Source organism: Aeromonas sp. sif0611 (genome assembly GCF_019218845.1).
Taxonomy (GTDB): domain Bacteria; phylum Pseudomonadota; class Gammaproteobacteria; order Enterobacterales; family Aeromonadaceae; genus Aeromonas; species Aeromonas media.
Genome location: NZ_JAHUWU010000008.1, coordinates 57,672 through 114,082, shown reverse-complemented (window position 1 = coordinate 114,082; position 56,411 = coordinate 57,672). Strand labels below are relative to the sequence as shown.

General features: G+C 62.1%; 51 protein-coding genes and 10 tRNA genes (2 of these 61 cut by a window edge). 16 read left to right on the top strand and 45 right to left on the bottom strand.

Annotated features, from left to right (window positions below):
* A protein-coding gene (locus KW824_RS17375; protein WP_218410471.1) for a GGDEF domain-containing protein crosses the window boundary here: on the bottom strand, positions 1–1,187 show its 5' portion. 688 nt of this gene lie to the left of the window's left edge; the window shows 1,187 of its 1,875 coding nt (coding positions 1–1,187); the start codon lies at positions 1,185–1,187; its stop codon lies off the left edge, out of view.
* Between the two features lie 188 nt (positions 1,188–1,375).
* Here KW824_RS17375 and KW824_RS17370 point away from each other — a divergent pair, with 188 nt between their 5' ends.
* The gene (locus KW824_RS17370) at positions 1,376–2,380 is read left to right on the top strand and encodes a sensor domain-containing diguanylate cyclase (RefSeq protein WP_218410468.1); all 1,005 of its coding nucleotides are present in this window, start codon (positions 1,376–1,378) and stop codon (positions 2,378–2,380) included.
* A 24-nt stretch (positions 2,381–2,404) separates the two neighbouring features.
* Here the strand turns inward: KW824_RS17370 and viaA are convergent, their stop codons facing one another.
* Positions 2,405–3,859, bottom strand: coding sequence for an ATPase RavA stimulator ViaA (viaA, locus tag KW824_RS17365; RefSeq protein WP_043128383.1), 1,455 nt, complete (start codon positions 3,857–3,859; stop codon positions 2,405–2,407).
* 88 nt (positions 3,860–3,947) lie between these two features.
* Complete coding sequence (locus tag KW824_RS17360; protein WP_218410466.1) at positions 3,948–5,555, bottom strand: ATPase RavA domain-containing protein; 1,608 nt, start codon at positions 5,553–5,555, stop codon at positions 3,948–3,950.
* A gap of 223 nt (positions 5,556–5,778) precedes the next feature.
* On the opposite strand from KW824_RS17360, the gene KW824_RS17355 reads away from it, so the two are divergent.
* Entirely contained in the window at positions 5,779–6,213 is a 435-nt protein-coding gene (locus KW824_RS17355; protein WP_256351413.1) for a DNA polymerase III subunit psi, read from the top strand.
* A gap of 98 nt (positions 6,214–6,311) precedes the next feature.
* On the top strand, positions 6,312–6,761 hold the full coding sequence (gene rimI / locus KW824_RS17350; protein ID WP_218410514.1) for a ribosomal protein S18-alanine N-acetyltransferase: 450 nt from the start codon (positions 6,312–6,314) through the stop codon (positions 6,759–6,761).
* Between the two features lie 94 nt (positions 6,762–6,855).
* Here the strand turns inward: rimI and KW824_RS17345 are convergent, their stop codons facing one another.
* The gene (locus KW824_RS17345) at positions 6,856–7,398 is read right to left on the bottom strand and encodes a thioredoxin family protein (protein WP_218410464.1); all 543 of its coding nucleotides are present in this window, start codon (positions 7,396–7,398) and stop codon (positions 6,856–6,858) included.
* 180 nt (positions 7,399–7,578) lie between these two features.
* On the opposite strand from KW824_RS17345, the gene KW824_RS17340 reads away from it, so the two are divergent.
* On the top strand, positions 7,579–9,369 hold the full coding sequence (locus tag KW824_RS17340; protein ID WP_218410462.1) for a long-chain fatty acid--CoA ligase: 1,791 nt from the start codon (positions 7,579–7,581) through the stop codon (positions 9,367–9,369).
* A gap of 93 nt (positions 9,370–9,462) precedes the next feature.
* Here the strand turns inward: KW824_RS17340 and KW824_RS17335 are convergent, their stop codons facing one another.
* The 4 genes from KW824_RS17335 to KW824_RS17320 all read right to left on the bottom strand — a co-directional run bounded on the left by KW824_RS17335 (position 9,463) and on the right by KW824_RS17320 (position 13,027).
* Positions 9,463–10,677 (bottom strand): aldose 1-epimerase family protein, encoded by a 1,215-nt coding sequence (locus KW824_RS17335; RefSeq protein ID WP_218410460.1) that lies wholly within the window; start codon positions 10,675–10,677, stop codon positions 9,463–9,465.
* A gap of 236 nt (positions 10,678–10,913) precedes the next feature.
* Positions 10,914–11,606 (bottom strand): aspartate/glutamate racemase family protein, encoded by a 693-nt coding sequence (locus KW824_RS17330; protein WP_043128389.1) that lies wholly within the window; start codon positions 11,604–11,606, stop codon positions 10,914–10,916.
* Positions 11,607–11,724: 118 nt separating this feature from the next.
* Entirely contained in the window at positions 11,725–12,315 is a 591-nt protein-coding gene (locus KW824_RS17325; RefSeq protein WP_139439688.1) for a LysE family translocator, read from the bottom strand.
* A gap of 115 nt (positions 12,316–12,430) precedes the next feature.
* Positions 12,431–13,027 (bottom strand): LysE family translocator, encoded by a 597-nt coding sequence (locus KW824_RS17320; protein WP_218410458.1) that lies wholly within the window; start codon positions 13,025–13,027, stop codon positions 12,431–12,433.
* 116 nt (positions 13,028–13,143) lie between these two features.
* On the opposite strand from KW824_RS17320, the gene KW824_RS17315 reads away from it, so the two are divergent.
* From KW824_RS17315 to KW824_RS17305, 3 genes are all read left to right on the top strand, one after another.
* Entirely contained in the window at positions 13,144–14,517 is a 1,374-nt protein-coding gene (locus KW824_RS17315; protein ID WP_218410456.1) for a PLP-dependent aminotransferase family protein, read from the top strand.
* Positions 14,518–14,546: 29 nt separating this feature from the next.
* On the top strand, positions 14,547–15,011 hold the full coding sequence (locus KW824_RS17310; protein ID WP_218410454.1) for a hypothetical protein: 465 nt from the start codon (positions 14,547–14,549) through the stop codon (positions 15,009–15,011).
* 200 nt (positions 15,012–15,211) lie between these two features.
* Positions 15,212–16,837, top strand: a complete 1,626-nt coding sequence (locus KW824_RS17305; protein WP_218410452.1) for a hypothetical protein — start codon at positions 15,212–15,214, stop codon at positions 16,835–16,837.
* A gap of 34 nt (positions 16,838–16,871) precedes the next feature.
* Here the strand turns inward: KW824_RS17305 and KW824_RS17300 are convergent, their stop codons facing one another.
* From KW824_RS17300 to KW824_RS17290, 3 genes are all read right to left on the bottom strand, one after another.
* Positions 16,872–18,185: a sodium-dependent transporter gene (locus tag KW824_RS17300; RefSeq protein ID WP_218410450.1), complete on the bottom strand. Its 1,314-nt coding sequence runs from the start codon at positions 18,183–18,185 to the stop codon at positions 16,872–16,874.
* 436 nt (positions 18,186–18,621) lie between these two features.
* Positions 18,622–19,935, bottom strand: a complete 1,314-nt coding sequence (locus KW824_RS17295) for a sodium-dependent transporter (protein WP_218410448.1) — start codon at positions 19,933–19,935, stop codon at positions 18,622–18,624.
* Positions 19,936–20,147: 212 nt separating this feature from the next.
* Positions 20,148–20,987 (bottom strand): isopenicillin N synthase family oxygenase, encoded by an 840-nt coding sequence (locus KW824_RS17290; RefSeq protein ID WP_171272590.1) that lies wholly within the window; start codon positions 20,985–20,987, stop codon positions 20,148–20,150.
* A gap of 198 nt (positions 20,988–21,185) precedes the next feature.
* Between KW824_RS17290 and KW824_RS17285 the strand changes: the two genes are divergently transcribed.
* On the top strand, positions 21,186–21,749 hold the full coding sequence (locus KW824_RS17285) for a DUF2799 domain-containing protein (RefSeq protein WP_218410446.1): 564 nt from the start codon (positions 21,186–21,188) through the stop codon (positions 21,747–21,749).
* Positions 21,750–21,786: 37 nt separating this feature from the next.
* On the opposite strand, the gene KW824_RS17280 is transcribed toward KW824_RS17285, so the two are convergent.
* Both KW824_RS17280 and KW824_RS17275 read right to left on the bottom strand, forming a co-directional pair.
* Positions 21,787–22,608 (bottom strand): Cof-type HAD-IIB family hydrolase, encoded by an 822-nt coding sequence (locus KW824_RS17280; RefSeq protein ID WP_218410445.1) that lies wholly within the window; start codon positions 22,606–22,608, stop codon positions 21,787–21,789.
* 241 nt (positions 22,609–22,849) lie between these two features.
* Positions 22,850–24,088: an MFS transporter gene (locus tag KW824_RS17275; RefSeq protein WP_218410443.1), complete on the bottom strand. Its 1,239-nt coding sequence runs from the start codon at positions 24,086–24,088 to the stop codon at positions 22,850–22,852.
* Positions 24,089–24,261: 173 nt separating this feature from the next.
* Here KW824_RS17275 and KW824_RS17270 point away from each other — a divergent pair, with 173 nt between their 5' ends.
* Positions 24,262–24,885 (top strand): metalloregulator ArsR/SmtB family transcription factor, encoded by a 624-nt coding sequence (locus KW824_RS17270; protein WP_043128400.1) that lies wholly within the window; start codon positions 24,262–24,264, stop codon positions 24,883–24,885.
* Positions 24,886–25,195: 310 nt separating this feature from the next.
* Complete coding sequence (locus KW824_RS17265) at positions 25,196–25,672, top strand: Lrp/AsnC family transcriptional regulator (RefSeq protein WP_025325819.1); 477 nt, start codon at positions 25,196–25,198, stop codon at positions 25,670–25,672.
* A 94-nt stretch (positions 25,673–25,766) separates the two neighbouring features.
* Here KW824_RS17265 and KW824_RS17260 read toward each other — a convergent pair whose 3' ends face one another.
* From KW824_RS17260 to KW824_RS17250, 3 genes are all read right to left on the bottom strand, one after another.
* Positions 25,767–26,084, bottom strand: coding sequence for a hypothetical protein (locus tag KW824_RS17260; protein WP_005324594.1), 318 nt, complete (start codon positions 26,082–26,084; stop codon positions 25,767–25,769).
* A 144-nt stretch (positions 26,085–26,228) separates the two neighbouring features.
* Positions 26,229–26,459, bottom strand: a complete 231-nt coding sequence (locus tag KW824_RS17255) for a hypothetical protein (RefSeq protein ID WP_041206736.1) — start codon at positions 26,457–26,459, stop codon at positions 26,229–26,231.
* A gap of 29 nt (positions 26,460–26,488) precedes the next feature.
* Positions 26,489–26,914, bottom strand: a complete 426-nt coding sequence (locus tag KW824_RS17250; protein WP_043128402.1) for a MarR family winged helix-turn-helix transcriptional regulator — start codon at positions 26,912–26,914, stop codon at positions 26,489–26,491.
* A 198-nt stretch (positions 26,915–27,112) separates the two neighbouring features.
* Between KW824_RS17250 and KW824_RS17245 the strand changes: the two genes are divergently transcribed.
* The 3 genes from KW824_RS17245 (at position 27,113) to chrA (ending at position 30,120) form a co-directional block, all read left to right on the top strand.
* On the top strand, positions 27,113–28,117 hold the full coding sequence (locus KW824_RS17245; RefSeq protein WP_218410442.1) for an NADP-dependent oxidoreductase: 1,005 nt from the start codon (positions 27,113–27,115) through the stop codon (positions 28,115–28,117).
* 195 nt (positions 28,118–28,312) lie between these two features.
* Complete coding sequence (locus KW824_RS17240; protein ID WP_182787620.1) at positions 28,313–28,744, top strand: NUDIX hydrolase; 432 nt, start codon at positions 28,313–28,315, stop codon at positions 28,742–28,744.
* 236 nt (positions 28,745–28,980) lie between these two features.
* Positions 28,981–30,120: a chromate efflux transporter gene (chrA, locus tag KW824_RS17235; protein ID WP_182787618.1), complete on the top strand. Its 1,140-nt coding sequence runs from the start codon at positions 28,981–28,983 to the stop codon at positions 30,118–30,120.
* Between the two features lie 71 nt (positions 30,121–30,191).
* Here the strand turns inward: chrA and msrB are convergent, their stop codons facing one another.
* From msrB to malQ, 4 genes are all read right to left on the bottom strand, one after another.
* Positions 30,192–30,584: a peptide-methionine (R)-S-oxide reductase MsrB gene (gene msrB, locus KW824_RS17230; RefSeq protein ID WP_171272597.1), complete on the bottom strand. Its 393-nt coding sequence runs from the start codon at positions 30,582–30,584 to the stop codon at positions 30,192–30,194.
* Between the two features lie 56 nt (positions 30,585–30,640).
* Positions 30,641–32,782: a glycogen debranching protein GlgX gene (glgX, locus tag KW824_RS17225; protein ID WP_182787616.1), complete on the bottom strand. Its 2,142-nt coding sequence runs from the start codon at positions 32,780–32,782 to the stop codon at positions 30,641–30,643.
* The gene (gene glgB, locus KW824_RS17220; protein WP_182787614.1) at positions 32,782–34,959 is read right to left on the bottom strand and encodes a 1,4-alpha-glucan branching protein GlgB; all 2,178 of its coding nucleotides are present in this window, start codon (positions 34,957–34,959) and stop codon (positions 32,782–32,784) included. Before glgB ends, glgX begins: the two co-directional genes overlap by 1 nt.
* Before the next feature lie 82 nt (positions 34,960–35,041).
* The gene (gene malQ / locus KW824_RS17215) at positions 35,042–37,231 is read right to left on the bottom strand and encodes a 4-alpha-glucanotransferase (protein ID WP_218410441.1); all 2,190 of its coding nucleotides are present in this window, start codon (positions 37,229–37,231) and stop codon (positions 35,042–35,044) included.
* Between the two features lie 345 nt (positions 37,232–37,576).
* On the opposite strand from malQ, the gene gap reads away from it, so the two are divergent.
* Together gap and KW824_RS17205 are read left to right on the top strand one after the other, a co-directional pair.
* Entirely contained in the window at positions 37,577–38,572 is a 996-nt protein-coding gene (gene gap / locus KW824_RS17210; protein WP_005324581.1) for a type I glyceraldehyde-3-phosphate dehydrogenase, read from the top strand.
* Positions 38,573–38,680: 108 nt separating this feature from the next.
* Positions 38,681–39,547 carry a D-hexose-6-phosphate mutarotase gene (locus tag KW824_RS17205; RefSeq protein WP_218410440.1) on the top strand — a complete coding sequence of 289 codons (867 nt, stop codon included), beginning with the start codon at positions 38,681–38,683 and terminating at the stop codon, positions 39,545–39,547.
* 70 nt (positions 39,548–39,617) lie between these two features.
* On the opposite strand, the gene nadA is transcribed toward KW824_RS17205, so the two are convergent.
* The 24 genes from nadA to ruvA form a co-directional block, all read right to left on the bottom strand.
* Positions 39,618–40,691, bottom strand: coding sequence for a quinolinate synthase NadA (nadA, locus tag KW824_RS17200; RefSeq protein ID WP_218410439.1), 1,074 nt, complete (start codon positions 40,689–40,691; stop codon positions 39,618–39,620).
* Positions 40,692–40,844: 153 nt separating this feature from the next.
* Positions 40,845–40,920 (bottom strand) — tRNA-Val (locus KW824_RS17195).
* An 18-nt stretch (positions 40,921–40,938) separates the two neighbouring features.
* A tRNA-Lys gene (locus tag KW824_RS17190) sits at positions 40,939–41,014 on the bottom strand.
* A 34-nt stretch (positions 41,015–41,048) separates the two neighbouring features.
* Positions 41,049–41,124: transfer RNA gene (locus KW824_RS17185), tRNA-Val, on the bottom strand.
* A gap of 18 nt (positions 41,125–41,142) precedes the next feature.
* Positions 41,143–41,218, bottom strand: a tRNA-Lys gene (locus KW824_RS17180).
* 34 nt (positions 41,219–41,252) lie between these two features.
* Positions 41,253–41,328, bottom strand: a tRNA-Val gene (locus KW824_RS17175).
* Positions 41,329–41,350: 22 nt separating this feature from the next.
* Positions 41,351–41,426: transfer RNA gene (locus tag KW824_RS17170), tRNA-Lys, on the bottom strand.
* A gap of 46 nt (positions 41,427–41,472) precedes the next feature.
* A tRNA-Val gene (locus tag KW824_RS17165) sits at positions 41,473–41,548 on the bottom strand.
* A 22-nt stretch (positions 41,549–41,570) separates the two neighbouring features.
* Positions 41,571–41,646: transfer RNA gene (locus tag KW824_RS17160), tRNA-Lys, on the bottom strand.
* A 46-nt stretch (positions 41,647–41,692) separates the two neighbouring features.
* Positions 41,693–41,768 (bottom strand) — tRNA-Val (locus KW824_RS17155).
* A gap of 32 nt (positions 41,769–41,800) precedes the next feature.
* Positions 41,801–41,876 (bottom strand) — tRNA-Lys (locus tag KW824_RS17150).
* Positions 41,877–42,050: 174 nt separating this feature from the next.
* Positions 42,051–42,857 (bottom strand): tol-pal system protein YbgF, encoded by an 807-nt coding sequence (gene ybgF, locus KW824_RS17145; protein ID WP_043128867.1) that lies wholly within the window; start codon positions 42,855–42,857, stop codon positions 42,051–42,053.
* Positions 42,858–43,015: 158 nt separating this feature from the next.
* A complete protein-coding gene (gene pal / locus KW824_RS17140; RefSeq protein ID WP_005331552.1) occupies positions 43,016–43,540 on the bottom strand; it encodes a peptidoglycan-associated lipoprotein Pal in 525 nt (174 codons plus the stop codon).
* Between the two features lie 50 nt (positions 43,541–43,590).
* On the bottom strand, positions 43,591–44,916 hold the full coding sequence (gene tolB, locus KW824_RS17135; RefSeq protein WP_043128866.1) for a Tol-Pal system beta propeller repeat protein TolB: 1,326 nt from the start codon (positions 44,914–44,916) through the stop codon (positions 43,591–43,593).
* Between the two features lie 93 nt (positions 44,917–45,009).
* Complete coding sequence (tolA, locus tag KW824_RS17130; protein WP_218410438.1) at positions 45,010–46,143, bottom strand: cell envelope integrity protein TolA; 1,134 nt, start codon at positions 46,141–46,143, stop codon at positions 45,010–45,012.
* A 5-nt stretch (positions 46,144–46,148) separates the two neighbouring features.
* Positions 46,149–46,595, bottom strand: coding sequence for a protein TolR (gene tolR / locus KW824_RS17125; RefSeq protein ID WP_005331545.1), 447 nt, complete (start codon positions 46,593–46,595; stop codon positions 46,149–46,151).
* Entirely contained in the window at positions 46,596–47,273 is a 678-nt protein-coding gene (gene tolQ / locus KW824_RS17120; RefSeq protein WP_214006101.1) for a protein TolQ, read from the bottom strand. It abuts the gene before it with no gap.
* A 1-nt stretch (position 47,274) separates the two neighbouring features.
* Positions 47,275–47,682 (bottom strand): tol-pal system-associated acyl-CoA thioesterase, encoded by a 408-nt coding sequence (gene ybgC, locus KW824_RS17115; RefSeq protein WP_005331541.1) that lies wholly within the window; start codon positions 47,680–47,682, stop codon positions 47,275–47,277.
* 208 nt (positions 47,683–47,890) lie between these two features.
* A complete protein-coding gene (locus tag KW824_RS17110) occupies positions 47,891–48,202 on the bottom strand; it encodes a cyd operon YbgE family protein (RefSeq protein WP_041206743.1) in 312 nt (103 codons plus the stop codon).
* The gene (gene cydX / locus KW824_RS17105) at positions 48,189–48,305 is read right to left on the bottom strand and encodes a cytochrome bd-I oxidase subunit CydX (RefSeq protein ID WP_005331536.1); all 117 of its coding nucleotides are present in this window, start codon (positions 48,303–48,305) and stop codon (positions 48,189–48,191) included. The genes KW824_RS17110 and cydX overlap by 14 nt, the downstream gene beginning before the upstream one ends.
* A gap of 14 nt (positions 48,306–48,319) precedes the next feature.
* A complete protein-coding gene (gene cydB / locus KW824_RS17100; RefSeq protein WP_042650005.1) occupies positions 48,320–49,456 on the bottom strand; it encodes a cytochrome d ubiquinol oxidase subunit II in 1,137 nt (378 codons plus the stop codon).
* 12 nt (positions 49,457–49,468) lie between these two features.
* Positions 49,469–51,025 carry a cytochrome ubiquinol oxidase subunit I gene (gene cydA / locus KW824_RS17095; RefSeq protein ID WP_041206745.1) on the bottom strand — a complete coding sequence of 519 codons (1,557 nt, stop codon included), beginning with the start codon at positions 51,023–51,025 and terminating at the stop codon, positions 49,469–49,471.
* 937 nt (positions 51,026–51,962) lie between these two features.
* Positions 51,963–52,973, bottom strand: coding sequence for a Holliday junction branch migration DNA helicase RuvB (gene ruvB / locus KW824_RS17090; protein WP_005331532.1), 1,011 nt, complete (start codon positions 52,971–52,973; stop codon positions 51,963–51,965).
* Positions 52,974–53,048: 75 nt separating this feature from the next.
* Complete coding sequence (ruvA, locus tag KW824_RS17085) at positions 53,049–53,663, bottom strand: Holliday junction branch migration protein RuvA (protein WP_218410437.1); 615 nt, start codon at positions 53,661–53,663, stop codon at positions 53,049–53,051.
* 256 nt (positions 53,664–53,919) lie between these two features.
* Between ruvA and KW824_RS17080 the strand changes: the two genes are divergently transcribed.
* On the top strand, positions 53,920–55,644 hold the full coding sequence (locus KW824_RS17080) for a proline--tRNA ligase (protein WP_218410435.1): 1,725 nt from the start codon (positions 53,920–53,922) through the stop codon (positions 55,642–55,644).
* A gap of 93 nt (positions 55,645–55,737) precedes the next feature.
* Here the strand turns inward: KW824_RS17080 and KW824_RS17075 are convergent, their stop codons facing one another.
* Positions 55,738–56,411: the 3' portion of an SDR family oxidoreductase gene (locus KW824_RS17075; RefSeq protein ID WP_218410434.1), read on the bottom strand. The gene runs 7 nt beyond the window's last position; the window shows 674 of its 681 coding nt (coding positions 8–681); the start codon falls outside the window, past its right edge — the gene reads right to left on this strand; its stop codon occupies positions 55,738–55,740.

The window sequence follows — 56,411 nt, the reverse complement described above, 5'->3', positions numbered from 1 at the left end:
ATCTGCAGGGCCCGCTGTTCCCGCAGCCGCTGATCCAGTGCATGACGGGTCTGCACGAAGGCCTTGAGGCTGGTCAGGGCCTCCCCGACCCGTCCCTGACGCTCCAGCACCCGGGCGCGCACCTCGTGCACCCAGGCAAGGAAGCGCAGGTTCTGCTCCCGGGCAAAAATCGGCTCGGCCTCGTCCAGGTGTCGCAGCGCCTCGGCCGGTTTGCCCATGGCATCCTGCACGGTGGCCATGACGATGTGCCAATGGCCCAGAGTCACGCTGTCTGCCCCTTCCCCCCGATGCAGCAAGGTGGCGGCCTGTTCCAGTTTGGCCATGGCCTGCGCCGTCTTGCCCTGTTTGAGCAGGATGGTGGCCAGCTCTATCCTGCTCCAGGCCAGCACCCCGTCCTGCTGCTGCGCCTCATAGTAGCGCTCGGCCTCCACCATCAGCGGCAGCGCCTTGTCGTACTCTGCCGTGTCGATATAGAGCAGTCCCTGCTGGGTGTGGATATCCACCAGCCGCTCGACATCCCCCAGCGTCCGGTAGTCGTGCTCCAGCTCCTGGAAATAGCCCTCGGCCCGCTCGAAGAGCCCCATCCTGCGATAGGCATTGGCGATCCTGGCCAGCACCTCGCGCCCCTTGCTCTCCAGCCCCAGGGCCTCGTAACGGCGATGGGCATCGATAAGCTCCATCAGCCCCTCGGCCAGCTCCCCCTGGTAGGAGTACATCTCCCCCCGCAGGTTGAGGATGTCGGCCCGCTGCCGTTCATCCCCCAGCCTGCGCGCCAGGGTCAGGGCGGCGGCGTAGTCCAGCCTCGCCTCGTCCATGTTGCCGAGCAACTGCTGATGATAACCGCGGCAGGCGAGCAGGCCGCTCTCGGCGACCCTGTCCTTGCGGCCCCTCACCTCTGTCAGCGCCCGATCGGCAAACTGCACCGCGCGCAGGAACTCCTCGTCCCGCTCGCTCGGCTGGGCCCAGCACTGCAACCGGGCGATGCGTCCCTGCACCTCGGGTGGATAGGCATCGACATGGGCAACCAGGGCGGCGACACGGGCGCGATACGCCAGCAGGGGCGGTGCATCATCCTCCAGTTGCTGCAGCTCTTGGGACAACGCGGGCTCGGTCAGCCGGGGGGGCACCGCCAAGGCGGGTGTCACCCCCAGCCATAACAGCAGGCTAACGCCCATCAGGATCTTCATGCTGATTCAGTCTCCCCGTTCGATGGCCCGGACGCCGTGCCCATCGCCTCAATCATATCCCTGCTTGCCATGGGCGCACAGCCACGGCATTCATTGCCGTGTCAGCGCTCACTCCCGCTATCTCATTCTTTACAGAAGGAAAGTCTGCATCGACTATAAGCGAACTGATACAAGGGAAGGGATGATGAATGACCTACGAGGAGCTGCGGGAGGCTTACGACAGGTTGTTGCTGGAGAACGAGCGCCTCAAACGCATCGCGGATGACGCACGGGAGAAGCTGGATGCCGCCATGGACGGCACCGGCCTGTGCATCTGGCAGAACCATGTGCCCACCGGCAAGCTCATCATCTTCAACCGGCGCTGGGGATCCATGCTCGGCTATCAGCCCAAGGAGCTGTCGGCCCACTTCGACACCTGGCGTGAACACCTGCACCCGGAAGACAGGGAGCGGGTGCTGCAGGCCTTCTTCGACCATCTGGAGGGCAAGAGCCCCTTCTATCAGGTGATGCACCGGATGATCGCCAAGGATGGCAAGACCACCTGGGTGCTGGACAGGGGTCGGGTGGTGGAGCGGGATGAGCAGGGCAACCCGCTGCGGGTGATGGGCACCCACATCGACATCACCCACGAGAAGGAGTACGAGCAGCAGCTGGCCCAGCTGGCACACCGGGATCCCCTCACCGGCCTGCTCAATCGCACCGCCCTGCACCGCCAGTTCCCCGGAGAATGCAGGGCCATCTGCTTCATCGATCTCGATGACTTCAAGCAGGTGAACGACAACCTGGGCCACCGCGCCGGCGACGAGCTGCTGGTGGCCCTCAGCCAGCGGCTGCGCCACTGCTGCGGCGAGGAGGTCAGACTGGGTCGGCTCGGGGGGGATGAGTTCGTGCTCTTGCTGCCCTGGCCGAGCGAGGATCCCCGCACCAGCCACCTGGCCCGTCAATGCATCGATGCCATCGCCACTCCGTTCGAGCTGCCCAATGGGGAGGCGGCCGTGGGCCTGAGCATGGGGATAGCCGCCATTCGGCCCCAGGATGATTTCAGCACGGCGCTGGCCCGGGCCGATCAGGCCATGTACCGGGTCAAACGTAGCGGCAAGCGGGGATTTCATATCGCCCAGCCGAGCGGCCAGCCGCTGCTGGATCAGGATCAGGTCAACGAACGGGGTCTCTATCACAGGACCGGCATCTGACACCGGAGCGGCGCCAGCCCGTCCCTAGCTGCGTTGCCAGCGCCTGAGCAGGCGGCCACGCAGACCGCAGTCCAGCAGCCAGCTGTTGTCGAACACCCGCAGGATCGCCGATTTTGCGTGTCTGGACATGGCGACGGCGTGGAAGCGGGTCTGCTGCGCTCGCCGCCGGTTCATCCGATCGAGCAGGGCATGGGGCAGACTCTGGGCGATGAAGTCGGAGATCACCAGCACGTCGGCCCTGGCAAAATCCGGTTGCTCCAGCTGTACCAGCGCCTGCTCGAGGCAGGGCACCAGATCGGTGCCGCCGTGGAAACTCATGGAGAGGAAGCGTTCCGCCTTGTCCAGCCCGGTGTCGGCGGTGATCTCGAGCGTCGCCACCTCGGTGGAAAATAACATTAGATAGCAGCCCCGTTTCTCGTCCATCGCCACCTTGAGCAGCGCGAGGAACAGTGCCTTGGCGCACTCCTCCGGATAGCCCCCCATGGAGCCCGAGGTATCGACGCAGACGATGAAGGGCCCCCGCGGCTGCACCTCCTGCCCGCCCTGCTCCGGGGAGCGCTGCATCAGGCGCTGGCGCGGCAATGTGCCCCGCGACTGATAACTCAGCAGGCGCCGCTCCAGATAGCGGCGATAGAACTCCAGTTCCAGCTCCGGCAGGGCCAGCATCACGGCCTCGCTCGGCAAGAGGCGCATCAGATCGCTGGCCGGGTGCACCCCCACCAGATCGTCAGGTACGTCGTCAGTCTGCACCTCTTCCAGCTCATGCATGGGCACAGGGGGCAGCGTCCGGGCGTCGGTCCGCCGATCCCGCTCGCTGCGCCCCAGCAGGGCCGCGATCTCCCCCAGCAGGGGTTCGCGCTGCAACATGCGGGCATATTGTTGCACCAGCACCAGGCTGCGTTTGTGCCAGCTGCCCTGGGCCAGATCCCAGAGTCCCCCGGCGGAGATCTGGTGCGGATCCAGAGCATCGGCCAGGGTCCGGTTCGCCAGCAGCTGATCCTCTATCTCCTGGCGCTGCTTCTCCCGCTCCGCTTCGGCGATCTGCTGCTGCAACTGCAGCAGGCTGCCCACCAGGCTGGCCCGCCACTTCTCCACAAACAGCTGACGCAGCCCCTCGGTCGGCTGCACCATGATCTGGCGCACCAGGCTGCGGGCATCCCCGGCGAAGGGGCTGTGCTGCTCCAGCGCCTCCAGCAGGGCCGGCAGCCGCCCCACCAGCTCGGGCAGGGACAGCAATCTGTGGGCCTGATAGAGCAGGTACTCCTGCTCCAGCGCCACCGGCACCGGCTTGTGGCGCATCTCCTCGCCGAGCTGCTCGCTCCAGGTCTGGATGCGTTTTTTCAACAGCTTGCCCTGCAGCGGGGAGCGTTTAAGGAATTCGGAGATCTTGGGGGTGGACGCCAGCAGCAGCGCCATCTCCCCCGCCAGCTCCCCCTCACCGATGAGCAGCCCCAGATCCATCATGCCGATCTCTAGCATGGACACTCCCCATGCAAGGGACGCATGGCGACATCCTGCGGGTATGACAGGCGGCTCATCTCATGGGCCAGCATCAGTCCGGAGCGCATCAGGCATCGAGCCTGGGCAGGCGATCCCGCCACTGCCGCAGCTCCTCGCCCAGCCGTTCCAGGTCCCGGTTCAGCACGAAGAAGCTGTCCTCCACCTGGCGCAGCCAGTGCTCCCCGACAAACAGGTGGGGCTGGTGACGATCGAACAGGCTGCGCTGCCCCTTGAGGCTCTGCTGCACCCGGACAACCTGGCTCGCCAGCTCACCCAGCTCGGTCTGCCAGGGGGCCGTCACCACCTCGGGGATGGGAGTTCGCTCCACCAGCACCAGGGGCACGGGCTGACGCTGGACATCCAGCACCTGCAGCCGCAACTGCTCGTCCAGCACCAGCTCGTAGTGTCCCTCCTTGGGGTTGCCAAGGGGCCAGCCCACCAGCGCCTCCCCGGTGGGGTGCCAGTGGGAGAGCAGGGTGCGATCAAAGGTGAGGGTCTCGGTCAGGCGCTCGGGATCCCCGCCATCCAGGGGCGCCGGGGTGAGCAGGTGGAAGTGCACCTGCTTGCCGAAGGGTTTGGCGTTGGCCAGCGGCAACTCGGTGCCGCGGGCGCGGCGACCGAACCACTGCTTGCGCTTGACCGCCTTGCAGCCGAGGCGCTGGGCGACGGCCCCCTTGAGCTGCTTGAATCGCTCGCGCAGGGCCAGCAGCTCACGGGTCAGCACCAGTTGCTGGTAACCGTAGAGGCGGGAGAACTCGCCGATCATCTCCAGCAAGGCGGTGCGGGAGGCCTCGTCGTGCCAGAGGCAATCCTTGAACAGCAGCAGATCCAGCGGGGCGACCTCGTCGCGACCGTTGAAGAATGCGCTCGCCTTGATGAGCCTGACCGCCTTCTTCCAGCGCCGATCCGACACATAGCAGCCGTGACCGAGCTGGCTGTCGAGCTGCTGGCGCAGCTGGTAGATGAGCTCGAAACAGGCGTCGGGCAGGTGCACCTGCTCGATCTGCGCCTGCCAGGCCTCGTACTCCTCCCCCCGGATCTGCACCGAGGGCGTCAGGTTCTGGTGGGATTGGCCATTGCTCGCCAGCATGGCCTGGAAGTTGGATTTCTCCTGCACCCTGTCCATCCAGATCCGCACCAGCATGCGATCGTAGAGCGCCTCCAACCCGCTGTCCGGGGCGGGCAGCTCGTTCGATGCGGTCACCAGCAGCCGCATGGGAATGGGATGCTGGCTGTCGCCGTTGCGGAACTGCCGCTCGTTGATGGCGGTGAGCAGGGTGTTGAGGATGGCCGGGCCCGCCTTCCAGATCTCGTCGAGAAACACCACCTCGGCCTCCGGCAGGTAGCCGTGAGTCAGCCTCAGGTACTTGCCATCCTCCTTGAGCGCCTGGATCGAGAGGGGGCCGAACACCTCCTCCGGCGTGCTGAAGCGGGTCATCAGGTATTCGAAGTGGCGGGCATCGTGAAAGGCGAGCTTGAGGCGCCGCGCGATCAGGCTCTTGGCGATGCCCGGGGGGCCCAGCAGGAAGACGCTCTCGCCACTCAAGGCCGCCAGCAGGCCGAGCCGCAGGGCGTCCTGGCGCTCATACAGCCCCTCCCCGAGGGCGGCCAGCAGCCGTGGCAGGCGCTCATGGATGGGGGTGGCACGAACAGTATTCTGGGCTAAAGGCGGCATAGGCACAGTTCCGAAGCTGGTATGGTCATAGTGTCCACGGGGTCCGGCCTCTGGCCCCGCCTCACTGTCATGGTCTGTTGAATCTGGTCATCCCGCGGTCGGGGTCGGGATCGCACGGCCCCGGCGGGACAATCCCGGCACGCAAGGGGGTGCAGCAAAACCTGCGAGAGTGTACTCTGCGCATCAGAATTTACCCCAACGCAGATCAAGAGTGAGCCTTCGCATGCAAGATCCCCTGCTGGACCCACTGCGTCAGCGCATCCTGGCCCGGATGGGCATCCCCCTCTGGCAACTGAGAGCCAGGGGCCTGCCAGACCAACCGGCAGACGCTGCGGCAACCCGGCACCCGCAGGTGACCCCGGCGGCAGCGGATGCGGCGACCCCACGCCAGCCGGTGGCAATGCCGACCGGCAAGCTCTGGCTGCAGGCCGAGGCGCTGCCCGCGCCCTCCTTGCTCGGGGATATCTGCCAGTGGCTCGGCATAGGCACGGACGAGGTCTCCTTGCTCGGCGAGCTGCCCGAGGGGGTGACGCCCCCCCTGCTCTGGCTGACGGCGCCGGATCCGCGCTGGCCCCATGCCCTGGTCTGCCCGCTCAAGCCAGGCGCTGCGCACAAGCGCGCCCTCTGGCAGCAGTGCCGGCAGCGCCAGCCCGGTTGAACCGGCCAGCCGCCAAGATCCTTGAAGCCACGACCATGGCATGACCATGCCGTCCGTCGCAAGTCCGAATCCCGTCCGGAGTAACCATGTCTGACCTCTTGCCCAGCTTTCGTCCCCTGCTCGAATCCGATTTCGATGCCATCTATCCCATAGAGCGGGCCTCCCACCAGGAGCCCTGGAGTCAGGCCAACCTGCTCTCCTGCTTCGGGCCGCGCTATCTCAACGGCCTGATGCTGGTGGAGGGCCGTCCCGCCGGTTTCTATATCTCGGATCTGGTGGCGGGAGACAGCTCGCTGATGAACATCTGCGTGCACCCCGAGTTTCAGGGCAAGGGGCTGGGCCGGGCGCTGCTCAAGGAATATCTGGCCCGCAGCAAGGCGAAGGGGGCCGAGGCCTGGTTTCTGGAGGTGCGGGCGGGCAACCGCACCGCCATCGGCCTCTACGAGAGCGAGGGGTTTGCCGAGTATTGCCGCCGCGCCGACTACTACGGCACCGGGCAGGATCGGGAAGACGCCGTGCTGATGTCCCGCCTGTTCGACTTCGGCTGATCCCCCGGCTTGGGCCGGGAGGCCATCCACAACGGACAAGGGGGCATGCCGCCCCCTTATCGTGTCTACCCTCATCCCGCACCCCAGTCGCCCCTCAGGGCAGGGGGGCATTGTCGATGGAAGGATCCTCCAGGCTGAGGGTGACCCTCAGCACCGCCTCGAAGGCAGCCCCCGAGAGCGGCATGAAGAAGCCGCGGCCATAGGTGACGCCAGGCATCCAGATCTGCTGGATATCCACCGCCACCTTGATGGGCCTAAGCGGCTCTCCCGGTCGCTGCACATAGATGCCGGGCGCGGTCGCCACCTGCGGGAAGCGCCGCAGTATGTGCTCGCTGCCATCCCCCGCATCCGGGTTGAGCCGTACCTTGGCCAGCCCCGCCAGGGCGGATTGCATCTCGGGAGCGCGCCACAGCTCGTTATTGAGCGCCTTGCAGCGTCGGCATTTGGCGCGCTCTATCACGTAGAGCAAGGGGTATCCTTCCCTCAGCGCCAGCCGCTGCGCCTGCTCATAGCCCTCGGCCCCGCTCAGCCAGGGGTTGTCCTGATCCCCTGATCCGCCAAGGACAAACCAGAGTGCACCGGCTCCCGCCAGCAGCAACAACATGCCCGTCAACAGACTCTTGACCCCGATCCCCATGGCGCTACTCCCTGAATGAATCCGACCCTTGTCCTTATCATGCCTGACTCTCCCCGAGTTGACGACTTTGTGATCCAGGACAAATGGCGCACACTTGTAAGCTGTAATGTTAGAGTTTAAACTCCAGCCCCGATTTTAGTGCCCCTGCGGGCGCACAACTGTTACTTGAGGATGATTTAGATGTCGCAGCTTCATCTGGTTAGAGTGATGCGTGAGCGTATTGCCCGCCTTGGCAACAAGGCCGCCCTGCGCGTCCAGCAGGATGGCCAATGGCGCGCCATCGGCTGGCGCACCCTGGGCCAGGCCATGGACTACTGCGCCCAGGCGCTGATCCGCGCCGGCCACCAGCCCACCGAGATGGTCGGCCTCTATGCCCGCAACATGCCGGAGTGGACCCAGGCCGATCTCGGCATCCTCGCCGCCCGTGGCGTCAGCGTGCCCATCTACCCCACCAGCACGCTCGAACAGCTGCGCTACATCGTAAAGGACGCCGGCATCAAGCTGCTGTTCGTGGGGGAGCAGCCCCAGTTCGATCAGGCGCTCCTGCTGCTCAAGAGTGGCGAGATCAACCAGATAGTCACCCTGGACGGCACCGTCGATCTGCGCGGCTGCGAGCAGGCTAGCCACTTCCAGACCTTCCTGGTCTCCGGCAACCATCAGCCCAGCGAGCAGGCGCTGAGGGAGCGCGAGCAGCACTACCGCATGGATGATCTGCTGACCCTGATCTACACCTCGGGCACCACGGGTGAACCCAAGGGAGTCATGCTCGACTTCAACAACATCGCCGCCTGTTTCGAGATGCACGACCGCCGCCTGGATCTTGGCGAGCAGGACGTGTCCCTCTGCATGCTGCCGCTCAGCCACGTGTTCGAGCGCGCCTGGAGCTACTACGTGCTCTATTGCGGCGCCGAGAACGTCTATATCCGCGATCCGCAGAAGGTGATGGAAGTGATTGGCGAGGTGCAGCCGACCGTGATGTGCGCCGTACCACGTCTCTACGAGAAGGCCTACGCCATGATCCAGGCCAAAGTTGCCCAGGCACCGCGCCTGCGCCGCGCCTTGTTCGGCTGGGCCACCGGGGTCGGCAAGCGGATGGTCGCCACCCGCCAGGCCGGCAAGTCCGCCTCCCCCCTGCTTTACCTGCAGCTGGCTCTGGCCGAGCGGCTGGTGTTTCGCAAGCTGCGTGCCCGCTTCGGCGGCCGCACCCGCTTCCTGCCGGTGGCAGGCGCTCGCCTCGCGGACGACGTCAACCTCTTCTTCCAGGCCATGGGGCTCAACCTCAAATACGGCTACGGCATGACAGAGACCACGGCCACCGTCTGCTGCTACGAGGACAGTCAGTTCAAGCTAGGCTCCATCGGCACCGTCATGGACGGCATAGAGGTCAAACTCGGCGAGAACAACGAGCTGCTGGTGCGCTCACCGACAGTGATGCGCGGCTACTACAACAAGCCGGACGCTACCGCCGAGGTGATGACGGCGGATGGCTTCCTGCGTACCGGCGATGCCGGCGAGCTCGACGACCAGGGCAACATCTACTTCACCGAGCGCCTCAAGGAGCTGATGAAGACCTCCAACGGCAAGTACGTGGCGCCGCAACTGGTAGAGGGGACCCTGGGCAAGGATCGCTTCATCGAGCAGATCGCCATCGTCGCCGATGCCCGCCACTTCGTCTCGGCGCTGATCGTCCCCTGCTTCGAGTCCCTGGAGGAGTATGCCCGCTCCATCAACCTGCAGTACCAGTGCAAGACCGAGCTGCTGCGCCACTCCAAGGTGGTGGAGTTCTTCGAGGCACGGATTGCTGACTTGCAAAAAGAGCTGGCCAAGTTCGAGCAGGTGAAGAAGTTCACCCTGCTGCCGAGCGCCTTCTCCATGGAGCTCGGGGAGATCACCCCCACCATGAAGCTGCGCCGCAAGATCATCGAATCCAAGTACCAGAGCGAGATCGAGGCCATGTATAGCCATGTCTGAGCACAGCCATGTCTGAGTCCAGCCACGGCTGATCCCTCATCTGGCATGAAGAAAAGCCGCTCATGGAGCGGCTTTTTGCTGTCTGCCTGCCACTCAGGGCAGCTTGACCAGGGGTTGCTCGCGCAGCTCGGTGGGACGGCCGGCCTGGATCTTGTCCACCTGGGCCAGGGCCTGCTTCACCTCCTCCCCATTGCGCAGCAGGCGATAGGTCAGGTCGAAGGTCTTGGTTTCCCCCGGCTGGATCTTGGGTACCAGCCCCAGCGGGCGCTGGTACTTGGTGCTGTAGGCATAGCTGGTACCGGGCTCTATGCCGGTCACATAGCCCTGGGCCCGGGTGTCTGTGTTCTTCCAGAGTGTCAGCACAGGTAACTGTTTGGTGTTGTAACCCACCGCCACCCCGGCACTGCCCGCTTTGTTGTTCAGCACCGCCAGGGTATTGCCCTCGGCATCGCTGTAGGGCACCAGGTTGAACACCATCTCGTCGAAGCCCTTGGTGGGCCCCAGATAGGTTTGCCAGCCCTTGAGTCCCGCCTTGGCGTAGTCGTTGAACGGAGAGATCTGCTTCACCGGCGTGCTGACATGTGCCCCCTCCTCCAGGATCGGCGCCCCGAAGTTGCCGTGATAGATGATCTGGTACTCGTTTTCGTAGTCCGCGTGGTTGGTCAGCTTGTCCTGCAGGGCAAATTCCGCCTGACCGGGTACCACGCTCAGCTGGGTCCAGGTGACCAGCTCGCTCATCTTGAAGGTGCGCTCGTCCACCCGGCCCCGCACGTGGATGGCGTAGGGCGGCTCCTCGTCCACTGTCACGCTGACCACGGACGCCGGTATGTTCTGCACCCGGCCGTGCAGGCTCTTGAGGCGGCCGTCGTCATCCACCCCGGGGTGACCGGTCCACTCGTAGCCGCAGCGTACCAGCATCTCGTTGAAGCCATCGAGCCAGCCCAGACCGGCGCGACTCTCCAGATCGATGAAGGCCGGGTTGACCACCTCCTTGACCGGGGAATCCCAACCCAGGCGCAGATCGGCCCCCTTGACCTCCTTGATCCCCATGCCACGGGTCGGCACCAGGGTGATCTTCATCACCCCGTTGTCGACGATGAGCAGATCCACCCCCTCCTGACGCCCGCCGTGCAAGCGTTTCTTCTCGACGGAGAAGGGTACCGGGCTCTTGATCCCCAGCTTGTCGCTGGTGATCTTCCAGTCCCCCACATCCAGTCCCTGCTGGGCGTCGGTCAGCAAGAATTCGGCGGCCTGGCCAGAACTCGCGCCCAGGGCGAGCAGCACGGCAATGGAGAGTTTCTTCAACATGGCTTTATCCTCGTGTCTCTTGTTTTTGGTGAAAGCTGAATCGTTTCAGTGATCGAAACCTAGGCGTCCGACGCGTCGGACTCAAGGGACAAAAGGAGGAAATGTGAGCCGTTTGACAATAAAAGCGTCAATCGGCTTGCTGAAGTGCAGGCTGACTCACAGTCAGGATCGGGGAGGATGACGGCAAGAGGAGGGGAGACGCCGCAGCGCCTCCACGGATTCTGTCTCTCTCTGCCCTACTCCAGCGCCCACGCCACGGCGGCGTCGGCATGAATGGCGGTAGTGTCGTAGAGCGGCACGGCGGCCTGGCACTCCCCCACCAGCAGGGCGATTTCGGTGCAGCCCAGGATCACGGCCTGAGCCCCGGCCTGGGCCAGCCCGGCGATGATGGCCAGGTATTCGGCCCGCGACGGCTCATGGATCTGCCCCAGACAGAGCTCGTCATAAATGATGCGATGCACCCGCTCCCGTTGCTCCTCTGCGGGCACCAGCACCTCCAGCCCGAATTGCGCCTCCAGCCGTCCCTTGTAGAAATCCTGCTCCATGGTGAAACGGGTACCGAGCAAGCCGACCCGGGTCACCCCGTCGGCCTGCAGGCGGCGGGCGGTGGCATCGGCGATGTGCAGCAGCGGGATCTCGATGGCGGCTTCAATTTCGGGGGCCACCTTGTGCATGGTGTTGGTGCCTATCATCAGGAAATCGGCGCCACCGGCCTGGAGTGCGCGGGCCTCGGCCGCCAGCAGACGGGCGGTAGCGGGCCAGTCACCGGCATGTTGCAACCGCTCTATCTCGGCGAAATCGACGCTATTGAGTAGCACCCGCGCCGAGTGCAGACCGCCGAGCCGCGCCCGCACACCCCGGTTGAGCGCCTGGTAGTAGCTGACGGTGGACTCCCAGCTCATGCCACCCAGCAGACCGATACATTTCATGAAACCTCCTTGCCACCACGCTGGCACTGAACGGCGCAAGCGTCATGCCACGCCGCCGGGGAAACAAAAAAGGCCCCGAAGGGCCAACAAGACAGCCGGTAAAGGCTCAGGCCAAGGCCTAAACCCAGATCATCAGCACGCAGGCCGCCGTGGCGATCCCCATGCCGAGGTTAAAACGACGCCAGCCTCTGGCGGTACGGATGAGGCGGCGCACCTGGGCACCGAACAGCACCCAGAAGGCCCCCGTGTAGAGGCCGGTCACGAAGAAGATGCCGAGCACCCAGCCGGCGGACGGCCAGTAAGCCTCCCCCGCCAGGGTGAAGCCGCTGATGGCGGAGAGCGCCATCATCCAGGCCTTGGGGTTGAGCAACTGCAGCATGGCCCCCTGATGGGCCGGGATGAGCGGTCGGCTGCCGTCCGCCGGGCCGCTGGCATTGGCCACCTTCCAGGCCAGCCAGAGCAGGTAGGCAGAGCCCACCAGCTTGAGGCCGTCGTGCAGCAGCGGCACCTTCTCGAACATCACCCCCAGCCCCAGGGCCGTGGCCAGGATCATCAGGTTGATGCCCCCCACCACCCCCACCAGCAGGGGAATGGAGCGGCGAAATCCCTGAGCGGCCCCGGCGCTGGTGAGCAGCATGTTGTTGGGGCCGGGGGTGCCACAGGTGATCAGGGCAAAGCCCGCCAGGGGGAACAACCAGTTCAGATCCATCTCAATCTCATCCTTTAGTGCGGCAAGAGCGCGGCAAGCCTCCTAATATGCAGAGCCTCAGCCCTGACGACAAGGTCGGCAATGCATTTTCTTTGCATGAATAATCAGGCAACCATTAATACCAGAGCATCACCACGCACAGGGCGGTGAGGGCCCCCAGGCTGCCATTGAGACGGCGCCAGCCCTTGTCCGAGTTGATCCAGCGGCTGAGCTGATGACCGAACAGCACCCAGGCAAAGCAGACCGGCAGCCCCGCCATGGGGAAGACCGACATGATGCCCCACAGACTCGGCCAGTAGTCGCTCCCCGGCAGGCTGAACAGACTGATGGCGGAGATGCCCATCATCCAGGCCTTGGGATTGAGGAACTGAAAGCCCAGCCCCTCCAGCAGGGTCAGCGGGCGGGCACGACTTGCCGGGTCGCCGGGGGCACCGGCCACCGCGATGCGCCAGGCCAGCCACAGCAGATAGAGGCTGCCCAGCACCTGCAGGCTCACCTTGAGCAGAGGCCAGCGTTCGAACAGCGGATAGAAACCGAGCGCCAACACCAGTTGCAATACCGGCTGGCCGACCGCGACCCCGATCAGGTGGGGCAGAGTACGGCGTACCCCGAAGTTGGCGCCAGATGCCGTCAGCATCAGATTGTTGGGCCCCGGGGTGCCGCAGGTGAGCAGGGCGAAGCCAAACAGGGTGGCGTACCATTCAATGGTCATGAGGTGACTCCTTTCTTGCCACATTGTATCGATACAATGTGAGCTATCGGGTTGTGAACAGGTTGGATATCACGCTATATTGGGGACAATATTGGATCAATGGATTTATTGTCACCATGACAATCTGGACGCCCGACCTCACCCCCTTCGCAGGCCCTCTCTATCTGAAACTGGTCAAGGCCATCGAGCAGGCCATTGCCGATGGCATCCTGCCCCCCCAGACCCGACTGCCGACCCACAGGGCCCTGGCTGACCGGCTGGGGGTGACGGTGGGCACCATCACCCGCGCCTACACCGAGGCCGAGCGACGTGGTCTGCTGGCGGCCAGGGTGGGTCATGGCACCTGGGTCAGGGCTGCGGCGGATCCCGCCAACGAATGGGTGATCCGCAACGAGGACAATCAGCGCATCGAGCTGTGGCAGAACCTGCCGGTGCAGCTGGACAGGGCCGCCATCATCAGGCCCATGTTGACCGAACTGGCGGACGGGGATCTCAACGCTTTGCTCGGCTATGACAAGGAGGCGGGACGTGCCGAACAGCGCCAGCTGTTCGTCGACTGGCTCGCCGCGCAGGGCATTCAGGGAAGTGAAGACAGGCTGTTGTTCAGCCATGGCGCCCAGCACGGCATCATGCTGGCCCTGCTGGCCACCGGCTGCGTGGGGGAGACCCTCTTTTGCGAGGGGCTCAGCTACCCCGGCATGCTGGGCAATGCGCGCCAGCTGAAGAATCAGGTGATGGGGCTGGCGATGGACGAGGAGGGGCTGATCCCCGCCGCCCTGGAGGCCGCCTGCCGCCAGCGGCGGGCCAAGCTGCTTTACCTGACCCCTACCCTGCAGAATCCCACCACCGCCACCATGAGCCTGGCGCGGCGGGAGGAGATAGTTGCCATCGCCCGCCGCCATGATCTGCTGATCGTCGAGGATGACGTCAACGGCCTGCTGCCCGAGGTCTCGCTCCCGCCCCTGGTCAACCTGGCGCCGGAGCGAGTCATCTACCTCGGCAGCCTGGCCAAGATCGCCTGCGGCGGCCTGCGGGTCGGCTTCGTGTTGTCTCCCCCCTCCCTTCGCAACGGCTTCGCCCAGGCCATGCGGCTGTCGAGCTGGATGGTAAGCCCCCTGCTCATCGAACTGGCCTGCAAGCTGGTGAGCCAGCACCAGATCATGCCGCTCATCGAGCAGCAGAGACGAGTCCTGGCACGTCGGGGGGAGCTGTTGCGTCACCTGCTGCCGGGGGCCCGCTGGCAACCGGGCGCCATGCACGCCTGGCTGCCGCTGCCCGAACCCTGGCGCAGCCAGGAGTTCGCCGAGGCTGCCAACGCCCTTGACGTCGGGGTCGCGAGCGGAGAACACTTCGCCGCCGGCCAGTTTGCCGCCCCGCAAGGGGTGCGCCTGAGCCTGAGCCAGCCCGCCACCGATGCCCGCGTCGCCGAGGGGCTGGAGCGCCTCGCCGGGCTGCTACGGGGCACGCCGCCCACCAATCCCCTGCTATAGTCTGTGGCCCTGATCCCGAAGGAGTGACCATGCTGCCCGTCCGCCCCGCCCTGCTGCTCATGATCCTGTTGCTGGGGGGCTGCGCCTCGCCCAGCCATCAGCAGCTGGGTGCGGCGCTGAGCGGGCTGGAGGGGGAGTTGCAGCGGCTGGAGGAGGAGCTCGCCGCCATGAACGGGCTCCACTATCAGAGGGCCATCGACGCCCCCCTGACCCTGCGCCGCTACCTGAGTGCTCCCTCCCCCACGGCGGAGGGCCTGGTGCCCGCCCAGAGCCAGCTGCAGGACGGCCCCCTGCTGCGCTATGACTACCGCCTGCCGGCGTCCATGACCCGGCTGCCCACGGACAACCCCTGCCTGCGCTACGAGTTCGAGCTGCGCCACCTCGGTCGTCTCGGCCAACTCGAGCTCGCCTGGCAGGGGCACGGGCAGCAGGGCAATCGGCTCATCCGTCAGCGCGACTGTCCCTTCTCGGCCAAGGGACCCGGTTTGCAGTAGGGTCCCGCCCTCATCCCGGCCTGCGGCAAGGCCTGACCGGATGAAGACCCCCGCCCTATGGCGGCTTATCTTCCACGCGCCCTGTCACTGACCCAAGTGGGGTATTGACCCCGTCGCCTCTCTCGGACGACAGTGGGGCCATCTTTGAATCCGGTTTTCACACGCCTGGCCACATCCCAGTCAGCGAAGGAGCGTCAAGAATGCAGATCCTCCTGATCGAAGACGATGCCATGATCAGCTCGGCCCTCTCCCAGGGGCTCGGCGAGCTGGGGGTGAACGCATCCCAACTGCGCCATTGCAAGGAGCTCGCGACCCTGCCCGCCCTCCTCGGCAAACACGCCTTTGATGCCATCATCTGCCGCCAGTATCAGCATCAGGCCCATGACGGGATCCGTCTGCTCCATGAGGCGCACTATCTGGGCCTGCTCGCGCCGGGTTGCGTGCTGTGGTTGCTGGGCGAGGAGGATGACGCCGGCCAATTCCCCCCTTCCGACCTCTATTTCCCGTTGCGCCTGCCCGTCCCCTTCACCACGGAGCAACTGACCAATGGCCTGCGTGAATTGCTGATGCTGATCGAGCTGACGCGGCCTCTGGCCACGCCCATGGCCCTCAGGGAGTGGCGCAACGCCTGTGCCCGATGCGAGGATCTGCTCTATCAGCACTCGCGGCACAAGGGGTTGGGGCCGCAGATAGACAGGGTCAAGGGATACATGCTGTTGCAGGATCAGGATCACTTCCAGGCCACCCAGCACTACGCCATGTGCACCACGGAACACGACGCCTGGTGGCCACGCAAGGGGTTGAGCCTCGCCCTGCTCGGATTGAACAGGCTGGAGAGTGCCCGCAAGGATCTGGCTCGCAATCAGGCACGACTTCCTGCCGCCATTTATCAGGAGCTATCCCTCGCCTGCCTGCTACACGAAGCACAATGGGAACCGGCCTGGGCCGCGCTCGCGCAGTTGCTGCGCAAGTACCCCTGGCAACCGGAGTGGCGCCAGGTTGGTATCCTGCTGGCACTGCTGCTCAAAGAGGAGGGGAAGGCGCTGGAGCAGGCCAGAAGCCTCACTCTGCGTTTCTTTTCCGAGCACAGATTCCGGATATCCATCGAGCATGTCATCCTGAGCGCCAGTCTGGCGGTGCTCTGGCACAACCCGACAGCGGCCAGGATAGCCACGCTGCGCCAGGAGTGTGACAACCTCGGCCAGGCGACGACCCTGCGTGACCACGAGGCCGCACTGCTGCAAGCCCTGATGCTGGGCCTGGATTATCGCTTCGATGAGGCCCTGGTGCTGCTGGCCAGACATCCGCCAGAGGCGGCGCGGGACCATCACCTCAACCAGTTGCTCGGCTTTGCCGTCAGCCAGTTCTGCGGCCTGCCCCAGCACGCCCGGCGTTATCTGGCACAGCTCAGCCAGCATCAGGCCAGGGTGGCGCCCTCCCCACTGCTCCAGCGGCTGTTCAGGCTGGTGATCACCGAACTCGGGCAGCAGTTGGAGCACCGCGAACAGCGCCTGGCCTCTCTGCGCCAGGGGCGGCAAGAGGCCATCTCTGCCGGGCAGCATCAGGTGGCCATCCAATATGGCTTGACCCTGCTGGAGGAGTTTCCCGCTCTGCCGGGGGATGCCTGGCAACTGCTGACGCTGTTGCAACTGTGCTGGCCGAGCGGCATGCCGGCTCCCGGGGTCGCCCAACTGGTTGACCGGCTTGAGCGGCGCCTCAACCACAGCGCCGCGTTCCAGGGGCAGCATGCCGACGCCTATCAGGAGACGCTGCGGCAGATCCGCTCTCACCTGGCCCCCAAACTTCCTCCTCTCACACCTCACTAAGGTCGGGAGCCCAAGCGCCTCCACGGGGCAACGGCTAGAGCAGACCCCGCACCAGAATACCGGCGATCAAGAGCGGCGCCACCAGTCGCCAGCACCAGAGCAGGCACAGACGCAGGGCCGGCGACAACCCGGCAGGCAGTATGGTATCCCCCAGCCGCCAGCCCAGCAGCAGGGTCAACACCAGACCGAACAGCGGCATCATCAGGTTGGAGGTGAGGTAGTCCAGCAAGTCGAAGATGGTCTTGCCAAACAGGGTGTAGTCGGCCCAGGGACCGAACGACAGGCTCACCGGAATGCCGGAGGCCATGATCAGCAGGGTCAGCACCCGGCAAGCGCCACGGCGCGACCAGCCCCACTCCTCGCAGGTGAAGCGCACCAGGTGCTCCAGCATGGAGATGGAGGAGGAGAGCGCCGCCACCAGCAGCAGCAGGAAGAAGACCACCCCCAGCCCCTGGCCGAACGGCAGGTGGCTGAACACGGCGGGCATGGTCATGAAGGTGAGACCCGGGCCGGCTGTGGGGTCTATGCCGGTGGAGGCCAGCGCCGGGAAGATCATCAGCCCCGCCAGCACAGAGATAAGGCTCGCCAGGGTCACCACCCAGACCCCGGAGCGCAGCACCCCTTCGCTATTGGGCAGATAGGCGCCATAGGTGGTGTGTACCCCGAGGCCGATGGAGAGGGAGAAGAAGGCCAGCCCCAGGGCATCCAGCACGCTCTGGCCGGTCAGCATGGAGAAGTCCGGCAGCAGCAGTTGGCGCACCCCGGCCATGGCCCCCGGCATGGAGAGACCCACCCCCACCAGCAGCAGCATCATGATGAAGAGCGCCGGCATCATCCATCGCAGCGCCCGCTCCACTCCCTTCTGAATGCCCCCCTGCACGAACCACCAGGTGAGCCCGGCGAAGACCAGATGAGTCAGCACAGGCCACCAGGGATGGCTGACGTAGCCATTGAACAGGGCGGTCAGCGCCGAGCCCTCGCTGAGGTTGAGCTGCCCGCCGATCGCCAGCGCCGCATAGCCCACGGTCCAGCCCCCTACCACGCTGTAGAAGCTGTAGATGAAGAAGCCGCAGAGGATCCCCATGTAGCCCATCCAGCGCCAGTTCGGCCCCACCAGCCGATGGAAGGCGCCGAGTACCCCGCGCTGGCTGCGGCTGCCGAGCAGGGTCTCACCCACCAGCACCGCGACCCCCAGGGTGAAGCTGAACAGCAGAAACACCAGCAGGAAGGCGCCACCGCCATTGGTGGCGGTCACATAGGGAAACTTCCAGATGGCGCCAAGGCCAATGGCCGTGCCGGCCGCCGCCAGCACATGACCGAGACGGGAAGACCACTGAACCTGGCTCATACAACCTCCGGGGAAGACAACATCGAATCGATACTCCATGGGTAAGTGCAACCTGGGTCGCAACAACTGGGCTGCAACAAAAAGGCCGCCCGGGGGCGACCTTTGCAATGAACATTCAGACTGAGTGCGCGTGCAGGGTCACCTCTCTTGCGAGCTGAAAAATCGACCAACAAGGGCGATGAGGGGTGACATTCTGTGAGTAACCTGGACGCGAAAAAGGAGCCACAGCCTAAACCACGGCAAGAGAAGTTGACAGCCAATAGTCCATTTTCGCCCACAAAACAGAATATTTATCAATTTAATGGCCAAATTGCGAACCAAAGTTTTGATAAACTGCCATTTCATGGATTTTTCGAGACAGTCAATCCTGCCGGCGAGGTTCCTCTGTCTGCCCGGACCACGGGCAGGCCAGAGGGCCCGCCCGAACGGCAGAAGGTTACAGCAGACCCCGCACCAGAATGCCACCGATGAGCAGGGGAGCCAGCCAGCGCCAGCAGCCCATCAACAGGGCGCGCCAGTGCGGTGCCAGCCCGGTGGGCAGCGCCCGGCGACCGAGCTGCCAGCCCAGCAGCAGCGTCAGGGCCAGCCCGAACAGGGGCATCATCAGGTTGGAGGTGATGAAGTCCAGCAGCTCGAAGATGTTCTTGCCAAACAGGGTCAGATCCCCCCAGGGGCCGAACGACAGGCTGACCGGGATGCCCCCCGCCATCACCAGGGCTGTGATCAGGCTGCAGGCCGCCCGCCGCGACCAGCCCAGGCTCTCGCAGACGAAGCACTGCAGGTGCTCCAGCAGGGAGATGGCCGAGGAGAGCGCCGCCACTACCAGCAGGGCGAAGAAGACCACCGCCAGCCCCTGGCCGAAGGGCAGTTGCTGGAACACCGCCGGCATGGTCATGAAGGTGAGGCCGGGCCCCGAGGCGGGATCGATACCGGTCGCCACCAGCACGGGGAAGATCATCAAGCCCGCCAGCACGGCGATCAGGCTCGCCAGCAACACCACCCAGAGGCTGGAGCGGCCCACCCCTTCGCTGGAGGGCAGGTAGGCGCCATAGGTGGTGTGGATGCCCAGACCAATGGAGAGGGAGAAGAAGGCCAGCCCCATGGCGTCGAGCACCCCGGACATGCCGAGCTTGCTGAAGTCAGGCATCAGGAAGTGGCGCACCCCGGCCATGGCATTGGGCAGGGTGAGGCCGAAGGCCACCAGCAGCAGGATCATGATGAAGAGGGCCGGCATCATCCAGCGCAGGGTGCGCTCCACCCCCTTCTGCACCCCGCCTTGCACGAACCACCAGGTGAGGGCGGCGAACAGCAGGTGGGTCAGCACCGGCCAGAGCGGATCACCGACGTAGTCGTTGAAGCGGGCGGTCAGCGCCGCGCCGTCCCCCTGTTGCAACTCCCCCGCCAGCGCCATGCCGGTGTAACCCAGGGTCCAGCCCCCCACCACGCTGTAGAAGCTGAAGATGAGCAGGCTGCACAGCAAACCCATGGCGCCGACCCAGCGCCAGCGCTTGCCCATCAGTTCACCGAAGGCCCCCACCACCCCGCGCCGGGTCAGGCTGCCGAGCAAGGCCTCCCCCATCAGCACCGCCACCCCCAGGGTGAAGCTGAACAGCAGGAACACCAGCAGAAAGGCGCCGCCACCGTTGGCGGCGGTCACATAGGGGAACTTCCAGATGGCGCCGAGACCGACCGCCGAACCTGCGGCGGCCAGGATGTAACCGAGCCGGGATGACCATTGGGACTGCTTCATGGGAACTCCAATCGAGGGGCCCGCCAGCGGGGCCCGGAATGGCGCTCAGAGTACGCCCGGGGGCGCGCAATCACTCGGCGTATATCCGTTACAAAACTCAGTTTTTAGCATCATTAACCAATAAAATTCGGATAACCAACCAACTGTGCCAAAAAATAAAAAACCGGAGCGAGTTTGCTCCGGTTTTGACGCTGACACTGGCGGTGCCGGGACTAGATGACTCCCAGCTCCCGCAGCCGCTCCATCAGGTAGCTGTGGGCTGTGTGGCGCTCGGAGAGCACCACGTCCGGGCGCGGGTGCAGGAACAGCGGCAAGGAGATACGGGACTTAGCGGCACTGCCGCCGGTCGGGTTGATGACCCTGTGGGTGGTGGAGGGGTAATAGCCACGGGAGGCCTCCTGCAGCATGTCACCTATGTTGATGATGAGGGTGCCAAAGTCGCAGGGCACGTCCATCCACTCCCCGTCCGAGCCCTTCACCTGCAGGCCGGGCTCGCTCGCGGCGGGCAGTATGGTCAGCAGGTTGATGTCTTCATGGGCCGCGGCGCGGATGGCCCCCGGCTCTTCGGTGCCGTCGAACGGCGGATAGTGCAGCACCCGCAGCAGGGTCTTCTGGCTCTCTTCGATCATGGAGGAGAGCGGGCAGCTGTAGTGGGCGGCGATGTCCGCCGGGGTGTATTGCTCCACCCAGGAGAGCAGCTCGGCGGCGAGATCGTTGGCGAGGCGGTAGTACTCCATCGCCTGCGCCCTCAGCTCTTCCGGCATCTGGCCCCAGGGGTAGAGGTGGAAGTACTCCTTGATGTCCTTCTGGCTATTGCCCTTGGCCACCTCGGACACCGAGGGCGGGAAGTAGCCGTCCTGGGTCTCGCGGTTGAACAGGAACGCCTGCTTCTGCTCGCTCATGAAGAAGCGATACCAGTTGTCATAGATGGACTGCACCAGCTCCTTCGGGATGGGGTGGTGGGTCAGCACCCCGAAGCCGGTGGTGCGCAGGGATTCGGTGAAGCGCTCGGCCGCGTCGGGGGAGCGATAATCGACGGTCAGGACTTTCATTGTTTTTGTTACGTGCCAGTTAAAAGTAGGCGCAGTTTACCCTGCCTCCCCCGGCAAGAAAAGGTCGCCGGAGGCCCGTTCGCAACGGCTTGAAAGTACTGATAAAAACATCATGAAATCGGCCTGGTACCGGGTGCTTGTTCCAGGCGGGCTTCCTCTTCTAGAATGCCCCACCATCCTTGCTGTCGGAGCCCCTTCATGTCCCCCAAGATCCTGCTGTTGACCCTCCCCCTGCTGCTCGCCGGGTGCAGCTCCCTGTCGGAGGAGGAGTGCCGCGCCATGAGCTGGTACAACCAGGGTTATCAGGACGGGGAGCAGGGCAAGACCCGGACCGCCACCCGTGACTACAAGCAGACCTGCGGGGAGTACGGCCTCAGGGTGGACGAAGACGAGTGGCAGCGCGGCTACGCCAAGGGGCTCGAGCTCTACTGCATCCCAGTGCTCGCCTACAGCAAGGGGCGGGAGGGGAACGAATACCTGGGAGTCTGCCCCAACGACACGACCTTCCTCACCCAGTTCGAGCGCGGTCGCAAGGAGTATCTGCTTGAGCAGCGCCTCGGCGAGCTGCAACAGGAGCTGGAGCGCACCGAGCGGACCATCTATCAGCTGGATCAGCAGATCCGGGGCGAGAGCGACAGCAAGCAGCGGGACTACTACCGGGCCCAGCGCGAGCGCGCCATCCGCCACTACGAGGGGGTGCGCCGTGACTACAACCGGATCCGCTTCCCGGATCGGGTGATCCAGTTCTCCTTCGGGAGCTGACCAACAAGGGGCCGCGCTGGCCCCTTTCTGTTGCCCCTCAGGAGGGCAGGACCCAGCGCTGCAGCGCCAGCGCTATGCCGTCTTCGTTGTGATCCGCGGTGACCCTGTCCGCATGGGCCTGGATCTGGGGCGCCGCGTTGCCCATGGCCACCGCCAGCCCTACCTGCTCGAACATGCTGATGTCGTTGTTGTTGTCCCCAAAGGCCACCACGTTTTCCATCGCTATGCCCTCCCTCGCCGCCCACTGGGCCAGCCGGTTGCCCTTGCTGCAGCCAGGCTGCACCAGCTCCACCGCATAGGGCGCCGCCCAATCCTGGGTGAAGGGCAGGTGCTGCACCACCTCCCCCACGAAGCGGTGCAGTCGGCCCGGATCCTGATTGAACAGCTCCAGCTTCCAGATGGGCTTTTGCAGCCAGCTGTCGATATCCTCCGCCGGCAGCAGGGAGACCTTGAGATGATCCGGCTGGTTCGCCGACCAGCGCCGCATCCGGCCCACATGCTCCTCGCAGCCGAGATAGCCTATGCCTTCGTCGAGGTGGAACAGGGCGCCCATCTGCTGCGCCTGCACCTCGGTGAGCAGGGCGGTGAGCGGCGCCACCGCCAGGGGATCCCCTGCGAGGATCCTGCCTTGCGCCGGATCATAGAGGTAGGCGCCGTTGCTGCAGATGAGGGGGGTGTCGAGGGCCAGCTCGTGATGGAAGGGCCGAGCCGTCATGAAGTGGCGGCCCGTCACCAGCAGCACCTTGATGCCATGGGCGCGGGCCTGGGCCAGGGCGGCCCGGGTCGCGGACGAGATCTTGTGATCCCGGGTCAGCAGGGTACCGTCCATGTCCAGTGCAATGGCTTGATAATGATTCATATCACCTCCAGGAATGTTGAGCCGTGCAAGGTGCCATACCATTTCAATCCCGGCGCAATGGCCTGAAACTCGCTCATATCACCTCTCAGGACTGGGCATCGCGGGGCGCATATGAAGGCCTGTGCTGGTCAGGTTCGCCGGGCGACGGGGTAAAGGGGGCAAAGAGCCATACCGTCCCAAACTCGGCGCCGGGATGCAAGCCCCGGCTGTCACCCCGGCGCCGATCTGTGATCCAGCCGCCTCAGCCCGGCTCGGCGCAGGCGGCCACGGCGCTTCGTCTGTCCGCCCGTCTGCGCAACCCGTAGAAACCGAGGGCGCAGATCAGGCCGCAGAGCGCCGCCAGATAGAAGGGCCACTCGGTGCCTGCCAGCAGCGCCAGGCTGCCGAGCACCACCGCCAGGATCTCGCTGCCCACCGCCAGGCCGCGGTAGACCCCCATCGCCTGCCCCTGCTGGCTGGCATGGCTGCGATTGGAGATGGCCACCGAGGTGGCGAGCTCCCCCAGGCTCATGCCGATGCCGGCCGGAATGAAGGTGAGCGCCAGCCCCCACCACTGGGTCGGCAGAATGAACATCAACATGCCCGCCGCCATCACCAGATGTCCGACTATGCCAAGGGAGCTGCCACGCCAGTGTCGGGCAAGTTGCGCCCCGAGCCAGGACCCCAGCATCATGGGCACGCTCACCAGCACGGCGGCCTGGGCCAACTGCACCGGATCCCAGGCCAGCCGCTCCACCAACCAGACGTTGAAGTAGGTGAAGTAGAGCTGCACGGCCCCGTAGCTGAGCAGAGTCAGCACGAAGTAGGGCAGCAGGCGGGGTTGCAACAACAGTTGCCGGGTCGAGAGGGAGGCCAGCTCTTGCTCGGCGGGTATCGGCGGCCGGTTGGGCAACAGCCAGAGCACCAGCAGCAGGTTGCCCACCGTCATGGCCACCGCCAGCCAGGCCGCCAGGCTGTAATCCCCCGACACCACGGCGGCATAGCCCCCAATCATGGGACCCAGTACCCAGCCCAGGTTCATGCCGATGTTGATGCGAGCGAAGTTGCGTGCCTTGGTTCTGGTGGTGCTCATGTCCGCCGCCATCGCCTGCACGATGGCGATGTCGCCGTTGAAGAAGCCCTCCACCACCCGGCTCAGCAGCAAGAGCGGCAGGGAGCGCCAGGCGATGCCGAGGGCCATCAGCACATAACCCGCCAGCACCCCGATCAGGCAGAGGGTCAGCACCGGCTTGCGGCCATGGCGATCCGACAGCTTGCCCAGCCAGGGGGCCCCCAGCAGTTGAAACAGCGGATAGAGCCCCATGATGACCCCGAGCCACACCTTGCGGCTCCAGTCAGACGCCTCCGGCGTCAACATGCCCTGGGCCGGATCCAGCATCAGCGGTGCCAGCACCGGGGATGGCAGGCTAAAGCCCGCTATAGCCAGGGTCACCGTCATCACCAATACCCAGAGGGTCGCCTGTCCCTTGATCCCTTCCATCTTCGCCTCATTAAATAAAGTTATTGGTTTATTTATACTGCAAAGGGAACGCCATTAAGTAAAGTGAATTATTGATTTAAATGAGGCCGCTGCCCATAATGACCACACGCATACCAGAATCGCGCGAACCGCTTCCGCTCAATATGCCGCACCTGTCGACAACGAGATCCCCCATGAACGCCAGTACCGACAAGATCCTCTACCTGCTTAAGACTCACGGCCCCCAGAGTGCCGCCGCGCTGGGGGAGCAGTTGCAGATGACCTCCATGGGCGCCCGCCAGCATCTGACGGCGCTGGAGGCCGACGGCTGGGTGGGATTTAGCGACGAGGCGCGGGGCCGCGGTCGACCGGTACGGCTCTGGCACCTCACCGAGCAGGCCTGGCAGCGCTTCCCCGACAGCCACAGCGAGCTGACCCTGCAGCTTATCGACAACATCCAGCAGCTGTTTGGCGAGGTGGGCATGGAGCGGCTGATCGCCCAGCGGGAGCAGCAACAGCTGGCCCGTTATCAGGCCGAGCTGACCCAGCCGACGCTGGCCGACAGGCTGGCGGCACTGACGGCGCAGCGTACGCGAGAGGGCTATATGGCGGATTTTCGCCAGGAGGAGGATGGCAGCTGGCTGCTGTGGGAGAGCCACTGCCCCATCTGCGCGGCGGCGCGGGCCTGCCGGGGCTTTTGCAGGAGCGAGCTGGCGCTGTTTCGCCAGTTGCTGGCACCGGCCGGGGTGGAGCGGGAACAATATCTGCTGGAGGGGGACAGACGCTGCCTCTATCGCATCCGGCCGCCGCAGGCCTGAGGATGCCGGCGCGCAAAAACAACAAAGCAGGCGCCGGGATGCCTGCTTTGTTGCCTTCGGGGAGGGGATGCTCTCGTTCCAGCCCGTCGTTTCCCGATAAGGTCGGACGGCTGATGGGGTTGTTGACCCGGTAAGGTCCTTCACCACAGAGGCCTGATTGGGCATCTGTCTTGCCACCGGAAGATGAAACCATGGTACCCCTGCCGGTGCGGTGAGTGGTTGTGAAGTAGTAGGTATTTTCAGTTGTTTTTGCAATAGTTCACCCTTAATCTAGGAAAAGTGAATTAATAATTGCAACGAGGAACGGAGAATGCTGAAACTTGATCGGATAGACAGGCATATTCTGGAGTTGATGCAGGAGAATGGCCGCATCAGCAACCTGGAGCTGGCCGAGCTGGTCGGGCTCTCCCCCTCTCCCTGCTCGCGCCGGGTCAAGGCGCTGGAGGATGCCGGTCTCATCGATACCCACGTCACCCTGCTCAACGCCCGTCAGCTGGGGCTCACCCTCACCGCCTACATTCACATCTCCATGGACAGGCACACCCCTGAGCGGTTCGAAAACTTCGATCGGGCCATCCAGGATCTGCCCGAGGTGCTGGAATGCGACCTCATCACCGGCAACGACGCCGACTACCAGCTCAAGGTGGTGGTGCGGGACATGGAGCACTACCAGCACTTCCTGCTGGACAAGCTGACCCACATCTCCGGCGTGACCGGGGTGCGCTCCAGCTTCGTGCTGCGCCGCATCAAGCACAAGACGGCGCTGCCCCTCAACCACCTGGGCTAGCAACCCGGCACCTGGGCTGAGGGCCAGAAGCGCAAAAAGCAAGAGGAGGCACTGGCCTCCTCTTTGTATCTTGTGTCACCGGGAACTGGCCGGATCAGACGCCGACCTGGCTGACGTCCTGCACCTGCAACAGCCAACCGGCCTGCTCCTGCTGGGGTTCACCACTCAGTCGCAACCGCTCGCCTTCTGACACCCACTGCCCCTCGGGCAGGGAGACCAGCAGACTCTCGCTGCCGTTGTCGAACACCCAGCGATCTTCGCCGAGCGACTCAATCAGATAACCTTCCATCTCCACTCTGGACTCGGCTTGCCAGGACGGCGCAACGGAATCACGGCTCTCGATGAAATCCCCCTGAACACCAAAACTGGCCAGCCCCCACAGAATGGAGAGCCCGACGATGGATGACTGCATCTCTCTCTCCTCTCATGAAACTGTGAGGCCAGTATGGAAAGGGAACCATGAGCGCACCATGAACAAGGCCGCAAAGTGCAGGCGAGATCGCGAAAAAAACCGGCCAATGGGCCGGTTGTGTCATTTTATGGTGCCTGGATCACACTATTTGGCGGCTTCCTCTGCCATTCGAACCGCCCTTGGCTTATTCGTCCACATGGCCACGCCGCGGTGATCCGCGCAGATCCCCTCCTCGTTGATGGCCCTGACCCGCACGCCATCCTTGCAGACGGCCTGCCAGGCATCCGCATCATCTATCCGCAACTCGGACGGGGAATGGGTGCTGCCGGCGCAGCCACCAAGCAGCAGAACACACAGGGGTAACCAGGGTTTCATCGGATGACTCCAGGCAAGGGGAAGAGGATTCAGCGCCCGAGCTGCGCCGCCACGCGATCGCAGAGTCGCTTGAGCTCGGCCAGCTCAGCATCGGCCAGATCCACCTGATTGCGCAAGTTGTCCGCCAGACAGCACTCCCTGACCCCCTGCTGCAGCTCGCGCCCCGCCTCGGTCAGGCGGATGCATTTTTGCCGCTCGTCTTCGTGTGAGACGGTGCGGGTAAGCCAGCCCTTGCTCTCCAACCGCTTGACGATGGGGGTCAGGGTGCCCGCGTCCAGGCCGGTCTCCTGGCCGATCTCCTTGAGGCTGACCTCGTCCCGCGCCCAGAGCGACAGCATCACCAGGTACTGGGTGTAGGTCAGATCCAGCTTGTCCAGGAGCGGCCGATAGGCGCGCATCACTGCATTGGAGGCGCTGTAGAGGGCAAAACAGACCTGCTTTTTCAATTCACTCATGGGGCACCTCGCTGACGACTGGGGCCAGTATACCCCAGGACAACTGGCGTCTGAATAATTTGCACACAAAACAGTTGTCACCCCCTCTTTTCGGGATTAACCTGATTTTAGTTTGTACACAAATAGAATGCCCTAGCCGCCGCCTCAGCCTTAAACGGGCCCGGCGTCGACAGCCCCTTACCTCGCTGGAGAACGACCATGACCCCGATCAGCCATCAGATCCAACTGCTGCGCCGCCCAACCGGCCTCCCCACCCCGGACGATTTCGCCCTCAGGGAAGTGCCCCTGCCCGCCCTGCAGGAGGGCGAGGTGCTGGTGACCAACCAGTGGCTGTCGGTGGACCCTTACATGCGCGGTCGCATGAGCGAGGCCAAGAGCTATGTGCCCCCCTTCCCCCTGAACGGCCCTCTCGACGGCGGCGCCATCGGCACTGTGCAGGCGTCCCGTCACCCCGACTTCAAGGTGGGTGACCCGGTGAGCAGCATGCTGGGCTGGCGGGATGCCTTCGTCGCCAGTGGGGAGCAACTGACCCGTTTGCCCGCCACAGCGCTGCCCTCCCAGCACTTCCTCGGCGCCCTCGGCATGCCGGGCATGACTGCCTGGGCGGGCCTGCACAAGGTCGCCCGTCTGCAGGCCGGTGAGACTCTGCTGGTATCGGCCGCCTCCGGCGCGGTCGGCACCATGGCGGTGCAACTCGCCAAGCGGGCTGGCGCCCGGGTGATCGGATCCACCGGCTCCGCTGACAAGGTCGCCTACCTCAAGACGCTCGGCGCCGATGCGGTGATCAACTATCGGGAGACGCCGGATCTCGACGCCGAGCTTGCCCGGCTCGCGCCAGAAGGCATTCAGGTCTATTTCGAGAACGTGGGTGGTGCCATGCTGGACGCGGCCCTCAACCACATGGCGCTGCACGGGCGCATCGTGCTGTGCGGCCTCATCGAGCAGTACAACAGCAACGGCCAGAGCAGCGGGCCGCGCAACCTCGCCCAGATGATCCGCAAGCGCATCCTGATGCAGGGGCTGCTGGTCTCCGATCACTGGCAGCATTACGGGGAGTTCCTGGCCGAGGCCATCCCCGCCTTCGAGGCAGGCCTCCTGCAGGCAGAGGAGACCATCAGCGAGGGACTGGCCAGCATGCCGCAGGCCTTTATCGGGCTGTTCGAGGGACGCAACACCGGCAAGATGCTGGTCAGGCTGGGCTGACCATCGGTCACCAGTCGAGAGATCCAGCCCTTTATCGACGGTTGCAAGCCGAGGCGCACTGCGCCGACAAGATGCAGGTCAGGTTGACGTGATCCCGAATTGATAGCCAATTGGCGACTTGCGAAACGGGCCCATCCGTCCTAAGGTGGGCCCGTTTTTTATGGTGCCATCCAGTTTTGGCAAGGAGCTCTTCTTATGTCCACTCCCTATCCTCGCGTCGGGGTCGGTGTCATCCTCGTCAACCATCAGGGTCAGGTGCTGCTTGGCAAGCGCAAGGGCAGCCATGCACCCTACTGGTCCATCGCCGGTGGCCACCTGGAGCTCGGTGAGAGCTTCGAGTCGGCGGCAATCAGAGAGGTGGCCGAGGAGACAGGTTTTCTCATCACCAACCCCAGCGTCATCGCCGTCACTAACAACCTGGAGACCTGGCGCGAGAGCGGGCTGCACTACATCTCTGTCACCCTGGTGGCAGAGGTGGAGGGGGAAGCGCAACTGCTGGAGCCGGACAAGTGCGAAGGCTGGATCTGGTGCGATCCTCGCGTGCTGCCCGAGCCCCACTTCGATGCCAGCCGCCAGTCCATTTCCTGCTGGCTGACAGGACGCTGCTATCTGCCTCAGCCGACCTAATCCCCATCCCCTGCTGGTTGAACGGGCGTTGCTACCTGCCAGCGGCAACCCCATCCGCTGAATAAGCCCGCTGGCCTGTCTGCCAGCCATGCCCCAATGCCTCTCGCCAGCGGGGTGGCGAGAGGATCATCAGCCAACAGTGAGTCAACCGGCAACCCAGCCCGAATTGTCATAAAAAAGTCATCACTTTGTCATATCATCCCTGCCCATATCCAATGACAACAGGGGAGTGAGCGGTGGGGCAAGTATTCCTTCAATTTTTGTGGCTGGGCTGTATCAGCTTCGGTGGGCCGGCCGCCCATATCGGCTACTTCCAGCGCACCTTCGTCACGCGCCTGGGCTGGCTCAGCCAAGCCGAGTTTGCCCAGTTGCTGGCCCTGTGCCAGCTGTTGCCCGGCCCGGCCTCCAGCCAGCTCGGCTTCGCCATCGGTCGCCATCGGGCAGGCCTTGGAGGGGCGCTCGCCGCCTTTGCGGGTTTCACCCTGCCCTCTTTCCTGCTGTTGCTGGTCGCCGCCATCGGCATGGGCCAGCTTGGCAACAACCTCTGGCTGGATGCCGCCCTGCACGGCCTCAAGCTGCTGGCACTGGTGGTGGTGGCTGATGCAGTGCTCACGATGAGCCGCCAGTTCTGCAAGACGGCGCTGCAACAAGGTGTCATGGTGGTGACCGCCGCCGCACTCTGGTGGCAGCCTGGCCTCCTGACCCAGCTTGCCATGCTGCTGGGGGCTGCACTGCTCTGCGCCCAACGGGAGGAAGCCAGCGCCCCTTCTGCGCCGCCAGGAGCCCGCCGTTCACCCCACTGGCCAACCTTGATGCTGTTTGCCCTGCTGTTTGTCGGCTTGCCCCTGCTGGTTCAGGGCCCCACCAGTCAGTTGGTCGCCGATTTCTATCGGGCCGGCAGCCTGGTGTTCGGCGGCGGCCACGTGGTACTGCCCCTGTTGCAGGAGAGCGTTGGTCACAGCCTCAGCCAGCAACAGTTCCTGACTGGCTACAGCCTGGCTCAGCTGGTGCCCGGCCCCATGTTCACCCTGGCCACCTACCTCGGCGCCCAGCTGTTGCCTGCCGCGCCACTGGCGGGCGCCCTGCTGGCAACCCTGGCACTCTTCCTGCCGGGTTTCCTGCTGCTCTGGGCCATGGGCCCCTGCTGGCAACGCTGGCTGGCCCACCCTCGCCTCGCTGGCGCCGTAGCCGGCATCAATGCCGCCGTGGTGGGGCTGTTGCTGGCCGCCCTCTATCAACCTGTGTGGCAGAGTGCCGTGCTGGCCCCGACCGATCTGGCGCTGGCCGCCATCGGTTTCTATCTGCTGCGCGTCATCAGGTTGCCCATACTGGCGCTCGCCGGCCTGCTGGCGGGCGCGAGCCTGCTGCTGATCTGACGGGTCAGCGCAGACCGCATAAAAAATGGCGCCTCCGCGAACGGAGGCGCCATTTTTCATCCTGGGGGATCTCAGGGGTCTGGGGTGGGTTCGAAGTCCAGGCTCAGGCTGTTGACACAGTAACGCTGGCCGGTCTCGGTCGGCCCATCCGGGAAGACATGCCCCAGGTGGGAACCACACTGGCTGCAAGTGATCTCCACCCGCTTCATGCCGTGGCTGCCATCTTCGGTGTAGGTCACTGTCCCCTCGATGGCCCGATCGAACGAGGGCCAGCCGCAGCCGGAGTCAAACTTGGCATCCGCATGAAACAGTACGCTCTTGCAGCAGACGCAGAGGTAGTCACCGCTCTTGCGATTGTGCAACAGGGCGCCACTGTAAGGGCGCTCTGTGCCCTTCTCCCAGCAAACGTGAAACTGTTCGGCACTCAACTTGCTGCGCCATTGCTCGGGATTGTTGCCCTTCATACTGACTCCTTGCCTTTTATCACGGCGCCCAGCATACCCACTAGGGCGCCCCGACTCTACCCCGCCAGCGGGAACTGTGATCCCGTTGGCAACACGGCGGCAACATCCGGCGTGGCGACCACCCCTTCCTTGGCAAGCGCCACCGCCGGCAGCGCGACCCGCTCCAGCAGTTTGAGGGAGTGGGCGCGCCCGACCGCCACCTGCCGCTTGATGTCGTCAGGCAGGAATGGCAGGCCGTCGTTGGTGGCGGTGTCTATGGTCTGGATCCATTCCAGCCCCTCCCCCGGCGGCGGCAGGCGGAACTGGATGTCGTAGTCGCTGGCGTTGAACAGCACATACCAGCGCTCCCCACCGCACGTCAGCATGCCGATGTCCATGGCGAACGCCTGCCCCATGGGGGCGTGCCAGTCCTGATCGGTGAGCTGATGGCCATCGGGGTGATACCAGTTGACGCTGTGACAGCTGGTCGCCTTGCCATTCCACTCATCGTCACTGAGTTGCAGGTTGGCGAAGACCCCGGACTCCGCCCGCAGCGCCATCATCTGGCGGGTGAAGGCGAGCAGCCGTTCATCCTCCGGCCGCAACTGCCAGTTGACCCAGCTTATCTGGTTGTCCTGGCAATAGGCGTTGTTGTTGCCAAGCTGGCTGCGACCCATCTCGTCCCCGGCCAGGAAGTGGGGCGTGCCCTGGGAGAGCAGCAGGGTGGCGATGAGGTTGCGCTTCTGCTGCTGACGCAGGTTGTTCACTCTGGGGTCCAGGGTCGGCCCTTCCACCCCGTGGTTGTAAGAGAGATTGTTGCCGTGGCCGTCTCTGTTGTCTTCGCCGTTGGCCTGGTTGTGGCGCTGATTGTAGGAGACCAGATCCTCCAGGGTGAAGCCGTCGTGATAGCAGAGGTAGTTGACGCTGGTGTGGGGGGAGCGCCAGTTCTTCGGGAAGAGATCCCGCGACCCAGCCAGCCGGGTGGCAAAGTCCCCCATCTTGCCCGCATCCCCGCGCCAGAAGGCGCGAACGGTATCGCGATAGCGATCATTGATCTCCAGCCACTGGCTCGGAAACTGGCCGAGGCGATAGCCGAAGGGGCCGATATCCCAGGGTTCGGCGATCAGCCGCACCCGCGCCAGCACGGGATCCGCCAGCATGGCCTTGAAGAAGGCGCTCATGGGATCGAACTCCCCCGCCTCCCGCGCCAGAGTGACCGCGAGATCGAAGCGGAAACCATCCACCTGCATCTCGGTGACCCAGTAGCGCAGGGCATCGAGCACCAGTCGCAGGCTGTTGGGGTGATCCAGATTGACGCTGTTGCCACAGCCGGTGACGTTGGCGTGACGGTGATAGTCCGGGCCATGGGCCCCGGTCTCGAAGGCGTAGTAACCCGCGTTGTCGAACCCTTTGAGCGACAGCATGGGGCCATCGGCACCGGATTCGGCGGTGTGGTTGTAGACCACATCCAATATCACCTCGAGCCCGGCACGGTGCAGCTCGCGCACCATGGTCTTGAACTCGGTCACTGCCTCTCCCGCGCCATAACGAGGCTCCGGGGCGAAGAAGGCAATGGGGTTGTAGCCCCAGTAGTTGGTCAGCCCAAGCTGTTCCAGCCGAGGCTCCGACATGAAGGCGGCCACCGGCATCAGCTGCACCGAGGTGACCCCCAGCGACAGCAGGTGTTCGATCATCAGCGGATGGCTGACGCCGAGGTAGGTGCCCCGCAGCGCCTCGGGCACCCCGGGATGCTGACGGGTAAAGCCCTTGACGTGGGTCTCGTAGAGCACGACCCGCTCGGGGAGGATGCCAGGCTTGCCGATCCCCTGCCAGTCGAAGGCATCGTCCACCACCACCGACTTGGCCACCATGGCCGCGCTGTCCCCCTGATAGAGGTCGTCATCCCAACGGGTCGCCCGGCTGAGCGCCCTGGCATAGGGGTCGATCAACAGCTTGTCGGGGTCGAACAGCATGCCCTCCTGGGGCGTGCCATGGACCCGGTAACCGTAACGCTGACCGGCCCGCACCCCGCGCACATAACCGAAGCGGTATTGACCGCGCTGGCCGGGCAGGGCCAGCCGGACCAACTCCTGCTCCTGCTCGTCGAACAGACAGAGTTCCACCTTGTCCGATTGGGGGGCCCAGACGCAGAAGTGGCAGCCGGCCTCGTCGAGCCGGGCCCCCAGCGGGTAGTCCACCCCATTTTCCATTACAAACATCAGGACTCCTGTTTGATGAACAAGGTCGCGAGCGGCGGCAAGTCCAGCACTATGCTGTGCGCCATCCCCTGCCAGGGGGTCGGCTCGGCGACGAAGGTCAAACCCACATCATAGTTGCTGCCCCAGTAATGCTCGCTATCGGTGTTGAGCACCACAGCATAGCGACCCGCCGTCGGCACCCCGAGGCGATAGGCAAGGCGCGGCACCGGGGTGAAGTTGGAGGCCACCATCAGCGGATTGGCCCCCTGCTTGTCGGCGCGCAGCCAGGCGAAGATGCTGTTGTCGGCATCATTGTGATCCAGCCAGCGGAAACCGCTCTGCTCATAATCCGCCTGATACAAGGCAGCTTCATGACGATAGAGCCGGTTGAGATCGCGGATCAGCCGTTGCTGGCCGCCGTGCTTGGGGAATTGCAGCAGGTGCCACGGCAGCTGGGCATCGTGATTCCACTCGTTGCTCTGGGCGATCTCGGTACCCATGAAGTTGAGCTTCTTGCCCGGATGGCCATACATGAAGCCCATGTAGGCTCGCAGGTTCGCGGCCTGCTGCCACTCGTCACCGGGCATCTTGTAGAGCAAGGAGTGCTTGCCGTGCACCACCTCGTCGTGGGACAGGGCCAGGATGAAGTTCTCGTCATAGTGATAGACCATGGAGAAGGTCATCTCGTTGTGGTGATAGCGGCGGTGGATCGGCTCCTTCTGCATGTAGCTCAGGGTGTCGTGCATCCAGCCCATATTCCACTTGAAGCCAAACCCGAGGCCACCGAGGAAGGTCGGTTTGGAGACCCCCGCAAAGGCGGTGGACTCCTCGGCGATGGTCATGGTGTGGGGATACTTGCCGTAGACCTCCTCGTTGGTCCACTTGAGCAGGCTGATCGCCTCGTAGTTGTGGTTGCCCCCGTCGACGTTCGGCACCCACTCACCGGCGTTGCGCGAATAGTCCAGATAGAGCATGGAGGCCACCGCATCCACCCGCAGGCCGTCGATGTGGAACTTGTCGAGCCAGAACAGGGCGCTCGCCACCAGGAACTGGCGCACGTTGTTGCGACCGAAATCGTAGATGTAGGAGTTCCAGTCCGGGTGCCAGCCACGGCGCGGATCCTCGTACTCGTAGAGCGGGGTGCCATCGAAGCGGGCGAGACCATGGGCATCGGCCGGGAAGTGCGCTGGCACCCAGTCGAGGATGACGCCGATACCAGCCTGGTGGCAGGCGTCGACGAAATACTTGAAGTCATCGGCACTGCCGTAGCGACTGGTGGGAGAAAACATGCCCACCGGCTGGTAGCCCCAGGAGCCGCTGAAGGGGTGCTCGGAGACCGGCATCAGCTCGATGTGGGTGTACCCCATCTCGGTGACGTAGTTGACCAGTTCCACCGCCAGCTCGCGCCAGTTCAGGCTGTCGCCGTTGAGGTGACGCTTCCAGGAGCCCACGTGCAGCTCGTAGATGGAAAGCGGCTGCTCGCGCTTGTCGTTGCGCTGGCTCTCGCGCCAGGCGGCATCCTGCCACTGGTACTGCTCGTGGTCGTGGATGACGGAGGCGAACGACGGATACTGCTCGCAGTAGAAACCGACCGGGTCGCTCTTGTGAGGCAGGCGGTTGCCCATGGGGTCTTTGAGCTCGAACTTGTAGCGATCCCCGGCCTTCAGGCCCGGCACGAACAGCACCCAGTGACCACACTGGCTGCGCTGCATGGGGTGGCGACGGCCATCCCAGAAGTTGAAATCGCCGATCAGGCTCACCGCCGTGGCGCTCGGCGCATAGACGGCGAAGCGCACCCCTGCCACCCGCTGGCCGAGATGCTCCACGGTGCGCAGTTGGGCGCCCAGGGTGTGGTAGAGGTTTTCCGGCTGGAAGCTCAGCTCCGCCAGACCTTCCCAGGCGGCAGCCTGGAATTGATAGGGGTCGATGGATTCGGCACTGGCATCGGGGTAGCTGGCGATCAGCTGATAGGGAAAGGGATTCTTGCGGCGAGTGAAAACAGTTTCAAAAAGGCCCGCTTCGTCGGCGGAGGTCAGGGTGGCAACTATCTTTCCTGACTTGAGATCCCTGACCCGGACCTCGAGCGCATCGGGCAACCAGGCCGTCAGTTTCAGGCCTGGCCCATCCGGATTGGCCAGCAGGCCTAGATGGGAGAAGGGATCGGCACAGCGGGCGGCAACCAAACGTTCAACGGGCATCGACATTTCCTTTCATGGCTGAACATCCGCTCCGGCCTGGGCCGAAGCGGATGAAAGTGAGTCACATGTTGACAGCAGGGGCTCAACGACTGGCCTCGTCACGGGCCTGGCTCATCTTGCCCGCCAGCGCCTTGAGCGCCTCATCGGCAAAAATATCTTCCAGATCCTTTGAAAGCTTGCGACGCCAGTTCGGGTATTCGTAACTGGTGCCCGGCACGTTGACCGGCTTGTCCATCTCCAACCAGTCTTCCAGCTGGGTGCTGAACAGGGCACAGCTGCCGCGGGACATGTGCAGTTGCAGGCCATGGTTGAGTTCGGTGTTCATTCCGACCCAGTTCACGTCATGGCTGATATTGCCAGAGATGACCCCATGGGCATGCAGGCTGTCAAGGATCCGCTGCTTGGCCTGGTGGCGATCAGCATACAGGGTCTTGAGTACCTCTTCATCCGGGTACAGGCCCAGCTCGCGACCCAGCGCCAGATCGTCACAATGCCAGAAGCCCTTGAGGGTCGGCATGTCGTGGGTGGTCAGGGCCGACATCGCCTGCTCGGTATAGTGCGCCGGAGAGATGAAGCCGCCGTCCCCCTTGGATCGCTCGAAGAAGAACACCTTGTAGGAGTGGACGCCATTTTCTTTGAGGGTGACGTCTATGCCTTCCGGCACGGTACCGAGATCTTCACCGATCAGCAGGCACTGGTTGCGGTGGGACTCGAGGGCAAGTATCCCCAGCAGATCGTTGACCGGATAGTAGATGTAGGCGCCCTTGGCGGCGGACGCTCCGGGCGGTACCCACCACAGGCGCAGCAAGGCCATCACGTGATCGATGCGCAGCGCGCCGCAGGCACGCATGTTGGCGCGGAACAGATCCACCATGGGCTGATAGGCCGCCTCGAACAGCTGGTTCGGATTCATCGGGGGCAGGCCCCAGTTCTGACCGAGGGGGCCCAGGATGTCGGGGGGAGCGCCGACCGAGGCTTTCGGACAGTAGAGATCCCGGTTGGCCCAGATCTCGGTGGAGCCTTCGGAGACGCCCACCGCCAGATCCCGATAGATCCCCATCACCATGCCGGCGGCCTTGGCACGGGCATCGGCCTGGGCCAGCTGCTCATCGGCCAGGAACTGCAGATAGAGGTAGAAATTCACGTCCTGTTGGTGTTCGGCCATCCAGGCAGCCACCTCGGGATTGTGGTAATCGCGGAAGGCATCCGGCCAGACCGGCCAGCCCCAGGCATTCTCACCCTTGCCATAGAAGTGTGCCTGCAGGGCATCGAACGCTGCCTGCTGTTGCAGGCTGTCGCCACCGGCGGCCACGAAGGCATCGAAGGCTGCCTGACGCTCGGCGCTGAGCCTGGCCTCATCGAACACCAGGCGCAGCATGCCGATTTTGGTCTGGATGACGCCGGTGTAATCCACGTTCTCCTTGGCCCGCAGGGAGGCCAGATGCTGCTGGAAAGCCGGACTCGCCACATCGGCCTTGAGCCGCTCGTTGGCGAGAAACTCGGGTACCGCTTCCACGTTGATGTAGGCCACGTTGAGCCAGCGACGGGAAGAGGGGCTGTAGGGGCTGGCACTCTCGGGATTCGCAGGATAGAGGGCATGGATGGGGTTCAGCCCCACGAAATGGGCTCCCCAGGCGGCGGCTTTCTCGACCAGCTGGCCGAGGTCACTGAAATCACCTATACCCCAGTTGTGGCGGCTGCGCAGGCAGTAGAGCTGCACGCTCGGACCCCACACCTTGCGGCCATTGGCGATGGGTGCCTGCTTGTAGCAGGACTTGGGCGCGACGATGAGGCGCATGGTGGCGAGCGGCTCGTCGTTGCCCTCTTCCAGCAGCACCAGCTGGTGATAGCCAAGCTCCGGCTGCACATCCAGCGAGACCCGATAGGCCTGGCACTCCATCTCTTCGAATTCGGCGACGCCGACCAGTTCCCCTTCGATGGGGGTTAGCTGGCCGGACAACAGGGCACCCTGCTCCAGCTCTATCTGCCAGTGGAGAGCGTCGTTGACGAACTCGATGGGCAGACGAACCTCGAGGCTGAGAGGGTCGCCACTGCGCACTACCATCACGGGATCCAGAGGCCGCAACCAGTGCTGACGGTGCTCCTGCTCCAACTGTTCGGTCAGGGCTGCCTCGTCGTCGACACGGTAGCCCATGGCGCCCAGCATGGCGGCCTTGCTCTCTTCGGATACCTGGGCCGGGTGGCCCCAGGCATCAACATACTCACTGGCGATACCTTTGGCGGCAGCCAGCTGTTCAATCAGGGTGGTCATAGTTTGAGAATTCCCGCTGTGGATTCTATCTACACTATTTGTGATTAATTTTTATGGGTGGTACTTGAACAGTGGCTCTTTGGCCATGCTAAACCGCGCACATTTTTACATATCTCCCCGGCCTGATGTGTGACCGGACAGGCACTATTGTTGATCTCTGCGACCGGATCCGCTGATGATGCATTCGACAAAAGTTGGTAGCCAGTTACATAAAACGAAAATAAATTTCACAGTTTTTCATGATATAGCGCAATTTCGCGCAGATTGTTGGTTGACTCACCGGTGAGTTCTAGTAAATTTACAAACGGAATTTTCTTTGACTACTGAACAGTTAGGTAACCAATTATGACTATCAAAGTAGGTATTAACGGTTTTGGCCGTATCGGTCGTTTCGTTTTCCGTCTGGCCGCCGAGCGTGCTGACATCGAAGTGGTTGGTATCAACGATCTGATCGACGTTGACTACATGGCTTACATGCTGAAGTACGACTCCACCCACGGCCGCTTCAAGGGCACCGTTGAAGTCAAAGACGGCAACCTGATCGTCAACGGCAAAACCGTACGTGTTACCGCTGAACGTGACCCGGCAAACCTGAAATGGGATGCCATCGGTGTTGACGTTGTTGCCGAAGCTACCGGTCTGTTCCTGGACGACGCTACTGCTCGCAAGCACATCGCTGCCGGCGCCAAGAAAGTCGTACTGACCGGCCCGTCCAAAGACGCTACCCCTATGTTCGTCATGGGTGTTAACGACTCTACCTACGCTGGCCAGGACATCGTTTCCAACGCTTCCTGCACCACCAACTGCCTGGCCCCCATCGCCAAGGTTCTGAACGATACCTTCGGTATCGAATCCGGCCTGATGACCACTGTCCACGCTACCACCGCTACCCAGAAGACCGTTGATGGTCCGTCTGCCAAAGACTGGCGCGGTGGCCGCGGTGCGGCTCAGAACATCATCCCGTCCTCTACCGGTGCTGCCAAGGCTGTTGGCGTTGTTATCCCGGAACTGAACGGCAAACTGACCGGTATGGCTTTCCGCGTACCGACTCCGGATGTGTCCGTTGTTGACCTGACCGTCAACCTGAAGAAAGCGGCCACCTACGCAGAAATCTGCGCAGCCATGAAAGCAGCCTCCGAAGGCTCCATGAAGGGCGTGCTGGGCTACACCGAAGATCAAGTGGTTTCCACCGACTTCCTGGGTGAGCGTCAGACCTCCGTGTTCGATGCCAAGGCTGGTATCGCACTGAACGACAAATTCGTTAAAGTCGTATCCTGGTACGACAACGAAATGGGCTACTCCAGCAAGGTTCTGGACCTGATCGCTCACATCTCCAAGTAATTTGGGATGCGCAATCGCGTAGCTTGAAAAAAGGCGGCCATTGGCCGCCTTTTTGTATTCTGGAACTGCCGACCTCTTTCTTGAATGTGCGCGAGCACAGGAGTCTCCATGCAACCGACACGTACTCTGACAGCCCACTGTACCCTCAGCCACCCCGCGGATGGCCAGCCTCTGCTGACCATCAACAACGAGCATGCCAAGGCCGAGATCAGCCTGTTTGGCGCCCATGTGCTGCGCTACCAGCGCCACGGCGAACCCGCCTCGCTCTGGCTCAGCGACAAGGCCGTGCTGGATGGCAGCAAGCCGATCCGGGGCGGCATCCCTCTGTGCTGGCCCTGGTTCGGCCCGGCCCCCGCTCGCGTCGGCAGCGGCAAGCCCGCCCATGGCTTCGCCCGTACCAGCCTGTGGACCCTGGATGGCGTCTCCGATCACGGGGATGGCACCCTCGTCCATCTGTCTCTGCGTGACACCGACGCCAGTCGAGCCCTCTGGCCCCACGCCTTCGAGCTGGAGCTGGATGTGCTGGTGGGCAAAGAGCTCTCCCTGGTGCTGACCACCCGCAACACCGGCAAGACCCCCCTCACCTACAACGCGGCCCTGCACACCTATCTGCAGATAAGCCGCCCAGAGGCCGTCAGCGTGACCGGGCTAGGTGAGCCTTATGCGGACAAGCTGACGGGTCAGGATGGGCAGCAGCAGGGCGCTCTGACGCTCACAGCTGCCATTGATCGGGTCTACCACCAAGCCGGGGCCATGGTTATGGTCAAGGACGGCGATCGCACCACTAAAGTGGTGAACGGCAACAACGACAGCGTCGTGGTCTGGACCCCCTGGCTGGAAGGGGCCACCGCCATGGCCGACATGAGCGACGACGGTTACCGCACCATGCTCTGCGTCGAGGCGGCCATCACCGCCGATGCCGGCATCACGGTTGCGCCAGACGAGGAACACAGCTTCTCAACCGTGATCATCTGACGATGCAACAGGCTGATAAATAAAGAGGGCTCCCGCGGGAGCCCTCTTTGCATCTTGTCATCAGAGAAGATCAGGCGTTGCCCTGGGTCTTGAGCTTGAGCTCGGCAGCGAAGTTCAGCATCCGATCCAGCGGGATCAGGGCCTTCAGGCGCAGCGCCTCATCCACATGGATCTCGTGACGCTCGGCGCCATCGGTCAACGCCTCCTTGATCGCCACCAGGCCGTTCATCGCCATCCAGGGACAGTGGGCACAGCTGCGGCAGGTGGCACCATCGCCACCGGTCGGCGCCTCCACCATCTCCTTGTCCGGGCAGGCCTGCTGCATCTTGTAGAAGATGCCGCGATCGGTCGCCACGATCAGCTTCTGCTGGGGCAGCTCGCGGGCCGCCTTGATGAGCTGGCTGGTAGACCCCACCGCATCCGCCAGTTCGATGACGGAAGCCGGGGACTCCGGGTGCACCAGCACGGCCGCATCCGGGTTCTGGGACTTGAGCTCGCGCAGGGCCTTGGCCTTGAACTCGTCGTGGACTATGCAGTGGCCCTGCCAGCGCAGCATTTCGGCGCCCGTCTTCTTCTCGATGTAGGCACCCAGGTGTCTGTCCGGCCCCCAGATGATCTTGTGGCCCTGGCTGTCCAGATGCTCGACGATCTCCAGCGCTATGCTGGAGGTCACCACCCAGTCTGCCCGTGCCTTCACCGCCGCCGAGGTATTGGCATAGACCACAACTATATGGTCGGGATGGGCATCGCAGAAGGCGGAGAACTGGTCGATGGGACAGCCCAGATCGAGGGAGCACTCCGCCTCCAGGGTCGGCATCAGCACCCGCTTGTGGGGGCTCAGGATCTTGGAGGTCTCCCCCATGAAGCGCACACCGGCCACGATCAGGGTCTGTGCGGCGTGATCACGACCGAAGCGAGCCATCTCGAGGGAGTCGCCGACGAAACCGCCGGTGGCCTCGGCCAGCGCCTGGATCTCGGGATCCGTGTAGTAGTGGGCAACCAGCACGGCCTGACGCGCCTCGAGCAGTGCCTTGATCTCGGTGATCAGGGAAGCCTTCTGTTCGGCAGTCAGGGGAGCCGGTTTGACCGGAAAGGGATAGTCCATCTCGATGACCGGAGGGACACTGCTCAGTGCATTGCTCATTGCGACTGTTCCATCAACGCTTGGAAAGGCCAAAATTATAACCAGAAGCCGCGCACAAACCCATCAACAAATCGCGCTCACCAGATAAGGTGCCAGATGAAGCTAAAACAAAAAGGCCCGCATTGGAGTGCGGGCCTTCTTGTTTACAAGTCATGGTGGTCGTTACTGGGCTCGAACCAGTGACCCCCTCCTTGTAAGGGAGGTGCTCTCCCAGCTGAGCTAAACGACCTGGGATATGGCTAAATGATGGTGGGTCGTGCTGGATTCGAACCAGCGACCAATTGATTAAAAGTCAACTGCTCTACCGACTGAGCTAACGACCCATCTGTATCATTTTTTCTTTCTATTTCAAGAAAGTGGTGGTCGTTACTGGGCTCGAACCAGTGACCCCCTCCTTGTAAGGGAGGTGCTCTCCCAGCTGAGCTAAACGACCTGGGATATGGCTAAATGATGGTGGGTCGTGCTGGATTCGAACCAGCGACCAATTGATTAAAAGTCAACTGCTCTACCGACTGAGCTAACGACCCATCTGTATCATTTTTTCTTTCTATTTCAAGAAAGTGGTGGTCGTTACTGGGCTCGAACCAGTGACCCCCTCCTTGTAAGGGAGGTGCTCTCCCAGCTGAGCTAAACGACCTGGGATACTCTGTGGTCAAGATTGGTGGGTCGTGTAGGGATCGAACCTACGACCAATTGATTAAGAGTCAACTGCTCTACCGACTGAGCTAACGACCCATCTTGAACCTGTCACCAACCGCATGTGGCGGGCAGTGTTAAAACATGGTGGTCGTTACTGGGCTCGAACCAGTGACCCCCTCCTTGTAAGGGAGGTGCTCTCCCAGCTGAGCTAAACGACCTGGGGTATTCTTTGTTCAAGATTGGTGGGTCGTGCTGGGTTCGAACCAGCGACCAATTGATTAAGAGTCAACTGCTCTACCAACTGAGCTAACGACCCACACCTTGAACCTGTCACCGCCTGCTGTGGCAGACCGTGTTAAAACTGGTGGTCGTTACTGGGCTCGAACCAGTGACCCCCTCCTTGTAAGGGAGGTGCTCTCCCAGCTGAGCTAAACGACCTGGGAATTCTGTCTTCACCCATTGTGAAGAAATGGTGGGTCGTGCTGGATTCGAACCAGCGACCAATTGATTAAAAGTCAACTGCTCTACCGACTGAGCTAACGACCCTCACCACGACCAGCTCCGAGCGCACTGCTGCACCGGCTCTGACGGCGGCCTATATTACGGATTTATCATCCTGGCGCAATAGAAAAATCTTAAATTAAATCTGTTTGTTCACTGCGCATACAAAGCAGAGGCATATTTACAAGACTGTTACGAAAACAGTGACATGCAGCAATGTTACAACTTGCTCAGGCTCTGCTTGGCCAACTGGGCCGGAGAGGTATTGGGGTAACCCTTGATCACCTGCTCATAGAAGGCCTTGGCTTCTGCTTTCTTGCCATCAAGCTGCGCCAGCATACCGAGTTTCAGCAGGGCATCGGCCCGTTTGGGCGACTTGCTGTACTTGTTCGCCACAGTGGAGAACTGGCTGGCTGCACCGGCCCTGTCACCCTTGTTGAACATCAGCTGGCCGAGCCAGTAGTGCGCATTGGGAACATAGCTGGAGCTTGGGAACTGCTTGATGAACCCTTCGAAGGCAGGAATGGCCTTGTCGTAATTCTTCTCCTTGAGCACCATGTTCACGGCGGCGTCATAGGCCTGGTTCTCGTCCTGATTGGTCGAGTAGTTGGCCGCGGCGGCAGGTGTCGTGGCGCCGGCTGCCGGGGTCGCGGGCGCTGCGGCGGCAGGCTGGCTGTTGGCAACCTTGTCGAGCTCCTGATAGAGCTGGCGTTGACGCTCTTGCGACTGCTCCATCTGGTAGGTCTGCTGCTCCAGCTGACCACGCAGTTCGGAGACCTCCCCTTGCAGGGAGTCGACCTGTTGCTGCAGCTCGGCCTGCAGGCGCAGACGGGCATTCAGGGTGCGCTCCAGCAGGGCGACCCTGTCTTCCAGGCTACCGGTAGGCACGATAGCGCCGTTGTTGCCGCTAAGGACAACCCCACCACCCGAGTCACCGCCCAGATCGCTGACAGGAGCCGCCGCATGCGCATTCAGAGCAACCAATACGGCCAGCGCAACAACAGCTTGCTTGTACACAGATTTCATTCGGATCAAACCTTAGCGTTTAGTGCAAATAAAACGGCCAGCGCCATAGTCGCTCGCTTATACAGATTTCATTCGGATCAAACCTTGACGTTTAGTGCAAATAAAACGGCCATCGAAATGGCCGCTTGCATATAAACGAACTTCGTTCGGTTCAAACCTTAGTAAACCAGGACCGCACGGCGGTTTTTGGCAAAGGCATCCTCGGTGTGGGACAGATCCAGCGGCTTCTCTTCGCCATAGCTGACGATGGAGAGCTGCTCAGCCTGCACACCCAGGGTTTGCAGATACTTGGCAACGGCCTTGGCACGACGCTCACCCAGGGCGATGTTGTATTCCGGAGTACCGCGCTCATCGGCGTGGCCTTCGATCAATACCTTGACGCTCGGACGCTCACGCAGGTAGCTGGCGTGGGCATCCAGCAGGTCGGCGTACTGACCCTGAATGTCGTAGCCATCGTACGGGAAGTAGATCACGTTATCGCGCTGCAGAGCTTCAAACTTCTGACGCATCTGCTCTTCCGGGGACAACATGCCGTTGGCGCCACCGGTTTGTACACCGCCCATGCCGTCGGTCATGCCAGACTCGGCGCCAGCGGCGTCGGAGTCGGAAGAAGAACTACAGGCAGCTAGGGTGAACAGTGGCAGTGCGATGGCCAGACCCTTGAGCAGTTTATTGAGTTGCATGCTATTTCCTTAAACCTTTATAACAAAACAAAAAACAATCGATTTTTTTATCAATTCAAGAAGGGCGACCAAGCTGGTGCACGAATTTCACCGCTACTGGTCGGAAGCACTGCCTTGAAGCGACCATCGGTCGACACCAACGCAAGACTCTTACGACCCTGATAGATGGTGGCATAAATGATCATGCTGCCATTGGGTGCCACACTTGGCGACTCATCCAGAGCACTCTGAGTCAGTACCAACATGGCTCCGTTCTCCATATCCTGGCGAGCGATGCGATATTGTCCCTGAACCCGGGTCACCACCACCATGGACTTGCCGTCCGGCGTGATGGATGCCCCCTGGTTGGAATCCCCTTCCCAGGTCATCCGGCGAGTGACGCCAGTCGCCAAATTTACGCTATAAATCTGGGGTTTGCCACCACGTTCAGAGGTGAACAGCAAAGTTTGGCCGTCCGGCATCCAGGAGGGTTCGGTGTCTATGGTACGGTTATTTGTGACTCGAGTGAGTTGCTTGCTAGCAACATCAACAACATAGAGATCAGGCTGCCCATCTTTGGACAAAACAATAGCCAAACGGCGACCATCTGGTGACCACTCGGGGGCACCGTTGATGCCACGGAAACTGGTGATCAGACTGCGTTGCTGGGTATAGATGTCCTGCACATAGATTTCGGACTTCTGGTTCTCGAAGCTCACGTAGGCCAGTTTGCTGCCATCCGGCGACCAGGCCGGCGACATCAGCGGCTCGCGGGAGCGCAGCAGGGTCTTCTCGTTGTAGCCATCGTAATCGGAGATGCGCAGCTGGTACGGGAACTGGGTGCCCTGCTGGACGGAGACATAGGCCAGACGGGTCAGGAAGGCGCCACGCTCACCGGTCAGACGCTCGTAGACGATGTCGGAGATGCGGTGGGCGAACTGGCGCATCTGGGCACCTGGTATGGTCGCCATGCGGCTGTCGAGGATGTAACCATTCGCTTCGCCGCCCTGGGTCTTGGCCAGCTGGCCCTTCAGCACGTCGACCAGCTCGAAGTTGATCTTGTAGGTGCCATCACCGACCGCTGCGATGGAACCGACCACCACGGCTTCTACACCCTGGGACGCCCAAGGCGCGAAGTTGATCTCGCCGCTGGTGCTCGGGGTCTGCGGCATCTGGCCACGGGCCAGCGGCTTGAACTTGCCGCTGCGCATCAGGTCGTTGGAGACCACCTCTGCGATGTCCTGTGGCAGTTGACCATTGCCCTCCCACTTGAAGGGAGCGATGGCGATGGGACGCGCACTGTCAATACCGCCGGTGATGACGATGTCCAAGGCCGCCTGAGCGCTCTGGCCTAGCAGAAGGCAGCCAACCAAAGCAAAAAACACTTTTCTTATCATGGCTTAAATACTCTGTTCCAATAAAAATGAGAGGTGAAATTCCTTTATCAGCAGATGCTGCCAACCACGGTCAATGACCCCGTTTTATCACGTCTAGATGCTCGGTTCTAACTTGAGGTTAAGTTCCTTCAACTGCTCGAATACCGCCGGATCCTTCGGCACCGGCAACTGATTCGCCTTCAAGACCGCCGCCTTGCCGGAGCGGCAGACCGCCGGGTCACCCTGGCCGTTGTCCACCGAGATGACGAAGCCGGTACTGGCCAATTTGACACCGATAGTACAGGTTTTGCCCCGCATGGTGGGATCCAAAATCATATAGCGCTCCACCGTAGCGGCGATGAGGGCGGCATATTTCTGGGCTTCCCCCTGAGCGGCAGCCGATGCGGCCTGGCTGCGGGAACTGGCCTCAGCCTCCAGCTGCTGCTGCATCATGGCTTCCATCTCTTTCTGCAGCTTGGCCTCCTCGGCCGCCTTGCGCTTGCGCTCCGCCTCTATCTTGGCCTTCTTGTCAGCCTCGGCCTTCGCCTTCTTCTCTGCGTCAACTTTTGCCTTCTTTGCGGCTTCATCTGCAGCCTTTTTCTCTGCCTCAGCCTTGGCCTTCTTCTCGGCTTCCGCCTTGGCTTTCTTCTCAGCCTCGGCTTTGGCCTTCTTGTCGGCTTCAGCCTTCTTGGCCGCATCCGCCTTCGCCTTGGCTTTCTCTTCGGCCTGCTTCTTCTCCAGCTCTTCTTTCTTTTTCTTGAGCGCCAGCGCCTTGGCGAGTTCTTCTTCCTGACGCTTGGCTTCAGCCTGCTTGGTCTTCTGCGCCTCCAGCTTGCGGGCTTCCTCGGCCTTCTGGGCCTGCTCTTCCGCCTGCTTCTGCTCGGCTACCTTCTTCTGCTTTTCGGTCTCGGCCTTGCGGGTGGCCTCTTCGGCCTCCTTGCGCTTGGTCTCGGCGATGCGCAGACGCTCCTGCTCCTTCGCCAGCTCGCGCCGGGCCTGATCGGCGTCTTCCTTGTCCTTCTCTTTCTGCTGCTGGGCAGCCTTGGGCTGAGCTTTCTGCTGCTGGATCTGCTGGGCCTGCTGCTCCAGGAACTCGCTGTCCAGCATCACCGCGTTGACGATCTGTCCCTTCGACTCGGGGCGCTTGGGCTTGCTGAAGTCGACCCCGACCAGCAGGATGATGCCGATGATCAGATGCAGCAGCAGCGACGCGACGAGATAACCGGAAATACCACGCTTCACATCCATCTCCGTCAGTTCACCGGATCCGTCATCAGGCCAACCTGAGGTACGCCGGCTTTCTTGAGGGCCACCATCAGCAGGATCACCTCTTCGTAACGCACGGACTTGTCACCCGCTACCACCACGGGCGCGTTCTGGTTGATGGCCAGATAGCCCATGGCCTTCTCGGTGATGTATTGCTGCATCGCCTCGGGCGTGCCGCTTGGCACTGGCTCGTCATCCGCCTCACCGGCCTTGATGACATACTCACCCTCGGTGTTGACGCTGACGATGAAGGGGGGCTTGGCATCCTCGGGCAGTTGCTCGGACTCCGCCTGGGGCAGATCTACCTTGACCCCTTGCGTGATCACCGGCGTCACCGCCATGAAGATGATGAGCAGCACCAGCATGACGTCGATATAGGGCACCACGTTGATCTCGGCGACCTTCTTGCGCCGGATCCGCTGATAGGTTTGCATTTACTTCTCACCCTGCTGCTGTGCAATCTGACGGTTCAGTATGGTGGTGAACTCATCCATGAAGTTGGCGTAGGCGTTCTCCAACTTCTCTACCTTGTTGGTGAACCGGTTGTAGAAGATGACCGCCGGAATGGCCGCGAACAGACCCATGGCGGTGGCGATCAGCGCCTCCGCGATGCCCGGTGCCACCATCTGCAGCGTCGCCTGCTGCACCTGACCCAGGGCAATAAAGGCGTTCATGATGCCCCATACGGTACCAAACAGGCCGATATAGGGGCTGATGGAGCCGACGGTCGCCAGCACTGGCAGGTTGGATTCCAGCTCGTCCACCGCACGGGACAGAGAGACGCGCATGGCGCGGTAAGTACCGTCCATCACCGCATCCTGGCCACGGGCACCGGCCTTGAGCAGGCGGGCATACTCCTTGAAGCCGGAATAGAAGATGTCTTCCATGCCTTCGATGTCATCGCGGCGAGAGGAGGACTCCTGATAGAGACGGTTGAGGTCGACGCCGGACCAGAATCTGTCTTCAAACTGCTCCGAGGCGAGATTGGCCGCCTTGATGATCTTGGAACGCTGGATGATCAGCGCCCAGGAGACGACCGACATGCCCATCAGGGTCATCATGACCAGTTTCACCAGCAGACTGGCTTGCCAGAACAGACCAATAAACGAAATTTCAGCGTGCACTTAACAGCACTCCCTTGATTTTTTCAGGTATTGCAACAGGTTTCATTTGCGGATGACTGACACAGGCAATCTGTACCATGGCCTGGGTGATCAGTCGTCCATCAGCCGCCAGGATCTGCTGTGAAAAGCGCATGGAGGCACGTTTCACTTCAGTCACTTGCGTCAATACGGTCAGCAGTTCATTGAAGCGGGCCGCGGAGCGGAAATCGATCTCGGTGCGACTCACCACGAAGGCGATCCCCGCCTGCAACAGGACATCTTGCTCGATGTCGCCGGCGCGCAGGAACTCGGTGCGAGCCCGTTCCATAAACTTGAGATAATTGGCGTTGTAGACGATGCCTCCGGCGTCTGTGTCTTCGTAGTAGACACGTACCGGAAACTCAGAGACTTCCCCCATAAAAATCTGTGATCCATTCGACAGTCAGATGGGGGGCTATCATAGCGCAGGGCTGAATAGGAAAGAAGCAGGGGGAGACAGGGAAATCCCATCTCCCCCTGTTTTTTATGGCAGGGGATAACGACCGATCCGCCGGGGGAAAAACCACGGCCGCACTGCGGGGTACAAAAGCAGAGGGAGGCAGAAAATGTCTGGCCTCCCTCGGTGTTTATGGCAGGTAATAACTGCTGGTCAGCCAGAGCCCATACAACAGGCTTGGCCAGGCGAGCCAGGGGAAAAACAGCACGCGCCCGACCAGGCTGCGGGGGTGGAACCCCAGTCCGTGCATGACGCCGCAGCAGACCGCCCACATCAGCCAGGGGGCCAGCCAGAGACCGTGGTCACTGGTGTTGGCGGCGATCAGATTCGGTGCCTGCAAGATGGCGACGCCCAGCAGGGCCGCCGCCAGCAACATCAGACCTTGCCATGGCTGGCGCTCCAGGGGAGCGGCCAGCCGGGCTAGCCTGTCACTTGTCTTCATCGATCTGACGATCCAAGTTCTCGGTGTGCTCCAGCCAGAGCGCATTGATGATCCCAAACGCACAGGCCAGCAACAGCCCCAGGATCCAGGTGAAATACCACATATCAGGGCACCTTCTTAGTAGAGCGATTGTTGGTTGTCTTCGATGTGCTTGTTACTCACCCGGCCAAACATCTTGATGTAGGTCCAGATGGTGTAAGCCAGCACTGTCGGCACGAAGACGACTGCGACTACCGTCATCACCTTGAGGGTGTTGAAGGAGGCGGTGGCATCCCACATGGTCAGGCTCTGGGACGGCTCCAGGCTGGAGGGCATCACGAACGGGAACATGGAGAAGCCCGCGGTCAGGATGATGCCGGCAATGGCCAGGGAGGAGAACAGGAACGCCATCCAGCCCTTGCCCAGCTTGGCCGCAAGCGCGGTCAGCAGGCTCATCACCAGACCCAGCACGGGGGCGGCAATCATCCAGGGATAGAGGTTGTAGTTCTGCATCCAGGCACCGGCCTGCACCACCACTTCCTTGTGAAGCGGGTTGGTGACGGCGTCGGTGGCAACGGCACCCACGATCACATAGCCATCCATGCCGCTCACCCAGACACCGGCCAGGGCAAAGAGCACCAGGGTCAGCAGGGAGAAGATCATGGCGGCGGTGCGGGAGCGGGCCAGCACTTCACCTTCGGTCTTCATCATCAGCCAGGCAGCGCCCTGGGTCACTATCATGAACAGGCTCACCAGACCGGCCAATAGACCGAACGGGTTGAGCAGGCCGAAGAAGTTGCCGTGGTAGGTCAGCATCAGGAACTGGTTGAAGCTGAACGGAACACCTTGCAGCAGGTTGCCGAAGGCCACCCCGAAGATGACGGGGGGAATCGCACTACCGGCGAACAGCGCCCAGTCCCAGCTGGTGCGCCACTGGGCGCCTTCCTGCAGGGAGCGGTACTTGAAGCCGACCGGACGGAAGAAGAGCGCCATCAGGGTCAGGATCATGGCGATGTAGAAGCCGGAGAAGGCCGCCGCATAGACCATGGGCCAGGCCGCGAACAGGGCACCGCCCGCGGTGACCAGCCAGACCTGGTTGCCTTCCCAGTGCGGCCCCATGGTGTTGAGCATCACCCGACGCTCCACATCCTTCTTGCCGACGAAGGGGAGCAGGGCACCGACCCCCATATCGAAGCCGTCGGTGATGGCGAAGCCGATCAGCAGCACGCCGACCAACACCCACCAGACCAGACGCAACATTTCGTAATCAAACATGGGTTACTCTCCTTATGCCTTGCTCTGTTCGAAGTGGTACTTGCCCGTCTTCAGGCTGCTTGGGCCCAGACGCGCATACTTGAACATCAGGTACATCTCGATGATCAGCAGTACGGTGTAGAACAGGCAGATCCCGATCAGGGAGAACCAGATCTCGGACGCAGGGATATTGGATGCGGAGACTGAGGTCGGCAGCATCTCGGCGATGGTCCAGGGTTGGCGACCGTACTCGGCGACAAACCAGCCTGCCTCGATGGCGATCCAGGGCAGCGGGATGCCGTACAGCAGCGCCTTGAGCAACCACTTTCGCTCACCGATCTTGTGGCGAGTGCTGTCATAGAAGGCCAGACCGATCAGCACCAGCATCAACATGCCGCAGGCAACCATGATGCGGAAGGCGAAGAACAGCGGCAGCACCTGCGGGATGGAGTCATCCACGGCGGCCTTGATCTGATCGTCGGTCGCGTCGGTCACGTTGGCGGTGTAACGCTTGAGCAGCAGACCGTAGCCCAGATCCTGCTTCACCTCGTCGAAGCGAGCGCGGGTCTCGTCTGACTTGTCGCCGGATTGCAGCTTGGTCAGCAGATCGTAGGCGGTCATGCCGCTGCGCACGCGCAGTTCATGCTCGCTCTTCAGATCCTTGAGACCGGTCACCTGACCGTCCAGGGAACGGGTCGCTATGATGCCGAGGGCGTAGGGGATCTTGATGGCGTAGTCGGTGCGCATCTCTTCCTGGTTCGGGATGCCGAACAGGGTGAAGGATGCGGGAGCCGGCTCGGTGTTCCACTCGGCCTCGATGGCCGCCAGTTTCACCTTCTGCACTTCCCCGGTCTCGTAGCCGGACTCGTCACCCAGGATCAGCACGGAGAGGATGGAGGCCATGCCGAACGCGGCCGCGATGGCGAAGGAGCGACGGGCGAAGGCCACATCACGATTCTTCAGCAGGTAGTAGGAGGAGATGCCCAGCACGAACATGGCGCCCGTGGTGTAGCCCGCCGCCACCGTGTGGACGAACTTGACCTGGGCCACCGGGTTGAACACCAGCTCCGCGAAGCTCACCATCTCCATCCGCATGGATTCGAAGTTGAACTCGGCACCGACCGGGTTCTGCATCCAGCCGTTGGCGACCAGGATCCAGAGGGCGGAGAGGTTGGTCCCGAGTGCCATCAGCCAGGTTGCCGCCAGATGCTGGCGCTTGCTGAGGCGATCCCAGCCGAAGAAGAACATGCCGACGAAGGTGGACTCCAGGAAGAAGGCCATCAAGCCTTCGATGGCCAGCGGGGCCCCGAAGATGTCGCCGACATAGTGGGAGTAATAAGCCCAGTTGGTACCGAACTGAAACTCCATGGTGAGCCCGGTGGTGACCCCAAGGGCGAAGTTGATACCAAACAACTTGCCCCAGAACTTGGTCATGTCCCGGTACACAGTGTTGTTGGTCATCACATAGACAGACTCCATGATCGCCAGAATGAAGGCCATTCCCAGCGTCAGGGGTACAAACAGGAAGTGATAAAGGGCCGTCGCAGCGAATTGGAACCGCGATAGGTCTACCACATGCTCAGCAATCATGATGTTTCCTCACCGATTATTGGCACGGCTATTTTAAGTTTTAAGGACAAAGCTTCCATTGGAAGTCCCCGAACGGTCGGTCACGCCTCGCGGACCGATCGGATTCGACTGCCACCACATTAACAACAAGGCAATATACGAGAACAAAAAAAGCTAATGTTTAACATCTTTAAAACAATAACTGTGGTTCTATTCTCGCCTATAATGATCGCTGTTTTATATCACCTTTATTTGATTGAAATCAATGTAAAACCATCATCAATACATGCCTTTTCAAGGCAACTTAAGAGCCGGTAAATATTAATTGTGCGAGCCTCATCACAAAAAGAATAAACGCATAAATTATTGATTTAAATCAATTTTAAAAAGAAACCAAATGGTTTCAATTCTGTTAATAAAATAGTGAACGCCATAAGCAGCGCTCTCATTATTCCATAATTTAAAAAATGGCCTGCCTCATCAAGAAAGCAATTTAAAACCAACAAAAACACATCTTTATGCGAGTAATTCACTTCCGTGAATTCATTACTTTATCTAATCAAAAGCCCATAGATTTTCTTGTTTGTTCCACCCGACAAGAGCTCCTACAATGCGCCTCGCAGTGAGGGCATACCTCTGGATACAGGCCGGTCATTCCGGGTTCCCGGTACGTATTCGATGAACATTTCGAACCTGTTTGTTGGGATTAATGATGAAAAAGTTTGTTGCCAAGACCATCCGCTACTACAAGCTTTCGTTCGTTCAACTCTATCAAATGAACCGACTCTGAGGCCTCGCGACGGCTCCTTTGTTTTTTTCCGACCGGTCTGCAGACGCACTCACTGTCTGTGAACATCCATCCTGAATTGTCTTTGCCCACCGCATCCGCCGTGGGCTTTTTTTTTACCCGGATAATAAAAAACCGCCCTTGGGGCGGTTTGTCGTTCAAAGGCTGCTTTTACTGCTCATCTGGCCGTTGCAGGCCAAAGTGAACATAAGCTCTCGGTGTCGCGATCCGCCCTCTGGGTGTACGTTGCAGATAGCCTTGCTGGATCAGATAAGGCTCCAGCACGTCCTCTATGGTGTCCTTCTCCTCACCGATGGCGGCGGCCAGGTTATCGAGGCCCACGGGTCCCCCCATAAACTTGTCGATGACGGCCAACAATAGCTTGCGGTCCATGAAGTCGAACCCCTCATTGTCCACGTCCAGCATGTCCATGGCTCGGGCAGCTATGGGTCCATCAATACGCCCATCGGACTTCACCTGAGCAAAATCCCGCACCCGTCTTAACAAGCGGTTAGCAATCCGCGGGGTCCCCCGGGAACGGCGAGCGACCTCCAGCGCACCATCCCCCGACATGTCGAGCCCGAGACAGCGGGCGCTGCGGGAGACGATGTCGGTGAGATCCTTGACGTTGTAGAACTCCAGCCGCTGGACGATACCGAAACGATCCCGCAGCGGGCTCGTCAGGGAGCCGGCCCGGGTGGTGGCTCCAATCAGGGTGAAGGGGGGGAGGTCCAGCTTGATGGAGCGGGCGGCAGGCCCTTCCCCTATCATGATGTCGAGCTGATAATCCTCCATGGCCGGATAGAGCACCTCCTCCACCACGGGGCTGAGGCGGTGAATTTCATCGATGAACAGCACATCGTTCGGTTCGAGGTTGGTGAGCAGGGCCGCGAGATCCCCCGCCTTTTCCAGCACGGGCCCCGAGGTGGTCTTGATGCTGACCCCCATCTCGTTGGCGACGATGTTGGCCAGCGTGGTCTTGCCGAGCCCGGGCGGGCCGAAGATCAGCAGATGATCGAGGGCCTCCCCGCGCTGGCGGGCGGCCTCGATGAAGATCTCCATCTGGTCACAGACGTGATCCTGGCCGGTGTAATCCGCCAGCTTCCTGGGCCGGATGGCCCGATCGATGACTTCGTCCTCGCGGGCGGCGCCGGCCGAGATAAGACGATCCGCTTCAATCATGGGCTACCTCACGCTCTGCGTCCCCACTGCCACCGTCGAGTGATGCAGGATGATCCGCTTGCTTCATTGTCATTCTCACACCAGGCTGCGCAGGGATTCGCGGATGATGGCTTCGACCGACATACCCTCGCTGGCCACCTTGGCCACGATCTGGCTCGCCTGCTGGGGTTTGTAACCGAGCGCCACCAGAGCGCTGGCCGCTTCTTCGCTCGCATCGGGCGCACGCAGCTGGCTCTCCTGGGCAGGCAGGGTGATTTCCGCAGGGGAGAAGAGATCGTGGCTGACCCAGCCTTTGAGCCTGTCTTTCATCTCCACCACCAGCCGCTCGGCGGTCTTCTTGCCCACCCCGGGCAGCTTGACCAGAGAGCTTATTTCCTCGCGCTCCACACTCAGCACGAACTGGGTGGCGGTCATGCCGGAGAGGATGGCCAGCGCCAGCTTGGGACCGATCCCGTTGGTCTTGATCAGCTCGCGAAACAGCGCCCGCTCCTGCTTGTGGTTGAAGCCATACAGCAGTTGAGCATCTTCGCGTACCACGAAGTGGGTGTGAATGACTGCTTCCTTCCCGAGTTCGGGCAGATCATAGAAGCAGCTCATGGGCATATGCACCTCATAACCCAACCCCCCCACTTCGATCAGGACCTCAGGGGGTTGTTTCTCGATGATGACGCCTCTCAAGCGACCGATCATGTTCTCTTCCTCGCCACGCAGACTCTTGCAAATTGGGTCATAGCATAAAGAATAACTGGATAAGTATCCAGCATAGGGCTTGCCCCGCGATCTCCCGCTCGCCCTCCCCTGCCCGGGCTCCAGGGCCCGTGCCAAAGCGGCCCCTTTCCCTCCGCCTGGCTGAATTTAGCCCTTGGGCCACGGGGCTCAGCCTGTTAAAATTCCGCACTTGAAATTTTCCAGGGCCAAGGGCCCGAACTAGCGAAGGTCTACCGCGATGCGTACCAGCCAATATCTGCTTTCCACTCTCAAGGAAACCCCCTCCGACGCTGAAGTCATCAGCCACCAGCTGATGCTGCGCGCCGGGATGATCCGCAAACTGGCCTCCGGCATGTACGCCTGGCTGCCAACCGGTCTGCGGGTTCTGAAAAAAATCGAGAACATTGTTCGCGAAGAGATGAACAATGCTGGTGCCATCGAAGTCTCCATGCCGGTGGTCCAACCCGCCGAACTGTGGCAGGAATCCGGCCGCTGGGATGACTACGGTCCCGAGCTGTGCCGTCTGACCGACCGCCACAACCGTCCCTTCGTGCTGGGTCCGACCCACGAAGAGGTGATCACCTCGCTGATCCGTTACGAAGTGAACAGCTACAAGCAGCTGCCGCTCAACCTCTACCAGATCCAGACCAAGTTCCGCGACGAAGTACGCCCCCGTTTCGGCGTGATGCGTGGCCGTGAATTCCTGATGAAGGACGCCTACTCCTTCCACATCGACAAAGAGTCTCTGGTCGATACCTACGAGAAGATGCACGCCGCCTACTGCAAGGCGTTCACCCGCATGGGTCTGAACTTCCGTCCGGTGCAGGCCGATACCGGCTCCATCGGGGGTACCGGTTCCCACGAATTCCAGGTGCTGGCCGAGAGCGGTGAAGACCTGATCGCCTTCTCCGATACATCAGATTACGCCGCCAACATCGAGATGGCCGAAGCGCTGGCGCCGGCTGGCGAGCGCGCTGCTGCCACCGCAGCACTGACCAAGGTTGCCACCCCGAACGTCCACACCATCGACGAAGTGGCCGCTTTCCTGAACGTGGCACCGACCGCCATCGCCAAGACCCTGCTGGTACTGGCAGAGGAAGATGAGCACGGCAAGCAGGCCGTCATCGCGCTGGTACTGCGTGGCGACCACGAGCTGAACGAAATCAAGGCCGAGAAGCTTTCTGGCGTGGCCAACCCGCTGACCTTCGCCAACGACGAGCAGATCAAGGCTGCCGCCGGTTGCGACGCAGGCTCTATCGGCCCGGTCGGCTTTGCCGGTCGCATCATCGTCGATCGCAGCGCCGCCCATCTGGCGGACTTCGTCTGCGGCGCCAACGAGACCGGCTTCCACCTGACCGGTGCCAACTGGGATCGCGACATCGCTACCTATGAAGTTGCCGACCTGCGCAACGTGGTGGAAGGCGACCCGAGCCCGTGCGGCCAGGGCAAGCTGCTGCTCAAGCGCGGTATCGAAGTGGGCCACATCTTCCAGCTGGGTACCAAGTACTCCGAAGCCATGAAGGCGAGCGTGCTGAACGAAGGCGGCAAGTCCGTCACCATGGAGATGGGTTGCTACGGTATCGGGGTTTCCCGTCTGGTGGCCGCCGCCATCGAGCAGAACAACGACCAGTACGGCATCATCTGGCCGGACGCCATCGCTCCGTTCGAAGTGGCCATCGTGCCGATGAACATGCACAAATCCGAGCGTGTGGCCGAACAGGCACAGCAGTTCTACGCCGAGCTGAAAGCGGCCGGTGTGGACGTGCTGTTCGACGACCGTAAAGAGCGCCCGGGCGTGATGTTCGCCGACATGGAGCTGCTGGGTGTGCCGCACGCCATCGTCATCGGCGATCGCGGTCTGGACAACGGCGTGGTGGAGTACAAGTGCCGCCGCACTGGCGAGAAGCAGGAAGTGGCGATCACAGACATCGTCGCTATGCTCAAGGCCAAGCTGGGCCGTTAATTCCGACCCCTTGCCTGAATAGAAAAGCGCGCCATTTGGCGCGCTTTTTGTTTCTGTATTCTGACGATAGCAACCGGATGATGGAGTAGCTCCTCAGGCGTTGCGACCGATAAAGAGATCGGTCACATGGCAGCTGCTTCTGGCTTCCAGCGCATCCAGCATGTAGGCGGCGGCGTCTTCCGGGGTCATGAAGCCGCTGCTGTCCACGTGATCCGAGTTGTCCCAGAATTCGCTGCGGATCCCGCTCGGGTAGAGGTTGACCAGCCGCAGCGGCGAGCCTTTCAGCTCGGCGCGCAAGGATTCGAGAAAGCCGCGCATGCCCCATTTGGAGGCGCAATAGAGGCTCTCGTTGGCCTTGCCCACCTGCGCGGCGGAGGAGAGCACATTGGCCAGCACTCCGCCTTTCTCGCCGATGAGCCGCACCGTCTGCTGGGCCACCAGAATGGTGGAGATGAGATTGCTCTCCACCACCCGGCGGATCTGCTCGGCGGTATAGACACCGACCGGACCAAACTCGCCGACCCCGGCACAGTGGATCACCATATCGGGCAGGCCGCCCCACTCCACCGCTGCGGCGAAGGCGACGTCGACCTCTTCATGGTGCGCCAGATCGGCAGCGATGCCGATCACCGCGCTGCCGAGCAGTTGTTCCTGCTCCTGCAGTCGCTGATAACGGCGCCCCATCATGGAGACGCGATGACCGCGTTCTACCAGTCCGATGGTCAGAGCACGCCCAAGGCCGGAGCCCGCGCCAGTCACTATGATAT

Excerpts from the sequence above, each read along its gene's own strand:
- KW824_RS17370 (WP_218410468.1), top strand. The coding sequence starts at position 1,376 with ATGACCTACGAGGAGCTGCGGGAGGCTTACGACAGGTTGTTGCTGGAG.
- viaA (WP_043128383.1), bottom strand. The coding sequence starts at position 3,859 with ATGCTAGAGATCGGCATGATGGATCTGGGGCTGCTCATCGGTGAGGGG.
- KW824_RS17360 (WP_218410466.1), bottom strand. The coding sequence starts at position 5,555 with ATGCCGCCTTTAGCCCAGAATACTGTTCGTGCCACCCCCATCCATGAG.
- KW824_RS17355 (WP_256351413.1), top strand. The coding sequence starts at position 5,779 with ATGCAAGATCCCCTGCTGGACCCACTGCGTCAGCGCATCCTGGCCCGG.
- KW824_RS17345 (WP_218410464.1), bottom strand. The coding sequence starts at position 7,398 with ATGGGGATCGGGGTCAAGAGTCTGTTGACGGGCATGTTGTTGCTGCTG.
- KW824_RS17340 (WP_218410462.1), top strand. The coding sequence starts at position 7,579 with ATGTCGCAGCTTCATCTGGTTAGAGTGATGCGTGAGCGTATTGCCCGC.
- KW824_RS17335 (WP_218410460.1), bottom strand. The coding sequence starts at position 10,677 with ATGTTGAAGAAACTCTCCATTGCCGTGCTGCTCGCCCTGGGCGCGAGT.
- KW824_RS17330 (WP_043128389.1), bottom strand. The coding sequence starts at position 11,606 with ATGAAATGTATCGGTCTGCTGGGTGGCATGAGCTGGGAGTCCACCGTC.
- KW824_RS17325 (WP_139439688.1), bottom strand. The coding sequence starts at position 12,315 with ATGGATCTGAACTGGTTGTTCCCCCTGGCGGGCTTTGCCCTGATCACC.
- KW824_RS17320 (WP_218410458.1), bottom strand. The coding sequence starts at position 13,027 with ATGACCATTGAATGGTACGCCACCCTGTTTGGCTTCGCCCTGCTCACC.
- KW824_RS17315 (WP_218410456.1), top strand. The coding sequence starts at position 13,144 with ATGACAATCTGGACGCCCGACCTCACCCCCTTCGCAGGCCCTCTCTAT.
- KW824_RS17310 (WP_218410454.1), top strand. The coding sequence starts at position 14,547 with ATGCTGCCCGTCCGCCCCGCCCTGCTGCTCATGATCCTGTTGCTGGGG.
- KW824_RS17305 (WP_218410452.1), top strand. The coding sequence starts at position 15,212 with ATGCAGATCCTCCTGATCGAAGACGATGCCATGATCAGCTCGGCCCTC.
- KW824_RS17300 (WP_218410450.1), bottom strand. The coding sequence starts at position 18,185 with ATGAGCCAGGTTCAGTGGTCTTCCCGTCTCGGTCATGTGCTGGCGGCG.
- KW824_RS17295 (WP_218410448.1), bottom strand. The coding sequence starts at position 19,935 with ATGAAGCAGTCCCAATGGTCATCCCGGCTCGGTTACATCCTGGCCGCC.
- KW824_RS17290 (WP_171272590.1), bottom strand. The coding sequence starts at position 20,987 with ATGAAAGTCCTGACCGTCGATTATCGCTCCCCCGACGCGGCCGAGCGC.
- KW824_RS17285 (WP_218410446.1), top strand. The coding sequence starts at position 21,186 with ATGTCCCCCAAGATCCTGCTGTTGACCCTCCCCCTGCTGCTCGCCGGG.
- KW824_RS17280 (WP_218410445.1), bottom strand. The coding sequence starts at position 22,608 with ATGAATCATTATCAAGCCATTGCACTGGACATGGACGGTACCCTGCTG.
- KW824_RS17275 (WP_218410443.1), bottom strand. The coding sequence starts at position 24,088 with ATGGAAGGGATCAAGGGACAGGCGACCCTCTGGGTATTGGTGATGACG.
- KW824_RS17270 (WP_043128400.1), top strand. The coding sequence starts at position 24,262 with ATGAACGCCAGTACCGACAAGATCCTCTACCTGCTTAAGACTCACGGC.
- KW824_RS17265 (WP_025325819.1), top strand. The coding sequence starts at position 25,196 with ATGCTGAAACTTGATCGGATAGACAGGCATATTCTGGAGTTGATGCAG.
- KW824_RS17260 (WP_005324594.1), bottom strand. The coding sequence starts at position 26,084 with ATGCAGTCATCCATCGTCGGGCTCTCCATTCTGTGGGGGCTGGCCAGT.
- KW824_RS17255 (WP_041206736.1), bottom strand. The coding sequence starts at position 26,459 with ATGAAACCCTGGTTACCCCTGTGTGTTCTGCTGCTTGGTGGCTGCGCC.
- KW824_RS17250 (WP_043128402.1), bottom strand. The coding sequence starts at position 26,914 with ATGAGTGAATTGAAAAAGCAGGTCTGTTTTGCCCTCTACAGCGCCTCC.
- KW824_RS17245 (WP_218410442.1), top strand. The coding sequence starts at position 27,113 with ATGACCCCGATCAGCCATCAGATCCAACTGCTGCGCCGCCCAACCGGC.
- KW824_RS17240 (WP_182787620.1), top strand. The coding sequence starts at position 28,313 with ATGTCCACTCCCTATCCTCGCGTCGGGGTCGGTGTCATCCTCGTCAAC.
- msrB (WP_171272597.1), bottom strand. The coding sequence starts at position 30,584 with ATGAAGGGCAACAATCCCGAGCAATGGCGCAGCAAGTTGAGTGCCGAA.
- glgX (WP_182787616.1), bottom strand. The coding sequence starts at position 32,782 with ATGTTTGTAATGGAAAATGGGGTGGACTACCCGCTGGGGGCCCGGCTC.
- glgB (WP_182787614.1), bottom strand. The coding sequence starts at position 34,959 with ATGCCCGTTGAACGTTTGGTTGCCGCCCGCTGTGCCGATCCCTTCTCC.
- malQ (WP_218410441.1), bottom strand. The coding sequence starts at position 37,231 with ATGACCACCCTGATTGAACAGCTGGCTGCCGCCAAAGGTATCGCCAGT.
- gap (WP_005324581.1), top strand. The coding sequence starts at position 37,577 with ATGACTATCAAAGTAGGTATTAACGGTTTTGGCCGTATCGGTCGTTTC.
- KW824_RS17205 (WP_218410440.1), top strand. The coding sequence starts at position 38,681 with ATGCAACCGACACGTACTCTGACAGCCCACTGTACCCTCAGCCACCCC.
- nadA (WP_218410439.1), bottom strand. The coding sequence starts at position 40,691 with ATGAGCAATGCACTGAGCAGTGTCCCTCCGGTCATCGAGATGGACTAT.
- ybgF (WP_043128867.1), bottom strand. The coding sequence starts at position 42,857 with ATGAAATCTGTGTACAAGCAAGCTGTTGTTGCGCTGGCCGTATTGGTT.
- pal (WP_005331552.1), bottom strand. The coding sequence starts at position 43,540 with ATGCAACTCAATAAACTGCTCAAGGGTCTGGCCATCGCACTGCCACTG.
- tolB (WP_043128866.1), bottom strand. The coding sequence starts at position 44,916 with ATGATAAGAAAAGTGTTTTTTGCTTTGGTTGGCTGCCTTCTGCTAGGC.
- tolA (WP_218410438.1), bottom strand. The coding sequence starts at position 46,143 with ATGGATGTGAAGCGTGGTATTTCCGGTTATCTCGTCGCGTCGCTGCTG.
- tolR (WP_005331545.1), bottom strand. The coding sequence starts at position 46,595 with ATGCAAACCTATCAGCGGATCCGGCGCAAGAAGGTCGCCGAGATCAAC.
- ybgC (WP_005331541.1), bottom strand. The coding sequence starts at position 47,682 with ATGGGGGAAGTCTCTGAGTTTCCGGTACGTGTCTACTACGAAGACACA.
- KW824_RS17110 (WP_041206743.1), bottom strand. The coding sequence starts at position 48,202 with ATGAAGACAAGTGACAGGCTAGCCCGGCTGGCCGCTCCCCTGGAGCGC.
- cydX (WP_005331536.1), bottom strand. The coding sequence starts at position 48,305 with ATGTGGTATTTCACCTGGATCCTGGGGCTGTTGCTGGCCTGTGCGTTT.
- cydB (WP_042650005.1), bottom strand. The coding sequence starts at position 49,456 with ATGTTTGATTACGAAATGTTGCGTCTGGTCTGGTGGGTGTTGGTCGGC.
- cydA (WP_041206745.1), bottom strand. The coding sequence starts at position 51,025 with ATGATTGCTGAGCATGTGGTAGACCTATCGCGGTTCCAATTCGCTGCG.
- ruvB (WP_005331532.1), bottom strand. The coding sequence starts at position 52,973 with ATGATTGAAGCGGATCGTCTTATCTCGGCCGGCGCCGCCCGCGAGGAC.
- ruvA (WP_218410437.1), bottom strand. The coding sequence starts at position 53,663 with ATGATCGGTCGCTTGAGAGGCGTCATCATCGAGAAACAACCCCCTGAG.
- KW824_RS17080 (WP_218410435.1), top strand. The coding sequence starts at position 53,920 with ATGCGTACCAGCCAATATCTGCTTTCCACTCTCAAGGAAACCCCCTCC.